The sequence below is a fragment of the Mycobacterium sp. ITM-2016-00317 genome (assembly GCF_002968295.1).
Classification (GTDB): domain Bacteria; phylum Actinomycetota; class Actinomycetes; order Mycobacteriales; family Mycobacteriaceae; genus Mycobacterium.
On record NZ_CP134399.1, the window covers coordinates 3,371,523 to 3,427,274 of the forward strand.

The window sequence follows — 55,752 nt, forward strand, 5'->3', positions numbered from 1 at the left end:
CGTCGCCGCGGCGATGCTGTCGTTCGCGCTGTCGCTCGACGATTTCATCATCACGTACTTCGTCAGCGGCGCCGAGGTGACCTATCCGCTGTACGTCAACGCGGCGGTGAAGGCGGCCGTGCCGCCGCAGATCAACGTGCTGGCCACAGCGATCCTGCTGGTCAGCCTGCTGCTGCTGGGCGTCAGCACGCTGTACCGGCGCAAGAAGTTCCAGGGCTGAGCCCTCGGCGGAGTCAGGGCGTCAGGCGGACGGTCACGGTGACCCGGCCCTGGTCGTCCTGCTCGGCCACCGCGTGGCCGGCACGGTCGGCACCGTCGAAGTTCCTCAGCGTGATCGGTCCGCCGTCGCCGGTGAAGTTGCGCCACCAGGTCTTCTTGTCCGGTGCCATCACCCTGATCACGACCGTGTCGCCGGTGCGCTGGTAGTTCACCGGGGTCTGGAACGTCTGGCCCGAGCGCCTACCGGTGTAGCGGATCACCACCATGCTGCGGCGCACCAGTGGACCGATCACCGGAGCATCGATCAGGTGTGCCGCGCCCGCGTTGACCACTCCGACGAGTGGCGAGTCGAAGATTCCTCTGGACATGGGCTCCACGCTAACCGCGCTAACCGACTTCGAGCGGCACCGGTGCCGCGCGGGCACCACCGCGGGCCGCGCCGATCCCGGCGGCCACCACGAACCCGATCCCGACGATGCCGAGCGCACCGGGGGCCTGATGCAGGATCGCGAACCCCAGACCCATCGCCAACGCCGGTTCCAGCGCCATCAGGGTGCCGAACGCGGCGGCGGTGAGCCGGCGCAACGCCAGCAGTTCCAGCGCGAACGGCACCACGGGCAGCAGAATCGCCAGCCCGACCCCGATCAGCAGGATCTGGGGTGTCATCCGGTCGAAGACGGCCGGGCCGACGGTCAGGGTGGCGGTCAGGCCCGCCACCGGCATCGAGACCGCCAGCCCACTGATCCCGGCGACGTCGTCGCCGACCTTCTGGGTCAGCAGGATGTATCCGGCCCAGCAGACCGCCGCGGTGAGTGCACACCCGACACCGACCGGATCGACCGCACCGCTCCACGGTTGGGTCAGCAACAGCACACCGGCGGCTGCCAACCCCGGCCAGACCCATCGGCCCCGCCCGCGGCCCCGCGCCACCGCCACTCCTAGCGGGCCGAGGAACTCCAACGCACTGGCGGTGCCGAGCGGGATGCGCGCCACCGCGGCCATGAACAGCAAGGTGATCGCGGCGGTGACCACACCGAGCACCACACACAGCAGAAAGCTCTTGCGGGTGAACGCGTTCCGTCGTGGGCGGACGATGACCAGCAACAGGATGCCCGCCCATGCCAGCCGCAGCCAGGCGGCGCCCTCGACACCGATCTCGTCGATCAGGGTCACCGAGATCGCGAGTCCGAGCTGCACGCACACCATCGCGGCCACCGCCATGAGTGCGCCGGTGCGTGCCTGATCAGTCGCCATGGATGGCATTGAACGCGAATCGCACTGTTGCGGTCCACGTGATTTCTCAACACATACCGTTCAGGAATCGCGAACGATCCGACACCACCACGGCGTTTGACAGCGTGTGACGTTTGAAACACGTCCGAGAAGGTAAAGGTCCACCCATGATCAGGAACTCTTTCCGTGCACCACTACTGATGGCGGCAGCCGCCGCGGCCGCCATCGTCACCGCACCGGCCGGCCTCGCGTCGCCGGGCCTGCTACCCGCCGGCGGCCCGCCGGGATGCTATGACCCCGACGGCACGGGCTGCGCCATGATGCCCCCGCCGCCTCCCCCGGGGCCAGGCGTTGCCGGTGCCGTCCCGGGCGGACCCGGCGGTGTGGCCGGACCCGGTGGCGCAGCAGGCGCCATCCCCGGCGGACCCGGTGGTGTCGCCGGACCCGGCGGAGCAGCAGGCGCCATCCCCGGCGGACCCGGCGGTGTCGCCGGACCCGGCGGCGCCGCAGGCGCCATCCCCGGCGGACCCGGCGGTGTCGCCGGACCCGGCGGCGCAGCAGGCGCCATCCCCGGCGGACCGGCCGGTGTCGCCGGACCCGGCGGCGCGGCAGGCTGCATTCCCGGCGTGGGCTGCGGAAGCGTCCCGGCGCCCTGACATCCCGCTCGGCCCCACCCGGGAACCTGAGCGCACCGGCGATTCAGGAACCCGGGTGGTAGCCGGCGATCAGTCGGTACACCGTGCGGTCGATCGCGGGCAGGATGTCGGTGATCGCGATCTCGCCCGCGGCGAACCTCCCGAGTAGCCCGTACACCACATTGGCGATCACGGTGTCGAGGTCGGTGACGAACTCGTCGTCCACACCGCTGAGCGCGTCCATCGCGGCGGGTACCACCACATCCAGACCTCGGTGCAGGAGCCGCTTCCCACTCGGTCCGGTGCGCGCCCGGAAGTAGGCCGTGAGCATCTGGGGGTGACGCTCCCACGGTTCGAAGAGTGCGCGGAACAACCTCATCAAGGATTCGTGCAGCGACTCGCCGGGTTGCGCCCGCGCGTCGGTGACGGCCGCGTAGCGGTGGGTGTCGGTCCAAGCCTCCAGCGCGGCCAGGATGAGCTCGTCCCGATTCGAGTACCGCTTGTAGATCGTGGTCAGCGACGCATGCGAGCGGCGGGCCACCTCGCGCAACTGCACCGCGTCATAGCCCTCGTTCTCGAGCAGTTCGACGACCACCGCCAGAATCGGATCCTCTGCCATCTTCGTCTCGCCACATCCTTGCCACGGTTGAGTAACTCGGTTACCGTACCGCCAGTAACGCTGTTACTCGGATTGATGGGGTGTCATGGGGTTTCTCGAGGGCAAGGTCGCGTTCATCACCGGCGTCGCACGCGGGCAGGGACGTAGTCACGCGATCCGCCTGGCCGCCGACGGCGCTGACATCATCGGCGTCGACATCTGCGCCGACATCGGATCCAACGGCTACCCGCTGGCCTCCGTGGCCGAACTTGAGGAGACCGTGGCGCTGGTCGAGGCCCAGGGCGCCAAGATGCTCGGCAGCGTCGCCGACGTCCGGGACTACCAGGTGCTCAAGAATGCGCTGGACCGGGGTGTCGAGCACTTCGGCCGGCTCGACATCGTCTGCGCGAACGCCGGCATCGCCACCATGGCCTTTCGCGAACTGACCGATGCCGAAGACCTGGAGATGTGGACCGACGTGCTCGACGTGAATCTGGTCGGGACGTTCCACACCGCCAAGGCGGCGATCCCTCATCTGATCGCTGGTGGACGAGGCGGTTCCATGGTGTTCACCAGCTCCACCGCCGGACTGCGCGGGTTCGGCGGCATGCAGGGCGGCGGCCTGGGCTATGCCGCGTCCAAACACGGCATCGTCGGGTTGATGCGCGCTCTGGCCAATGCGCTTGCCCCGCACAGCATCCGGGTCAACACCGTGCACCCGACCGCGGTCAACACGATGATGGCCGTCAATCCCGCGATGACTGCGTTCCTTGAGCACTATCCCGACGGCGGTCCGCACCTGCAGAACCCGATGCCGGTCGGCCTGCTGGAGCCCGAGGACATCAGCGCCGCGGTCGCCTACCTGGTCTCGGACGAGGCGAAGTACGTGACCGGAGTGACGTTCCCGGTCAACGCCGGCTTCTGCAACAAGCTATGAGCGCCGGACGCGTCGCGGGCAAGCGGGTGCTGATCACCGGCGCCGCCCGCGGGATGGGCCGCAGTCACGCCGTGCGGCTGGCCGAGGAGGGCGCCGATCTGATCCTCGTCGACATCTGCGAGTCACTGCCCGAGATCGAGTACCCGCTCGCCTCCCCCGACGAGCTGACCGAAACCGCGCGGCTGGTCGAGAGTTCGGGCCGACGCGCCGTCACCCACATCGTCGACGTGCGCGACGGTGCCGCACTGGCCGCCGCCGTCGACGACGGTGTCGCCCGGCTCGGCGGCCTGGACGCCGCGGTGGCCAATGCCGGCGTGTTGACCGCGGGAACCTGGGACACCACCACCGCCGAACAGTGGCGGACGGTGGTCGACGTCAACCTGATCGGCGCCTGGAATACCTGTGCCGCCGCGCTGCCCCACCTCGTCGGTGATGGCGGCAGCCTGGTGAACATCAGTTCCGCGGCCGGGATCAAGGGCACACCGCTGCACACGCCCTACACCGCGTCCAAGCACGGCGTGGTCGGGATGAGCAAGGCACTGGCCAATGAGCTTGCCGCCCAGAGCGTCCGGGTCAACACCGTGCACCCGACCGGGGTGGCGACCGGCATGCGACCCGCGTCGCTGCACGACCTGATCGCCGAACAGCGGCCCGATCTCGGTCCGCTGTTCCTCAATGCGCTGCCGATCCAGATGGCCGAGGCGGTGGACATCAGCAACGCGGTGCTGTTCCTGGTGTCCGACGAGTCGCGGTACGTGACCGGGCTGGAATTCAAGGTCGACGCCGGTGTCACCCTGCGCTGACCCGTACGAGGAGACAATGCCATGAGCGCAACCGACACGGCCCGGCTCGAACGGACGCGGCAGGCCTTCGCCGACGTCATGACATTCGCACCGCCCGAACCGGGCACCCCGGCGGCATGGCACATGCTGGAGTTCGTCTTCGGTGACGTGTGGCAGCGGCCCGGATTGAGCAGGCGGGACCGCCATTTCGTGACGCTGCCGTGCGTCGCCTCCGCCGACGCCGAGGGCCCGCTGCGCGACCACGTCTACGCGGCTCTCAACAGCGGTGACTTGACGATCACTGAAATGCGGGAATCCGTATTGCATTTCGCGGTCTACGGTGGGTGGCCGAAGGCCTCGCGGCTGAACATGGTGGTCGACGAACAGTGGGCCCGCATCCACGCCGAACGCGGGCAACCTGTGCCGCCGCCGGATCCGCTGTTGCCGTTGAGCACACCGAGTGACCCCGAGGCCCGTCTGGCCGCCGGCGCGGAGTCCTTCAAGGAGGTCAACTGCCTGCCCTTCGCGCCCGACCGGGACAATCCGTTCCACGGCGCAGGCATCCTGAACTTCGTCTTCGGGGAGATGTGGTTACGTCCGGGCCTGGGCATGCGTGAGCGACGCCTGATCACCGTGGCCTGTGTCGCGTTCCAGGACGCCCCGTACCCGATCGTCAGCCACGTCTACGCCGCGCTGAAGAGCCGCGACCTGTCGTTCGCCGAAATGGACGAGATCACAGTCCATTTCGCGGCATACTACGGATGGCCGAAGGCCGCTCATCTGAGCCAGGTGGTGGCCGATCAGCGGCGCCGGGTCTCCGAGGAGTGGACGGCCGAAGGCTGCGCCCTGCCCTAGGGGCGCTCGACGACGCCCAGGTCGGCCAGGCCGATCGCCGTCAGCGCCGAGACACCGTCGGAAGACAGCACACCCGTGCCGGCCGGCACCACGCCCATCAGGCAGATCACCGCCATCTTGTAGGCATTGAAGGCCCGATACCAGGGCCGGTTCTGCGATGCGCGACCGCTGACCGCTTCATAGTGTGCGATCAGCTCGTCGACCGACAGCGCACCCGGATGATCGGCGATCCCGCCCCGCTGCCTCCACGCCAACTCCAGCCAGCCGATGTCGGTCAACGGGTCGCCGACGGTGGCCAGCTCCCAGGAGAACACCGCGCCGACGACACCATCGACGAAGGCGAAGTTGCCCGGCCGGGCGTCGCCGTGCACCAGGGTCGCAGCCGGGCACCCTGCGGGCATGCTGTCCCACAGAGCCGCCAGCAGACGCTCCAACGCGGGCAGCGGCCCACACTCGACGCGGGTCATCTGCTCCGCCCAGTGATCGAGTTCCCTGACCAGGTGGGTGGCGCCGTCGTCGAGCGCCCGCAACCCGGTGGCGTCGAGATCCACCGCATGGATCGCGGCGAGCTGTTCGGCCACGCTTCTGCACATCCGCGCGACGATCTCGTCGGATTCCCCTGCGAGGGCGCCGGAGTCGCACACCGTTGCGTCGACGCGCTCCATCACCAGGAACGGCAGGCCCAGCACGTCGCCGGCCCGGTCCCACCACAGCGCCTTCGGCGCCCGCACCGGGGTCGACTCCAGCGCCCGCAGGAGCGTGAACAGCCTGCCCGGGTTGTCCGGTGCCTGCGGGCCCATCCGGACCACCACGTCGCGGCAGCTGTCGTGGCCGCCGCGCGAGGTCACCACGGTCAGCACCATCATCTCGGCGGAACCTCGGGATGCCACCCTGTCCAGACCTTCGATGCGCACGTCGTCGGCGTCGGTGATCTGGAGGCGCAGCCATCCGGTCAGCCGATCTGCGACGTCTTCTGCGGTCAGCACCGCAGCCGAGAAAGACATCCGGTCACGCTATCGGACAGTTTCAAATTTATGTCCGAGATCACGTCACCAGCCGTGAAATGTCCTGGTCAGCGCACCAGCGCCCGGATGACATACCGATCGACGAAGCGTCGTTTCGCCGCAAGGGGTCGATGCCGCCAACTCGCCGTGAGCAGGAACGACGATGTCGCGGACATCCACTGCACCGTCTCGCGCAGATCGAGATCCGCATACACCTGCCCGTCGTCCTTCCACGACGTGAACAGCGGTCCGAACCGTGCGGCCACCACATCGGTGATCGACTGCGACCCCGCTTCGAGAACTGTTGCCAGGCCAGCGCTCTCGCCGGCGTAGAGGGCGAGGTTGAGCGGATCCCCGCTGTCCACCGCTGCCACCGGCAGCAGGACCAGATCACGGATGCTCGACGCCGCGTGCTGCGGCTTCCGCAACTCCGCGACCCACCGCGCGCACGCCCTGTCGACGCGCCGCAGGATGAGCCCGAGCAGCAGGTCGTCGCGGTTCGGGTAGTAGCGGTAGACCGTCGAGCGCACCACCTTCGCCGAGTCGGCGACCTCGGCCATCCGGATCTGGGTGTCACCACGGGCGATCACACACCGCTCGGCGGCATCCAGCAGCCGGTCGCGGGCCTCCTCGTCGTTGAGCAGCGCGCGGTCGTCACCCCAGTTCCGGCCCGCCCGGGAAGTCGGCATGACGCCGATGGTGCCACGCGTTTGCCGTCGGCCAGCAACAATCCGGTGATGGAGACACGTCGTCTGGAACTGCTGCTGGCGCTGTCGCGTCTGGGCTCGATGCGTGCCGTGGCAGACATGCACGATCTGACCACCTCGACGGTGTCCCAGCAGATCGCCGCGTTGTCCCGCGACACCGGGGCCAAGCTGATCGAACCCGAGGGCCGCCGCGTGCGGCTGACCCCCGCGGGCAGGCGGCTGGCCGATCACGCGGTGACGATCCTGGCCGCGGTCGACAGCGCCCGTCTGGATCTCGACCCCGAAGCCGAACCCGCGGGCACCGTCCGGGTCGGCGGCTTCGCCACCGGCATCCGGGTGTCGCTGCTGCCGGCCGTCGCCGACCTCGCCGCGCACCACCCCGAGGTCCGGGTGGTCATCAGCGAGTACGAACCACTGGAGGTGTTCGCCCTGCTCACCGCCGACGATCTCGACCTCGCGCTGACCTACGACTTCAACCTGGCCCCGGCGTCCCCGGGCCCCGACCTGGACGCCGTGCCGCTGTGGTCGACGGGCTGGGGCCTCGCGGTGCCGTCCGGGACGCTGGCCGACACCCCCTTGGCGGCGTTCGCCGAATCCACCTGGATCGTGAACTCACGCAACACCGGCGACGAGACCGCGGTGCGCACGCTCGCGTCGCTGGCCGGCTTCACCCCGTCGATCGCCCATCAGATCGACAGCCTCGACCTCGTCGAGGACCTCGTGGTCGCGGGCTTCGGGGTGGGACTGTTGCCGTTGGACCGACCGACCAGTCCCGGGGTCACCGTGCTCGAGCTCCAGAATCCGGCCCTGACGCTGACGGCGTACGCGGTGACCCGCCGCGGTCGCGCGGAGTGGTCGCCGCTGCGGGCCGTCCTGGACCTGATGCGCCCGCCGTCCGGGGAGTTGTCGCGGCCGCTCTGGCCTCGGCCCGAGGCCGGTCCCTAGGGGTTCGGCAACCCGCAGCGGCCTGGTTTGCCTGCCGTGGACCCGGGGAACACAGGCCGCATGTTGATCCGACGTGTTGCGCGCCCGATGCTGTCTGCAGTGTTCATCTCGCGTGGGGTCGAGGCGCTGAGAAGCCCGAAACCCGCCACCGACGCCACCCGCCAGACACTCGAGGGGCTGAGCAAGCTGCCCGATCCGGTCGGCACCAATGTGCCCGCCAACGCCGAGACCGTCGCAAAGGTCACCGCCGCCGTTCAGATCGGCGGCGGGCTGCTGCTGGCGACCGGCAAGCTCCCCCGCGTGGCCTCGGCCGCGCTCGCGTTGAGCGTGGTGCCGAGTTCACTTGGCGGACATGCCTTCTGGAACGAGGACGACCCGCAGCGCAAGGCCGATGAACGGCGCGCCTTCATCACCGACGTCAGCCTGATCGGCGGTCTGATCATCGCCGCCGTGGACACCGAGGGCAAACCCTCCCTCGGCTGGCGTGGCCGCCGCGCGGCGCACAAGGTCTCAGAGGCCGTCGCGTCCGCCCTTCCCGCAGGCGCTGCGGCCGGCAGCTCGCTGACCGACAGTGCGTTCGCCGAAAAGGTGGGTCACGGCCTGCACGTCGGCGCCGAGCGTGGCCGCGAGTTTGCGCATGTGGCCCGGGAACGCGGCGGTGAACTCGCCGAGGTTGCCCGCGAACGCGGCGGTGAATGGGCCGAGGTGGCTCGCGACCGCGCCCCGGAACTGGCCGAGGCCGCCCGCGAGCGTGCCGCCGAACTCGCCGAGATCGCGCGGGAACGTGGCGGCGAGTGGGCCGACGTCGCCCGCGACCGCGCCCCGGAACTGGCCGACGTCGCCCGCGACCGTGCCGCCGAACTCGCCGAGATCGCCCGCGAACGGGCCGAGCTGGCCCGCGAGCGCGCGACCGTCCTGGCCGACGCCGCAGGCACCGAGGTCAAGAAGAAGAAGCACCGGCTGCGCTGAGCGCGGCCCGGGCATCAGCCGCGGGGTGCGTAGCTGTAATCGATGTGATCGCCGTCGACGGCGGTGACGGTGAGGATGAACGCCGCCCGCTCGGGGCCGTCGGTGACGGCGCAGTCCACCGTGTTGCCTGGCCTACCCTCCAGGTCACCGGTGCACAGCGCCGTCTCCGGCCGCCTGTTCAGGTGCCGCGCGAGTTCGTCGAGAAGCGAGTTCTCCACCTCCACCTTGGTCAGCATCGGCACCAGGTCGAAGTTCATCGTCAGGCCGTCGACACCGGTCACCTCGGCGGTCCTGCGCAGCGTGGTGCCCGCGGTGGTGACCGCACACCGCGTCACCTCCCCGATCTGTCCGACCAGGCCCGTCTCGCAGTCCACTCCGTCGACCGGCGGTCCCCCGCTCTCGACAGACAACCGGGCCACCGCACGCTCGAGCTGCTCAGTGGACAGCGCCGGGACCAACTCGTAGTCGATGGCCGAGCCGTTCACCGCGACCACGGTGACGATCGGCTCGAAGCTGTTGGTCTCGCTGAGGATCACCTCGCAGCGCGCGGTCTGCCCGACCTCGCCGACCAGCGGATCCTTGCAGGTCACCGCCTGCGCATGCTGCCCCGCGTCGGCGAACCTCGACGCGATGTCGGACTGCAGGGCCTCGGCGGCCACTGCGGGGACCCCTGCGGCGGTGTTTACGTTGCAGCCGACCAGGACCGCGGCAGCGGCCGCCGTCGCGGCGAGTAGACCGGCGTCTGTGCCCATGTGTGCCGTCCCGTCCGAAAGTCGACGGCGGACCCGGGCCGAGTCCTGTGGGCCGTCCTGCTAAGCCATGGTGGTTGACTGCCTGGGTGCCCCGCAACCACCTCCTTGCCCGCCGCCTGCACGACCGCACCGAACCGGTGCACGCCGTCACCTATTTCGCGCCCGAGGCCAGGGCAGCGCTCGACGGCCTCGGCTACCGGGGCTTCTGGATGGGGTACTTCGCGGCCCGCTCGGCCCCGCTGGGCCCGGCGCCCGCGGCGGTCGTCGCTGCGGCGTTCTACAACTTCTCGCCGGAGCAGGTGGCCAGAGCCCTGCCCGCCGCGTGGCAGATCGCCGCGCCGGAGGCCGCGCTGACCGCCCGGCAGGAGTCGGCGGTGGCCGCGCTGCGGCGGTGCGGGGTGACCGAGGAGGAGGCAGGCCGGGTGTCCGACCTGGCCGCGAAGGCTCTGCGCGGCGCCGAGATCCGCGGCCGCACCCTGTTCGCCGCGAACAGCGCGCTGGACTGGCCGGACGAGCCGGTGGCGCGGCTCTGGCACGCCACCACGCTGTTGCGCGAACACCGCGGCGACGGTCACGTCGCCCTGCTGACGGCCGAGGGCATTTCCGGGCGCGAGTCCAACGTCCTGCATGCCGCAGCCGGTGGGGTGCCCGAGGAGATGATCAAGCGGGCCCGGCACTACGACGAGGAACAGTGGGCCCATCACCGGAGCGCCCTGCAGCAGCGGGGGCTTCTCGACGACGCGGGCCTGCTGACCCGGGCTGGGCGAGAGCTCAAGCAGCAGCTCGAAGACCGCACGGACGCGCTCGCGCTGGCCGTGCTCGACCCCCTCGACGACGCCGAGGTCGAGTCGATGTTCCGGGCGCTGACGTCGATCGCCCGCAAGGTGGTCGACGCCGGCGACATCCCCGACCAGACGCCGATGGGGCTGGGCCGTACCGATCTCGACGACGGCGACGCGCACCTGCGGTGACGGTCAGCGCGGCGCGTACATGATCAGGCCGACGCCGGCCAGGCACACCGCCGCACCCGTCAGATCCCACCGGTCGGGCCGGAAGCCGTCGGCGACCATGCCCCAGATCAGGGATCCGGCCACGAACACCCCGCCGTAGGCGGCCAGCACCCGGCCGAAGTTCGCGTCGGGCTGGAACGCCGCGACGAATCCGTAGGCCCCGAGCGCGATCACGCCCGCCCCGGCCCAGAGCAGCCCGCGGTGCTCGCGGATGCCCTGCCAGACCAACCAGGCGCCGCCGATCTCCAGGATCGCGGCGAGGACGAACAGCAGCATCGACTTGACGACCACGCCCCTCAGCGTGCCATCAGTGGTGGGCGGCAGTCGCGGCGGTGTGGCAGGCGTCAGGCGGGGAGCCCACCACGTCGAGGGCCGGGTTGCGGTCGAAGAAGCCGAACGGCTTGAGCCAGAACGAGACCACGTCGACGGGCATCACCGGCCAGTCCTCGGCGCGGGTGATGTGGTGGATGCCGAACACGTACCACAGCACCACGTCGGTGTTCTCGATCGAGCGGTCGGCCGCCGTCCAGCGCGCCAGCCCGGTGTCGCGCACCGACTGGTTGACGAATTGCCCGGCGGGCCAACGCTCGTCGGGATGGTTCGGGGTCACCCACAGGGTGTGGCCGATCACGGCGGCGCGTTCGAGCACCGGTGTGCCCGGTGCGAACATCGCCGGGATGGCGCCGGTGGGAACGAGTTTGTACGACGGATGGGCGCCCAGGGCGGTGACGACGTTGGGGTTGACCACCTTCCATGCGCGCTGGGTGGCGAACTCGACATCCTGCCTGCCGTCGGCCTCGGTGCGCAGCGGGATGTTGCGCTGCACCATCGACAGCCCGTGCGGATTGTCCGGGCCGACGGGTTCGGCGTGGGACTCGGTCATCACCACGGTGTTGTCGGGCCCGTCGACGTCGAGGTCGAGCCGGGCGACCAGGAAGTGCTGGTGGAACGGCGCGTAGGTGCGTTCGTCGACCAGCGTCCCGTTGGGGTTGGCCGCGCCGACCGGCAGCGGGGTGGTCACCATGATGCCGGTGGCACGCACCTCGCACTGGATGTTCCCGTCCTGGTAGAACCGCCAGTAGACCAGGTACTCGTAGTTGGCGACCGTGACGTGGAACGACACGACGAGCCTGCGCATCCGGCGCACCTCTGCGCCGATGTCGTGGTCGACGTGCTTCCACAGCACGGCGTCGTCCTCTTCGTGGATGCAGACGGCGTTGGTGATCGTGTACGGCTCGCCGCGGCTGTCGTGCAGAACCGCGTCCAGATAGCGGATCTCGCCCAGGCAGTCGCAGCCCAGTTCCAGCGAGGTCGTCATGAACCCCAGACCCCACTCGCCGATGTCGAATGCGGTGCGCCGGTAGTGGTCCGGCGATGGGTCGCGGTAGGGCACGATCATCTCCGCGAACGACATCCGGTGCGCGATCGAGCGTTCCCGGTCGCCGTCGCGGTAGCGCACCGTGTGCAACGTCATGCCCTCGCGATAGTTGAAGCCGACCCGCAGCGACCAGTTCTGCCAGCGCAGCAGATTGCCCTCGAGGGTGAACGACGGCCCGTCGGGCTGGGTGATGTGCAGCGGTGTGAGCGGTTCGCGTGTCCACGCCGCGCGGATGCGCTCGGGGATGTGGACGGGCACGTACTCCCCCATCACTTCGGGCACCGGTTCCCCGTGCGCGAACGGGCCCTCGTCCTCCAGCGCGATCAGTTCCATCGTGTTCAGATCCACGACGCAGTGCAGGCCACTGACCAGCCGGGCGTACGGGTTGGCGCCCGGGGCGGCCTTGACCCAGCTGTCCGACCAACCGATCCGCCGGTCACGGAACTCGGCGGGCGTCACCGCGTCCCCGTAGGTCCAGGTGTCGAAGAACACCAGATCCAGGTCCTCGATACCGCGGCGGCGCAGCGCCTCGACGACGTCGGGATGTGTGCGCAGCAGTTCGTCGCACTCGGTGAACTCGTCGACGGTGAAGTTGGCCTGGACGCCGGGGACGTGCTCGAAGACCTCGACACTGCCCTCGGACAGCGACACCACGGCGCGGTAGGTGGCGTTCGCATCGCGGTCGAAGCAGATCACCTCGGCGCGCCGGGGCGGCCTCTGCCCGCCGGCGTCGGACTCGGCGATCTCGGCCTTGGAGGGTTCGACCAGTTCGATCGACGCGAAGCGCCATCCAAGGCCCGGCCTGCCGTCCGACACACCGGGTTCGACGCCGCGGTCACGCCGCAGGATCTCGGCGGCCGCGGCGAACTCGTCCGCGCTGAGCGGATCGAGGGGATGAGCCACGCCTTTACGCAACCACATCACCGGCCCGGCGGCACGGGGATTGCGTCAAGTCAGCGGGCGGTGAGGAAGAAGTCCTCCCAGGCCATCCGGCGGTCGGCGTGCGGGTCGAATTCCACGTGGCGACGCCGGTCGAGCACCATCACCGCGCGATCGTCGTGGCGGTAGCGGGGCCAGTCCGCCCCGGGCACTCCGTTCCCGGCGAACCCGAGCCACCTGCTCTGCATGTCATCGGACACCTTGGCCGCCGCACGCGAGTCCAGCCCGGCGGCGAGCAGCCGGCCGTACCGGGAGCGGTACACGTCGAACACGGCCAGCAGCTCGGTGGCGTGCGTGGCACCCATGCCGGACCAGCGCAGCGCCCTGGTGGCGTAGTCGTAGCGGTAGACGTAGGTCGGTGCGTGCGCGGAGTGCGCCTGGGCGATCTGCCACACCGCCGAACCGAAGATGAAGTCACCGCCGAAGCGGACACAGGCGTCGGCATTCGGGTAGCCGGGGTAGGCCGCCAGGATCCGTTGCCGCGCATCAGGTTCCAGATGAGCCAGCAACCTCTCGATCGCCGGTTCGTTGGTGGGTAACAACTTCAGGAACCGGGTGAACAACCGGCCCTCGTCGGCGTTGGTACCGACGATCAGCGGCACCCGGTGTGCGGTGCCCTCCCGCATCGCCTCCACCGGATCCTCCGGCAGGTAGGGCGTCCCGAACGTGGGCCCGATCGCGAACGCGCCCAGCATGTCCCGCTGGCTTTCGATCACCAGCCGGTCCAGTGCGGCGACCAGTTCGGCAGGCCGCGCGGCCATCAATGCCTGCGCCCCGTCGGTCCCGCTCGCGCCGAGTTGACGGGCGAACCGGGTGGCGTAGTCCTCGGCGATCTCGGCGCTGCTGATCATCCCGCTGCCCGGGCTCTGCGAGATCGCCTGGGCGAACAGCCCTTCGGCCTCCGGAGTGGCCATCAGCGTGGCCACTGCGTGCGCGCCCGCGCTCTCGCCGAAGATCGTCACGTTGTCCGGGTCCCCACCGAACGCCTCGACGTTGTCGCGCACCCAGCGCAGCGCCATCACCAGGTCACGCAGGAACAGGTTGTCGTCGATCGTGATGTCACCAGTCGACAGCGACGACAGCTCCAGGCACCCGAGCGCGCCGAGCCGGTAGTTGACCGAGATGTAGACACATCCCCTGCGGGCCAGCGCCGCACCGTCGTAGATCGGGGTGGCGGAGCTGCCCAGCATGTACCCGCCGCCGTGGATGAACACCATCACCGGCAGCGCGTCGCCGGCCTGGGCGCGCTTCGGTGCGACCACGTTGAGCGTCAGACAGTCCTCGCTCATCGGCTGGTACCTGCCCGGGGCCAGCAACGTGTACATGCGCTGCTGCGGCGCACAGGACCCGAACCCGTGGCAGTACCGGACGCCGGGCCACGGCTGCACCGGCCGCGGTGCGCGGTACCGCAGTGGTCCGACCGGCGGGCGTGCGTACGGGATCGACCGCCAGCGGTTCACGCCGTCGCGCGTGAATCCCTCCACGGTGCCCGAGAGGGTCTTCACCCGGACGGTGTGCTCGTGCATTCTGTCGACGGTAGCGAACTCTCCCCCGGCCTGCCTCGCCCGGACGGCCGTGTCGTGTCGCTAGCCTGGCCGAATGCGAATAGCCGGCCTGATCGCGGTGAGCGCCCTGATAGCGGGCTGCTCCCAGTCCGTCGGTGGCGAGGCCGAACCGTCCCGGCCTGCCGCCGCACCGCCGGTGGCGACCACCTCGGCACCGCCGCCGACCACGCCGACCACCCCGCAGGACCGTTCCGCCGCACCGGCTCCGGACGCGTCGATCGACCAGGTCATCGGCTGGATCGAGGCCGGCCCGGCGGCGGACCCGGCCGGTTTCCACGTCGCCTTCCGGGACGGCGTGACGACCACGCTCGGCGAGGACATCGCGTTCACCGCCGCGTCGGGGGCGCCGCACACCAACACCCAGTGCGTGACCGCACCAGGGACGATGACGTGCCTGCTCGAGCTCACCGCGCCGCCGCCGAGACCGGCGCAGGCCGAGGGGATGTGGAAGCCGGGCTGGATCGACTTCACCGGTACCGGCCTGTCGGTCGGCGCGCTGCGCGGCGATCCCGGCCCGTTCGTCAACGGGCCGGGGGCAGAACTGCCCGCCGGTCAGTCGCTGACGTTCGGCGACACCCGGTGCCGCAGCGACACGTCGGGCCTGTTCTGCGTCAACTACGCGCACCGGTCCGCGGTTCGGCTCGCCGCCGACGGCGTGTCGGCGTTCGGCTGCCTCTCCGAGGTGACCCCGGCCGCGGACGTGGCGCGCACGTTCAGCTGCTGACGGCGCTCACGCGGCGTCCTGGCGGGCCTTCTGCCTGGCTCGGGACGGGTAGGCCTGGGTCATGCCGACCGCCCCGACGATGACCACGACCGGGATGACGGCCTTGGTCAGGTGGACCGTGGACGGCGACGTCGCGGCCAGGAACCCCAGCACTGCGATCAACGCGAACACCAGCGCCCACATCAGCGTCAGCACCTGATTCGTGCGCCGGAACGCGGCCTCCTCCCAGTCCTTTCGGACGGCACCGACCGGGGCGTACTGCGCGGTGAACGGTTCGAACGCCAATGACACCAGCGCCATCACCGCCAGCACCCCGCTGGACAGGGTGGTCGCGTGGGTGTCCATCCAGTCGCGGTCCTGGGCCCCGAGCACCAGCCCCGCGATCGTCACCCCGGCGAAGAACACGACCGTGACCACGTCGAGCAATCGCAGTCCGCCCAGACCTGCGGACATGCCCATGATCAGCGCCGCGACGACCGCGCAGACCGCGCCGAACATCCAGGTGCTCGGCCCGTCGGCGACCACCCAGTAGATGATCCACGGGACGAAACCGACGAACGGGCTGCGCTCGAACCAACCATCCACGCCCGACAGCTTCGCCTACCACGGCGGTTCAGGCGACACCTTTGCGCCGCAGCAGCGGAAGCACGCCCTCGGCGAACCAGTACGCCTCCTCCAGATGCGGGTAGCCGGACAGGATGAACTCGTCGAAACCCAGCGCGTGGTACTCGGCGACCAGGTCGGCGACCTCGGCGTGGCTGCCGACCAGCGCGGTGCCCGCGCCCCCGCGCACCAGACCCACGCCCGCCCACAGGTTCGGATAGATCTCCAGCCGGTCGATCCGGCCGCCGTGCAGGGCGGTCATCCGGCGTTGTCCCTCCGACTCCGAACGGGCGTGCAGCGCGGTGGCTTCGGCGATCTGTCCGGGGCTCAGCGCGGCCAGCAGTTCGTCGGCCACCGCCCAGGCCGCTTCGGAGGTGTCCCGGCTGATCGTGTGCAGCCGGATCCCGAAGCGCAGCGTCCGGCCGCGTTGTTCGGCCAGTGTGCGCACGTTCGCGATCTTCGCGGCGGCGTCGCGGGGCGGCTCACCCCAGGTCAGGTACACGTCGGCGTGTCGCGCGGCCACCGGCAGCGCGGCCGCCGAGGAACCACCGAAGTAGATCTGCGGCAACGGGTCCGGCGGCGCGGACACCCGCGCGTCGGCGACGTCGTAGAACTGTCCCTTGAAGTCGACCGAGTCCTGGGTCCAGACCGACCGCACGATGCGCAGGAACTCGTCGGTCCTGGCGTACCGGTCGTCGTGGCCGATCCAGTCACCGAACCGGCGCTGTTCGGTGTCGTCACCGCCGCTGACGATGTTGAGCAGCACCCGCCCCTCGGAGAAGCGCTGCAGCGTCGCGGCCTGCTGGGGGGCCAGCGTGGGCGGCACCAGCCCGGGCCGGAACGCCACCAGGAACTTGAGCCGCTCGGTCTCGGCGAGCAGCGCGGACGCGGTCAGCCAGGCGTCCTCACACCACGTCCCGGTCGGGGTCAGCACCCCCTCGTAGCCGAGCCTGTCCGCGGCGCGGGCGATCTCGGCCAGATAGCGGCGCGACGGCGGGCGGTAGCCCTCCGGTTCCGCGCGCTGCGACGACGCGTGCGAGGCGCCGACGATGGACCGGCCGTCGCCGGCGGTGGGCAGGAACCAGTGGAATCGAGCGGTGGGCACGTCGCTCCTAGCTGCGGTTGAGGTACAGGGGTGCAAGGGTTTCGGCGTAGCGCTGGTCGACCCAGTTCGCGAACTCGGGGGCGTCGGCGATCTGCCCGGACTCGGCGAACAGGTCGGCCAGCTCCTGTTGGGAGGCCACGAGTTCGTCCGACAGTGCGAACGGCAACCGCAGGCTGCGGCCTTGGGCGGCGGCTGCCACCTCCGGGCTCAATCCCACCGACGCGGCGTAGCTGCGGGCCCACTCGTCGGGGTGGTCGTAGGCCCACTGCACCGCCTTGGCGTAGCGGACCAGCAGGTCGCTGATCGCGGTGTTGCGTTTCGGGTCGGCCAGCGCCTGGTCGGAGGCGACGCCGAAGCCGGCGCCGTTGGTCACGCCCGTAGCCTCCGCGATGCTGCGCACCGCGATGTCGGACTCGGCCTGCGCGGTGTAGGGGTCCCACACTGCCCATGCGTCGACCTGGCGCTGGGTGAACGCCCCGAGGGCATCCGCCGGTTGCAGGAAGACCAGTTCCACGTCCGAGATCGACAGGCCGGCCCGCTGAAGCTGCGCCAGCACGTTGCCGTGCGCCGAGCTGCCCTTGGCGATCGCGACCCGCCGGCCTGCCAGGTCGGTGACCGCCCGAAGCGGCGAATCCGCGTGCACCAGGATCTTGTCGCCGCGACCGCTGCCGTCGTAGGCCGAGACGACCTTGACCCTGGCGTTGGCCGCGGCCCCGAAGATCGGCGGGGTGTTGCCGGTGACGGCGAAGTCGATCTTGCCTGCGGTGGCGGCCTCGATCTGCGGCGGGCCGGAGGTGAAGGTGGAGAACGCGATCCGGTAAGGCAGGTCGTCGAGCATGCCCGCGGCGCGCAGCAGTGCCTCCGTGCCACCCTTCTGGTCGCCCACCTGCAACGTGAGATCGGCCAGTTCGGTCAGCGGCACCGTCGCCGGGGCCTGCCCGACGCCCGCGGTGTCCTGCCGGCTCACGCAGCCGGTCAGCAGCAGGGTCAGGACCGCGACGACGGCCAGGATTCTGGTCACAGCTGGACTCCCAGTTTCTCGAGCAGTTCGGCACGGTAGGCGTCGGCGTGGCCCTGCCCGGGCCCGGGGCGCGGATCGGGGATCTCCAGGGTGTGGACGATGCGGCCGTCCTCGAGCACCAACACCCGGTCGGCGAGTGCGACGGCCTCGTCGACGTCGTGGGTGACCAGCAGCACGCCGAATCCGTGCTCACGCCACAGGTCGATCAGGAGGCCGCGCATGGACAGCCTGGTCAATGCGTCCAGCGCGCCGAACGGCTCATCGAGCAGCAGCAGTTCGGGCTCGGCCACCAGGGCCCTGGCCAGCGAGACCCGTTGGGCCTGACCGCCGGACAGGGTCCGCGGCCACGCGCGGGGGCGGTCGCCGAGGCCGACGTCGGCCAGCGCACGCTCGGCGCGGGCGGTCGCCTCGGACCTGGGCAGCCGGCTGCGGGTGAGCCCGTACGCGACGTTGGTGCGCACGTCGCGCCACGGGAACAGCCGCGGCTCCTGGAACGCCAGCGCCGGCGCACCTGCGACGGTCCGCTCACCGGTGTGGTCGGTGGACAGCCCGGCCAGCACCCGCAACACCGTGGACTTACCGGATCCGCTGCGCCCGATCAGCGCGACGATCCGGCCACGCTCGACGCGCACCGACACGTCGTCGAGCACGTGGTGCGCGCCGTACCACTTGTGCACGTGCCGCAGCTCGCCGGCAGGCGTGTTGCGGACGTCCGGAACATGTTCGGAGACTTGGGAGATCAGGGTCATCAGCGATACCTCGAGGCTCGACGCTCGAGGGCACGGACGAGCGCGTCGGTGCCGATCCCGAGCAGGGCGTAGACGATCAGGCCGAAAATGATGATGTCGATGCGAAGGAAGTCGCGCGCGTTCATGATCAGGAAGCCGATGCCTTTGTCGGCGTTGATCTGTTCGGCGACGATCAGCGTCAGCCACGCGATCGCCAGCGACTGGCGCACCCCGACCAGAACCTGCGGCGCGGCGCTGGGGACGATGATCGTGCGGAAGCGCTGCCAGAACGAAAAGCCCAGCACCTGAGCGGTTTCGAACAGTTTGGGGTCCACCTGGCGGATGGCCGAGAAGGTGTTCAGGTACAGCGGGAAGCTCACCCCGAGTGCGACGAGCAGCACCTTGGGCAGCTCGCCGATGCCGAACCAGATGATGAACAGCGGGATGAGGCCCAGATGCGGCAGGGCGCGCACCATCTGCATCGGCGGGTCGACGGTGGCCTCGAACCAGCGGGACAGTCCCACCGCGGTACCGAGCGCGATCCCGACCACGCCGCCGAGCAGCAGGCCCTCGACGACGCGCAGTCCCGAGACCGCGAGCGCGTCGGCGAGCTGGCCGTTCTCGACGAGTTCGACGCCGGCTTCCAGGATCAGCGACGGCGCGGGCAGCACGTCCTGCGGGATGACCCCGAGCGCGCTGCCGAGCTGCCACAGGCCCAGCAGCGCAAACGGTGAGGCGAGCCGGATCAGCGCCCACCTGCGGTCGGCCCTGCGCGAATTGCGCTGGGCCAGTGGCGTTGTCAGATCAGCGGGACGTGTCACGGTGAACCGACGCTACGCGCAGGCCGTGCCGTGCCGAAGGGTTAGATTCTGGCTGAGGCGAAGCCGGGATCCGGCTCAGTTGAGCCGGAACGTGCCAGTGACCAGGGTCGGAGTCACCGGCACACCGTTGATCGACGCGCGCGGGGTGCCGTCGGGTCCGAACTCGATGGGGCCTGCCGGGGTCAGGTTTCGTTTGTTGCGGACGTTGTTGCGTACGTCGAAATCGCTGAACTCGTCGAGGTTGAACGGGTCGAAGGTGCGGTCGCCCTCGGCGAACCCGCTGAACTGGACGCCAATGGCCGTGCGGTCGGGGCGGACCACCCAGGACGCGCGCACGCCCGCCGATTCTGCGGTGTACATGCCCGCGACCCCCGAGACGGGTTCGGCGGTGAACGCGTACTCGACGCCGTTCATCGTCACCTCACCGATGACGTCGGCGCCGTCGAAGTCCGCGGCCAGCGTGTCGCGGAACCGGGACTTCAGGTCGATGTCGCCGTCGGTCTGACTGCCGAAGAACCACGCCTCGTCGTCGATGCCGTTGCACGCGTACGCGGCCACCTCGGGACCGTCGACGCTGATGCCGATCGTCATGGTCTTGCCGTCGGCGGCGGCCATGTCGGCCATGTAGCGCGCCGACTCGGGGAACGGGGCGTCCACGGACGTCTGCGGGGCCGGCGCCGCGGCGGACGACGACGGAGCCTCGGTCGTCGCACTGTTGCCGCACGCGGTGGTCAACGCCATCAGCGCGCCGATCCCGAGCAGCACGGGGCGGAGGTTTCTTCTCATGCCTAGAGCATGATCCGCACCCGGCCGCCCGCGCATGAAGACTGCGTGGAGATTGGGTGGAGATCACCGCTCAGGCGGCCAGGAAGGCCTCGACCTCGGCGCAGAACACCTGCCACGCCGGCTCGGCTCCGGTGAGCAGGTGGTTGTTGCTGGCGAGCGTGACCAGATCGGCGCCCGGGATGAGCGCGGCCAACTCCTCGCCGCAACGCAACGGGACGCGGTGATCGTCGCGGGAGTGCAGCACCAACGTCGGGCAACGGATCCGGTCGCACAGGTCGCGCACGTCGACGCGGCCAAACTCCTCCAGGAAGCGCACCGCGTTCTCCGGCGAGGTGGTGCGGCGCTGCAACTGGTCGAACGCCGCCCAGTCCGCGCGGCTGCCGTCGGGCAGGAACTGCGCGGCGAACACCTGCCGGAAAGCCGGGTCGTCCCGGCCCCACCCGACCCGGGCGAGATCGAGATCCAATGCGGCAGCGCGCTTCTCGTCCGGCGTATGCGCCCTCACCGCGCGACCCGCGGCGTACGCGCCGCACAGCACCAGCCGGGTCACCCGACCGGGGTGCCGGGCCGCATAGGCCACCGCCACCGCACCGCCCTGGGACACCCCGAGCAACGCGAACCTCTCCAGCCCCGCCGCCTCGACCACGGACTCCAGATCGCTGACCCAGTCGGCGAAGGCGAAGCCGTCGACCGCCCAGTCCGACAACCCGCATCCGCGTTCGTCGTAGCGGACGAACGTGTGCCGCGCCGACATGTCGCGGACCCAGTGCCGCCACACCGGGCTCTCCACGTCATAGCCCAGATGGGTCATCCAGTTCGCCGCGCGCACCAACGGCGGCCCGGCTCCGCAGACCGAGTAGGCCAGCCGCGCACCGTCGACGGCCCGGGTGAACGCGATGTGCTGGCGGGGCACGTCGCGGTCGGGTGCGGGCGGGGTCGCGGCGCCGTCCGGACCGGGGCGAAGGCTCCCGACGAATTGATACCCGCGCCCGCGGATGGTGCGGATGTAGCGCTGCGACTCGCCGTCGTCGCCGAGAGCACGCCGGACCGCTTTGATCCGGCTGGTCAGCGCCGCGTCCCCGACGAAACGCCCGCCCCAGACGGTGTCGAAAAGCTCATCTTTGGTGACGAAGCGCTCGCTGTGCCTGACCAGGTGGGTCAGCACATCGAACACCTGCGGTTCGACCCGGATCTCGATGTCGCCACAGCGCAGCTGGTAGCGGACCGAGTCGAGGACGAAGTCGTCCCAGCGCCACACTCGCGGCGACGGGGGAAGCGCAAAATCTGCGCTGGTCACGCGATAAGCGTAGCGGCGCGGGCGCCGGTTCGCGGGCGCTCGATCAGCGCCAGCCGTCGGCGGCGCGGGCCGCCTGCATCACCGCCTCGCACAGCTCGCGCAGTTCGGCCCGGTCCGCGCCCTCCTCCAGCGCGGTCGCCATGTCCTCGGCGGCGCACCGCACCTGGTACACCCGGTCGGACAGCTCGGAGGCTTCCTCCGCGGAGAGCACGATCGCGTCCGGCGGCACCGAGGTGCCCTTCACCAGCGCGCGCTGCTCGTAGGCGCGCTGCCGGCAGGACTGTCTGCAGTACTGACGGCGTCGGCCGAGCCCGGCATCGGCGACTTCCCGCCCGCACCACCGGCAACTCTGCGGACGCCTGCGGGTGCCGGTCGGGGCGCTCAGCGACGTCATGGGCCAGACTGTAGACGGGCCGGTCACAGAATCCCGGTATCATCGACGGTCGAGTCGGGGAACTTTCGGCGCGAGATTCGCGTTGAACCATGGTCCTTGATTCGCCTCCGGCGAAGTCCGGACCAATCGCTACAGAGGAGTTGACGATGGCTGATCGTGTCTTGAGGGGCAGCCGCCTCGGAGCCGTGAGCTACGAGACGGACCGCAATCACGACTTGGCGCCGCGTCAGGTCGCCCGTTACCGCACCGAGAACGGCGAGGAGTTCGACGTCCCGTTCGCCGACGACGCCGAGATCCCCGGCACCTGGCTGTGCCGCAACGGCCTTGAGGGCACCCTGATCGAGGGTGACGTCCCGGAGCCCAAGAAGGTCAAGCCCCCGCGCACCCACTGGGACATGCTGCTGGAGCGCCGCTCGGTGGAAGAGCTCGAGGAACTGCTCAAGGAGCGCCTCGAAATCGTCAAGACCCGCCGCCGCGGGAACTGAGGTAGACCGCCCGCGTCAGCGGGCGATCCCGCGCGCCCGGTCCAACCGGGCGCGCAAACCCCATTGGGCGACCTTGAAGATCGCCTCCCGGATGGTCGAACCATCCATCTTGGATACGCCGTGCTCGCGTTCGGTGAACGTGATGGGCACCTCGACGACGGTGAAGCCGGCGTTGATCGACCGCCACGTCAGATCCACCTGGAACCCGTAGCCCTTGGTGTCGACTGCGCCGAGGTCGATCTTCTCCAGCACCTCGCGCCGGTACGCCCGGTAGCCGGCGGTGATGTCGTGGATCTCCACGCCGAGCAGGATGCGCGAGTAGCCGTTGGCGGTGCGCGACAGCACCAGTCGCCGGCGCGGCCAGTTCACCACTTCCCCGCCGTCGACGTACCGCGACCCGATCACCACGTCGGCGCCAGCGTCGACCGCGCGCAGCAGCCGGTCGAGCTGCTCGGGCGGATGGCTGCCGTCGGCGTCCATCTCCACGAGCACGGTGTACTGGCGTCCCAGCCCCCACGCGAACCCGGCCAGGTAGGCCGCGCCGAGGCCCTCTTTGGACGTGCGGTGCAGCACGTGCACCCGGTCGGGATCGGCCACGGACAGCTCGTCGGCCAGCCGGCCGGTGCCGTCGGGGCTGTCGTCGTCGACGATCAGGACGTGGACGTCGGGCTGCGCCTCGAGCACCCGTCCGAGGATCAGCGGAAGGTTCTGGTGCTCGTTGTAGGTGGGGATGATCACCAGGGTGCGGCGGGTGGGACGCACGCCGGGTGCAGAGCCGTCGCTCATGCCACCTGGGACGCTCATGTGGCTCCTTTGTCGTCGTCGGTGGTCGATCGCCGACCCCTCCATCGTGCGGGCACGAAGAGACCATTGTGCAGCATCGCCCCGAGAACTCCGGCAGCGCCGAGGGCCACCAGCGCCGCTTCGAGGTAGGGGCCGAACCGGGTCGCCGGTGTCAACGTGCTCTTCAGCCGAATCTGCTGGTCCAGGTACGCCGGTTCGAACCAGCCGGTGCGAGCGATCTCACGCCCGTCCGGCGCGATCACCGCGCTGATGCCGGTGGTGCCGGCGACCACGACGAAGCGGTCGTGCTCGACCGCGCGCAGCCTGCCGAAGGCCAATTGCTGCTCGCTCATCGCCTCGTCGAAGGTGGCGTTGTTGCTCGGCACGGCGAGAAACTGCGCCCCGGCGAGCACCGATTCCCGCGCCGCCCGGTCGAAGATGACCTCCCAGCACGTGGTGATGCCGACCGGGATGCCCGCGGCCCGCACCACCCCGTCGCCGTCACCGGGCACGAAGTAGCCGGCCCGGTCGGCGTAGGACGACAGCCGGCGGAAAAGGTCCCGCCACGGCAGGTATTCGCCGAACGGCTGGACGATCCGCTTGTCGTGGCGCTCGGCCGGTCCGGTTCCGGGGTTCCACACGATCACGGTGTTATTCGACACCGGATTGGTGCGGCTGTGGCCCGGCGCCGCGACCACCCCGCCGACCAGGATCGGCGCGTCCACCGCGGCGGCGGCGGCCGAGATCAGCTGGGCCGCGTCCGGGTTGGCCAACGGGTCGATGTCCGACGAGTTCTCCGGCCAGATCACCAGCATCGGCCGCGCGGCCCGGCCGGCGCGCACGTCGTCGGCCAGCCGCAGCGTTTCCCGGACGTGGTTGTCGAGCACCGCGCGGCGCTGGGCGTTGAAGTCCAGGCCCAGACGGGGCACGTTGCCCTGCACGGCTGCGACGGTGACGGGCGGCTCGTCGGCCACGCCGAGGGCGGCCTTGCGGACGTTCGGCCAGGCCAGTGTCGCCGCCAGCAGCACGAGCGTCACGCACAACCCGGGCAGCACCACCGACGGCGGTGCGGCGGCGCGCGCCTTCGCGTCGCGCCGCCACCAAGTGAAGATCGCCAGGATGAGTGCGGCCAGGCTGAACCCGAGCAGCACCACGGCGAACGACACCAGCGGTGCACCGCCGATGTAGGCCAGCGGCAGCAGCGGGCCCTCGGTCTGCGAGAAGCCGACGACACCCCACGGGAAGCCGCCGAACGGCACCGTCGACTTCAGCCATTCCTGCGCCGACCACAGCCCGGCGAACCACAGCGGCCAGCCGGGCAGCTTCCGCACCGAGACCGCGACCAGGCCGAACAGCGCCGGGAACAGCGCCTCGGCGAGACTGAGCGCCAGCCATGGCACCGCGCCGACCAGACCGCTGATCCACGGCAGCAGCGGCAGATAGAACGCCAGGCCGAAAAGCAGGCCGTAGCCGGCGCCGCCGGCAACCGTGGTGGAGGTGCGGGTCAGCACCCAACCCAGCAGCGCGAACGCCGGGATCGCCGCGTACCACCAGCCGAACGGCGGGAAGCTCAGACACAGCAGCAGGCCGGCGGCCAGGGTGACGGCGAGGACGTGCCAGCGGTCGGCGACCGCGTTCGCGAACCGGGCGAGCCGCGAAGGTGCGTCAACCATGGAGAACACGCCCCCGGTGCACGGTCTGCCTGCACCGCGGGAGGTCGCCGTCGAGACGGGGCAACACCGGTACGCGGGAGCGCGGATCGGTGGACCAGCGTTGCACCGCGTCGGCGGGTGCGCTGACGTCGAAGTCGTCGGCCTCCCAGACCGCGTACGTCGCGGGGGCGCCCGGCACCAGCGTGCCCGTGACGCCGTCGCGCACACCGCAGGCCCGCCAGGCGCCGCGGGTCGCGGCCGAGAACGCGGCACGCGCCGAGACGGCGCTGCCCGGGGTGTGGTGGGTGGTGGCCGCGCGGACCGTGGCCCACGGGTTCATGTCGGTCACCGGGGTGTCGGAGCCGAATGCCAGCGGCACGCCCCGGGAGGCCAGCATCGCGAACCTGTTCAGTCCCGCAGCTCGCTCGGCGCCGAGGCGCTGGGCGTACATGCCGTGCGCGCCGCCCCAGAGTGCATCGAAGTTCGGCTGCATGCTCGCGATGACACCCCAGGCGCCGAGCCGGTCGGCCTGCTCGTCGGTGACCATCTCGAGGTGCTCGAGGCGGTGCCCGCAGCGGGCCACGGCCGCGACGCCGAACCGTTGCACCACCGCCTCCAGCGCCGCGGTGACGGCGGTGACGGCGGCGTCGCCGATGACGTGGAAACCCGCCGTGATCCCGGCCTCGGTGCACGCGCTCAGGTGCGCGGTGACGGCATCCTCGTCGAGGTAGCTGTTACCCGTGGGCGCCGGGCAGTCGGCGGGCGCGTCGGTGTAGGCCGCGTGCAGCCACGCGGTGCGCGACCCGAGCGCGCCGTCGACGAACAGGTCGCCGGCAAGCCGCGGGCCTGGGTGGTCTCGATCAGCCCGCGGGCCTGCGCGACGGTGCCGACGGGCTCACCCCAGTAGCCGATGACCTCGACGCCGTGCCGGTGCGCGCGGAGTTCCCGCCAGTCGTCGAGCCCGCCGATCTCGGGGCCCGCGCATTCGTGGACGGCGGCGATGCCGAGTGCGGCAGCGGCGTCCAATGCCGCCTGCCGGGCGTCGCCGCGCTGGGTGGCGGTGAGCCGCTCGCGTGCGGCGCGCCGGACGAGGTGGTGCGCGTCGCCGGTCAGTGGCGTGCCGTCGGCCACGCCGGCCGCGCGGCGCAGCCGCGTCGACGCCGTGGCCGAATGGACGTCCACCCGCGCGAGATAGGCGGGCCGGTCACCGACGACGGCGTCCACGTCGGCGGTGGTCGGCGCGGTGTGCTCCGGCCACCGGGTCTCGTCCCAGCCGTGGCCCCAGATCACCCCGTCGGGGTGGGCGGTGACGTATTCGGCGAGCAGGGCCAGGCAGTGCCGCAACGACGTGGCGGACCGCAGGTCCAGCCCGGTGAGGGTCAGGCCGGTGGCGGTGGTGTGGACGTGACTGTCGACGAAGGCCGGCGCGACGAATCCGCCACCGAGGTCGACGATCTCGGCGTCCGGGAACTGTGCGCGCCCGACGTCGTCGCTGCCCAGCCACGCGACGATGCCGTCCCGCACCGCCATCGCGGTCGCGTCGGGCATGGCCGGGCTGTGCACACGACCGTTGAGCAGAAGGGTGGTGGTCACTCCGGCAGGCGGGGCCGGTCCACGCGCACGTCGGCGGCGTCCGGGCGATCGACGTCGTCGATGACCTCGACGACCTCACCGTCGATGTACTCGCCCCGTCCGCCGCGGCCGGCCGCGGCCGAACCGAAGGTGCTCACCCCGACGATCAGCGGGGCGCGGCGCGCCGCCATCGCGGTGATGACGGGGCGTGCCGCGGCACGCGTCGGCGGGAGCAGCAGCAGCGCGCCGAGGACGGAACTGGCCAGGCCGGGAATCACGACGAGCACGGTACCGAGCGCCACCAGCGCGCTGTCGGCGACCGCCCCCTGCGCGTCGGCCAGCGTCAACCCGGACTGCAGCCGGCGCAGCTGACGGCGCAGTTGCGAGCCGGCCAGCACCAGGCCGAGCAGGAACGTGCCGGCGAACAGCAGCACCGTCCAGCCGAAACCGATCGCCGAGGTGAGTGCCACCAGGACCGCCAACTCGAGCACCGCATAGACCAGGAACAGCCGCATCGCCATAGTGTGCCAACGTGCGGGCGCTGCCGCAGGTTCCTGAGCCGGTGCCGGCTCAGGCCGGCGCTGCCTCGACCTCGATGGCCGCGTGCACCTTGTCCACCCCGCCGCGCAGCAGTGCCTGCGGGACCCACCACCAGGAATGCCACCAGTAACGCCTGGTCACCATGTCGAACACCCGCCGGGTCTCGGACTTGGGCAGGTTGCGGGCCACCGCTTCGACGGGTTCACCCTTGGGCTTTCCCAGCACGCCGCACTTCTGGATGGTGACCCGAGGCGTGTTCTTGATCCGTTTGGTCTTCCACGAGCCATCGTCGGTGCTGATCAGCAGCTTGCCACCGTGGGGCACGCCCCACACCGGCGTGGGCTTCGGTCGGCCATCCTTGGTGAACGTGGTCAGCAGCAGGTACTTCTCGCGGTAGACGTCCTCGAACCTCGGAGCGGTCATGAATCGGCTAGTTGACCGGTTTGATCTCCACCGAAACGTTCTTCCGCATGCCGCCGCGCAGCTTGGAGAAGAAGTTGAACACCTTTCCGAGCAGCCCGTACCGCTTGGCGAGCGCGTCGTAGGTCGCGGCGTTGGCCGACTTGTCCAGGATCCGCGCCGTCGCCTCGACCGCTTCGCCCTTGGGCTTACCGGCCTTGTCGCACGGGGCGATCGTCACCCGCGCGGTGTTGCGGATCCGCTTGACCTTCCACGACGTCTCCTGGGTGATCGCGATCAGACCGTCATCCGCCGGAGCCGCCCAGATCGCGGTCGGCTTCGGCCGACCATCCTTGGTGAACGTGGTCAGCAGGATGTAGTCGGACTTGGCGACGTCGGCGAAAGTGGCGGTCATTCCGCCAATGTACGGGCGGCGGTCAGGCGGCGTCGAAGGTGACGAGGTCGATGCTGAGTCGGCCTTCGGCCAGGCTGAGCCGCCGTCGCACCGGCGGCCCCGGCAGCACCGGGGCGATCGAGGTGTAGGTCGCCCCGGTCGGCGTCACGTACTCAGCCCGATGCTCGCCGTTCGCCTCGCTGGTGCTGACCTGCCAGCCCGGCGCTTCCTTGACGTAGTTACACGCCTCGCACAACCCCATCCCGTTGGCTGCGCTGGTCTTTCCGCCGTTGCGGGCCGGTACCGCGTGGTCGTGGTGGCGGATCGGGGCATTGCAATACGGCGTGCGACACGTGCGGTCGCGGCGCTGCAACAACAACGCCAGTCCTTTCGGGAACCTGCGGGCTTTCGATTCCATCGCCACCAACTGCCCTGATTCCGGATGCCGGTACAGCCGCCGCAGCGTGGCCTTGGGTTCGTTGTCGGCGGCCGCGTCCCCGGTCAGTGCCCGGCAGAACCCGGCCGGGACCGGGCCGTACCCGTCGAGCCAACCCAGCTCGTCATCGTCACCGGCCAACGTCGTGTCGGCCATCACCAGACTCACCGCCACCGGCACCGGCCCGTCCGCAGGGTGACCGGTCACCCGCTCGTACACCGTCTCAGCCATCACCTGACCCCGCGGCCGGTCATCAAAGGTGGTGTCGGCGGCTCGTTTACACGCCGCATACAGGCCGACGCCTTTGGCCAGGGGCAGCCGGACACTGACACACACCATGGTGTCCGACACCGGCCGCACACTGACCGCGCAATCGGCAACCGCGGCCTGGCCCCGCGCGACCACGGCCGCCGCGTCCAGCCGGGCGGTGATCTTCTTGGCCTCCGCCTCGACCCGGTTGTTGCCCCACCCGCCCAATCTGGCGACATCGGCGCACAATTCGGCGTCCAGTTCCCGGCGATGCGCCACCGACAAACAGGCTGATTCGCGCACGATCAGGGTGGCTCGCCATTCCGAGAGCGCCCCGCACTCCAACGCGGCCAACGTGTGCGGCATCTCCTCCACCAATGCCTGCGCGAACCCCAGATGCCGCCCGCCGCACACCGGGGCGTCATGGCGAGCCAACGCCACCTCCGCACCCAGACCACGCCCCCGTTTCGCTGCCGGGATCCCCGCGGCCGCCTCAGCGGCGCGGCGCTTGGCCGCCCACAACGCCGTCGCCCGCGCCTGCGCCGCCGCAGCCGCGGACTTCAGCGCCTCCAACCGCTCGACGGCCGCCCGCAACTCGGCCTGCGACGCCCCCTCGTCGATATCGAACAAACTTTCGAACATGCACCCGACGCTACCCCCGGGCCCCGACAAGTCCGCGCGTCAGCCTTCGAGGTCGCCTTCGGTTTCGAGCAACACCTGCCTGAGCCCGTCGAGGGTGCTCTGATCGGGCGCCGCCCACATACCGCGGCCGGCCGCCTCGAGCAGGCGTTCGGCCATGCCGTGCAACGCCCACGGGTTGGACTCCGCCATGAACTTGCGGTTCTCGTCGTCGAGGACGTAACTCTGCGAGAGCTGTTCGTACATCCAGTCGGCCATCACCCCGGCGGTCGCGTCGTAGCCGAACAGGTAGTCCACGGTGGCGGCCATCTCGAAGGCCCCCTTGTAGCCGTGCCTGCGCATCGCGTTGATCCAGCGCGGGTTCACCACCCGGGCCCGGAACACCCGCGTGGTCTCCTCGGACAGCGTGCGGGTGCGCACCGCGTCGGGCCGGGTGTTGTCGCCGATATAGGCGGCCGGATCCTTTCCGGTCAGTGCGCGCACCGTGGCCACCATGCCGCCGTGGTACTGGAAATAGTCGTCAGAGTCGGCGATGTCGTGCTCGCGCGTGTCGGTGTTCTTGGCCGCCACCGAGATCCGCCGGTAGGCCCGGTTCATCTCGTCGGTGGCCGGGGCGCCGTCCAGGCCACGGCCGTAGGCGAAACCGCCCCATGCGGTGTACACCGCCGCCAGATCCGCGTCGTCGCGCCAGTTGCGGCTGTCGATCAGCTGCAGCAGACCTGCACCGTAGGTGCCGGGTTTGGAGCCGAAAATCCTTGTCGTGGCGCGGCGTTGGTCACCGTGCTCCGACAGGTCGGCCTGCGCGTGCGCCCGCACGTAGTTGTCCTCGGCGGACTCGTCGAGTCCGGCCACGAGTTGCACCGCGTCGTCGAGCATCGACACCACGTGCGGGAACGCGTCGCGGAAGAAGCCAGAGATACGTACGGTCACGTCGATGCGGGGCCGCCCCAGTTCGGCCGTCGAGATCGCCTCCAGGTCGACCACACGCCGTGACGCATCGTCCCAGATCGGTCGCACGCCGAGCAGCGCGAGGACTTCGGCGATGTCGTCGCCGGAGGTGCGCATCGCCGAGGTGCCCCACACCGACAACCCCACCGACTCCGGCCAGCGGCCGTAGTCGGTGCGGTAGCGCTCCAACAGCGAATCCGCCATCGCCACACCGGTTTCCCACGCCAGCCGGGACGGGACCGCCTTGGGGTCCACTGAGTAGAAGTTACGCCCGGTGGGCAGCACGTTGACCAGCCCACGCAGCGGCGAACCGGACGGTCCGGACGAGATGAAGCGGCCGTCGAGCGCGCGCAGGATCTGGTCGACCTCACCTGCGGTGCCGGCCAGGCGCGGCACCACCTCGGTCGCGGCGAACCGCAGGATCGCCGCGACGTCTTCGTCATCGGTCAGGGTGTCCACCACCCCTGCGTCCCAACCACTTTCCTGCAGCGCGGCGACCAGCTCGCGGGCGCGAGCCTCGGCATCGTCGACGCTCGCACGATCGTCACTGCCGTCCTCGGCCAGCCCGAGCGCCTGCCGCAGACCCGGCACCGTCTGCTCGCCCCCGAACAGCTGGCGGGCCCGCAGGATCGCCAGCACCAGGTCGAGTTGGGCTTCGCCCGTGGGGGTTTGGCCGAGGATGTGCAGGCCGTCGCGGATCTGGACGTCCTTGATCTCGCACAGCCAGCCGTCGACGTGCAACAGCATGTCGTCGAAGGAGTCCTCGTCGGGGCGGTCCTCCAGGCCCAGATCGTGGTCCATCTTCGCCGCCCGCATCAGCGTCCAGATCTGCTGGCGGATCGCGGGCAGCTTGCCCGGGTCCAGCGCAGAGATCGTGGAGTGCTCGTCGAGCAGCTGTTCCAGCCGGGCGATGTCGCCGTAGGTCTCGGCCCGGGCCATCGGCGGGATCAGGTGGTCGACCAGGGTGGCGTGCGCGCGGCGCTTGGCCTGGGTGCCCTCGCCGGGGTCGTTGACCAGGAACGGGTAGATCAGTGGCAGGTTCCCCAGCGCGGCGTCGGTGCCGCAGGCCGCCGACATACCGAGGGTCTTGCCGGGCAACCACTCCAGGTTGCCGTGCTTGCCGAGATGGACGACCGCGTCGGCCCGGAACGTCGAGTCGATCCAGCGGTAAGCGGCCAGATAGTGGTGGCTGGGCGGCAGATCGGGGTCGTGGTAGATCGCCACCGGGTTCTCGCCGAACCCGCGGGGCGGCTGCACCATCAGCACGATGTTGCCGGCCGTCATCGCCGCGACGACGATCTCGCCGTCGGGATCGGCGCTGCGGTCGACGAACAACTCGCCCGGCGGCGGGCCCCAGTGTTCGACGACGGCGTCGGTGAACTCGGCCGGCAGCGTGGCGAACCACGCCCGATAATCCTTGGCCGACACCCGGATCGGGTTGCCGGTCAGCTGAGCCTCGGTCAGCCAGGCCGCATCCTGGCCACCGCGTTCGATCATCGCGTGGATCAGCGCGTCACCGTCGCCGGCCTCCAGACCGGGGATCTCCCCGACCCCGTAGCCGGCCTCTTTCATCGCGTTCAGCAGCGCGATCGCGCTGGCCGGGGTGTCCAGCCCGACGGCGTTGCCGATGCGGGCGTGCTTGGTCGGGTACGCCGAGAACACCAGCGCCACACGCTTGTCGGCCGGGGCGATCGAGCGCAGCCTGGCGTGCCGCACCGCCAGCCCCGCGACCCGTGCGCAACGTTCCGGGTCGGCGACATAGGAGATCAGGCCCTCGTCGTCGATCTCCTTGAAGGAGAACGGCACCGTGATGATCCGGCCGTCGAACTCGGGCACCGCCACCTGGGTCGCCACGTCCAGCGGCGACATCCCGTCGTCGTTGGCCTCCCACTGCGCCCGCGAGCTGGTCAGGCACAGCCCCTGCAGGATCGGGATGTCCAGGGCGGCAAGGTGTGCCACGTTCCACGCGTCGTCGGTGCCGCCTGCCCCGACCGCGGCCGGGGTGGCCCCACCCGCGGCCAGCACGGTGGTGACGAGCGCGTCGGCGGTGCCGAGCAACTCGATCAACGCGTCGTCGGCGGTGCGCAGGGACGCGCAGAACACCGGAAGTGCCACTCCCCCGGCCTCTTCGATGGCGTCGCAGAGCGCCTCGACATAGCCGGTGTTGCCCGCCAGGTGCTGGGCTCGGTAGTACAGCACCGCCACGGTCGGGCCGTCCGAGCCGGCGGATGCGCGCTCGAGCACACCCCAGGTGGGGGTCGTGCTGGGTTCGGCGAAACCGAAACCGGTCATCAGCAGCGTGTCCGACAGAAACGCGTGCAGGTTCGCCAGGTTCTCGGTGCCGCCCTGCGCGAGATAGATGTGCGCCTGCAGCGCCACCCCGGCGGGGGTGGTCGAGTGGTTCATCAGGTCGGCGTCGGGGGTCTGTTCGCCGCTGACCACGACAGCGGGCACACCGCTGGCGGCCACCGCGTCGATACCGTCCTCCCACGCCCGGTAGCCGCCGAGGATCCGCACCACCACGATGTCGGCTGCGCGCAGCAGCTCGTCGAGCTCACCGTCGACCAGCCGCGCCGGGTTGGCCCAGCGGTACGCGGCGCCACTGGCGCGCGCGGTGATCAGGTCGGTGTCGGAGGTGGACAGGAGCAGCACGGTCGGCGAGGTCTGGCCGGCGGCCTCAGGCAGGGTCACCCCCTATTCGTACCTGACGGGCTCAGCCGTGCCAGCGGCCGTACCAGGTCTGCCCGTACGGCGCGCCGACCGTGGCGACAAGCGCGAGAATGGCCACAGTCAAGATCAGAATCGCCGTCATCGGTGTTTCCTTCCGAAAGGCCCACTCTTCTTCGAGCGGGCTCATGCCGGATGACGGTACCGCCGGTACTGCATAAATAGCTGCCGCTGTGCCGGACGAAACCGGCCGCGCAGCAAAGTGACGACCGTCACATCGGGGCTAGGCTGCGGTGACGAAACCCTGCGCGACCATCCAGTCCCGCGCGACCACGCTCGGGTCCCGCCCCTCGACGTCGACCTGCCGGTTGAGCTCGGTGATCGCGTCATTGGTCAGCGCCGCGGTCACCGGTGCGGTCACCTCGGCGATCTCGGGGTGGGCGTCGAAGAACTCGCGCTTCATCGTCACCGACGGGTTGTAGTGCGCAAAGAACTGCTTGTCGTCTGTCAACAGGACCAGGTCCAGCGCGGCGATGCGTCCGTCGGTGGTGAACACCTCGCCGAAATCGCACTCGGTGCCGTCGGCCGTCGCCTGGTAGATGATGCCGACCTGCAGGATCGGGGTCTGGGCCCGGCGCGGGTCGAACCCGTACGCCGCCGCCATGCCGGGGAAGCCGTCCTGCCGGGCCCGGAACTCGGTGTCCACGCACGTGCGGGCGGCGGCGGGATCGCGCTGCACCAGAGCGCCGTAGTCGGACAGGGTGCGCACGCCGGTCTTCTCGACGGTCTGCAGGCTGGCGGCCAGCGCGTAGGTGTCGTCCATCGGTCCCGGCGGCAGCCACACCATGTCGTTGCGGGCCAGGTCCTCGTCGCGCACCACCTCGTACTGCTCACGGCTGTCCGGGATCGGCTTCTCGTGGCCGAGGTAGTTGATCCAGGCGTTGCCGGTGAACTCGTAGGCGATGTCGACCTGCCCGGAAAGCTGCGCCTCCCTTGTACTTCGGGATCCGACGATGCCGGTGAGGTCCCTGACTTCGGCGCCTGCGGCGGCCAGGGTGAACTCCAGGATGTAGCCCATGATCACCTGCTCGGTGTACTCCTTGGAGCCGACGGTGATCTGCACCCCCTCCAGCCCCGGGGTGGGCTGGATCGAGCCGGGCCCGACCTGCAGTGGCACCGCGCTGCCCGAGCCGAGCCCGCACGCCGAAAGCGCCAGCGCGAGCAGCGCGGCGAGCGTGGCGATCCGGCGCGCGCTCACCGCAGCCCTTTCGGGTCGAGGAAGAACTCGGCCAGCCCGCCCAGCCAGTCCACCAGCAGCGCCAGGCACACCGCGAGCACGCTGCCCAGGATCAGCGTCACGTTGTCCTGCAACTTGTAACCGGTGTCGATCAGGATGCCCAGCCCGCCGGCGTTGACCAGGAACGACAGCGTCGCGGTGCCGACGGCCAGCACCAGCGAGGTGCGCAGACCGGCGAGGATGAACGGCACCGCCAGCGGCAGTTCGACTCTCAGCAGCAGCGACGCCCGCGACATCCCCTGGCCGAGTCCGGCGTCGATCAGCGAGCGGTCCACCTGGTCGATCCCGAGAATGGTGCTCGACAGCACGGGCAGCAGCGAGTACAGCGCGATCGGCAGCACCCCGATCCAGAACCCGGTCTTGGCCGTCAGCAGGAACAGCAGCACCAACAGCCCGATGGCGGGCGCGGCCTGCCCGACGTTCGCGATCCCGACGACCAACGGACGCAACACCTTTGCCCCCGGACGGGTAACCAGCACGCCGAGTGGGACACCGACCAGCACCACTATCGCGGTCACCGCGGCGGTGATCAGCAGATGCTGCCAGATCAGCGTCGCGACGTTGCCGGGGTTGATGTTCTCCAACTGGGTGGCGGTCAGTTCCCGGTTGAACGCCCAGAACACCACCGCGGCCCCGACCACGAGCACCAGTACCGGCTGGACGAACAGCCGGGCCCGCTCCGCAGGGGTGGTCGTCGCGGGGCCGGCGACATCGGCGTCGGTGGCCTGCTGGGCGGTTGTCACGACGGCACGTCTCCCCCGCCGGTGGCCACGTCGGCTTCGGCGCGCAGCCGGGTGATCGTGTCGATGAGCGTGTCCAGGGTGACCACTCCGACGTAGCGGTTCCCCGGCCCGGCGACGACCGCCGACGCGTGCTGCTCGGCCAGGATCGCCTCCAGTGCGTCCTCCAGGGTGGAGTGGGTGCTGATCACGTCGACGGGTTCGACGGCGTCGGCCAGCGCGCCCGCGTGCCGGAGCCGGCGCTCGCGGACCCAGCTCACCGGTCGGTCGCGTTCGTCGAGCACCACCGCCCAGTCGTGCCCGCTCGCGGCGATCACCGAGCGCACGTGCTCGACGGTGTCGCCGCGGTGCACCGCGGGCCGAGACTCCAGCGTCACGTCGCGCACGCGCAGCAGGCCCAGCTGCTGCAGCGACGCCCCGGAACCCACGAAGCCGGCGACGGTGTCGTCGGCCGGCGCCGCCAGGATGTTCTGCGGGGTGTCGTACTGCAGCACCTTGGACTGCTGACCGAACACCGCGATGCGGTCGCCGAGTTTGACCGCCTCACCGAAGTCGTGGGTGACGAACACGATGGTCTTGTGCAGTTCGCTCTGCAACCGCAGCAGCTCGTCCTGCAGAGTGCTGCGGGTGATCGGGTCCACGGCGCCGAACGGCTCGTCCATCAGCAGCACCGGCGGGTCCGCGGCCAGCGCCCTGGCCACGCCGACGCGCTGCTGCTGGCCGCCCGAGAGCTGACGCGGGTAACGGTCGGCGTACTGGGCCGGCTCCAGCCCGACCATGTCGAGCAGTTCGTCGACCCGCTCGTCGATGCGTCTGCGGTCCCACTTGAGCAGACCCGGCACCAGCCCGACGTTCTGCCGGATCGTCATGTGCGGGAACAGTCCGGCCTGCTGGATCGCGTACCCGATCGAGCGCCTCAGCTCGTTGGGCTTGATCGACAGCGCGTCCTTGTCCCCGATCAGGATCCGGCCCGACGTCGGCTCGCTGAGCCGGTTGATCATCCGCATGGTGGTGGTCTTGCCGCAGCCGGACGGGCCGACGAAGATCACGATCTCGCCGGCCGGGACGTCCAGCGAGACGTCTTTGACCGCGGGTTGAGCGGCGCCGGGGTAGACCTTCGACACGTGGTCGAGTTCGATCCGCACCCCGGTGGGCTCCGATTGTTCTGTCACCGAATGCCTTTCGACGTCGTGAGGCGCCCGATAAGGACGAGGATCGCGTCCAGCGCCAGAGCCAGGATCACGATCAGCAGGGTGCCGCTGAGCGCCATCGGCAACGCGGTGGGGCTGCCCACCCGCGCCAGCCCGGCGAAGATCAGGTTGCCCAGGCCGGGCCCTTTCACGTAGGCCGCGATTGCGAGCACCCCCATCGACATCTGGGTGCTCAACCGCATCGCCGACAGCACGGCCGGCCAGACCAGCCGCAGCTCGACCCTGCCCAGTGTCTCCAGCCGGCTCATGCCGATGCCCCGGGCGGCGTCGGTCAGCGCCGGGTCGATCGCGTTGAGGCCGACGATCGTGTTCCGGATGATCGGCAGCAGCGAGTACAGCACCAGCGCCGCCACACTGGGCACGACGCCGAGGCCGAACAGCGGGATCAGCAGACCCAGCAGCGCGAAGGACGGGATGGTCAGGATGACGCTGGACGTCGCGGTGGCCAGGTTGGCGGCCAGAGCGTTGCGGTAGGTCGCCACTCCGATGGCCACCCCGATCAGCGTGGCCAGCAGCACGCTCTGCACCACTGCGCTGACATGTTGGTAGGAGTCGAAGATCAGCTGCGTGTGGTGGGCGGTGACGTAATCCCACAGTCCGTTCACTCGCACCTCCGTTCGCTGGCCTCTACCCGATCTTGAACTGACCGAAACGGCACCGGTTCGACTCCGGCTGAATCAAACGGTTGGCCATGGCCTCGCAGGCGGCCAGAGTGCTGTCAGTCGTTCTGTGGAGGTGTCATGTCATCAGTCAAGGTGGTCAAGCTCGGAGCCGTGATCGGCGCCCGCATCGAGGGTGTTCGGCTCGCCGACGGGGTGGATGCGGCCACAGCCGCGCGGATCAACGCCGCTCTGCTGGAGCACAAGGTGATCTTCTTCCGCGGCCAGCACGAGCTGGACGACGAGGGCCAGCTGGCCTTTGCTCGCGCGCTCGGCACGCCGACCACGGCGCACCCGACGGTGACCTCGCGCGGCACCAGGGTGCTGCCGATCGACTCGCGCTACGACAAGGCCAACAGCTGGCACACCGACGTCACGTTCGTCGACCGCATCCCGAAGGCGTCCCTGCTCCGGGCCGTCACGCTGCCGCCTTACGGCGGGACCACGACGTGGGCGTCGACCGAGGCCGCCTACGACCTGCTGCCGCCGCCGTTGCGTGCGCTGGCCGAGAACCTGTGGGCGGTGCACACCAACGAGTACGACTACGCCGGTGACGTCGACGCCCGCCTGGAGCAGCTGGCCGACACCGAGCGCCAGTACCGGGAGGAGTTCGTCTCCGATCGCTACGAGACCGAGCACCCGGTCGTGCGGGTGCATCCGGAGACGGGCCGCAAGGTGCTGCTGCTCGGGCACTTCGTCCAGCACTTCGTCGGTCTGGGCAGAGCCGAGTCGGGGGCGCTCTTCCAGCTGCTGCAGAACCGGATCACCAAGCTGGAGAACACCATCCGCTGGAACTGGGAGCAGGGCGATCTCGCGGTGTGGGACAACCGGGCCACCCAGCACTACGCGGTGGCCGACTACGACGACCAGTTCCGCCGGCTGAGCCGGGTGACCCTGGCCGGGGACGTCCCCGTCGATGTGCACGGTGAGCACAGCCGGGTGATCACCGGGGACGCTTCGGACTATTCGGCCGTGGTGGCGCCGGCGGTGCGGCTGGTCAGCTGAGGTTTCCGCGGGCGGTACCGTGGAGGAATGGCCAGGGAACGGGACGACGACGCCTGCCCGGGCGCGCTGCAGACCCACCAGGCCGCCGACGGTGAACTGGCCCGGGTCCGGTTACCGGGGGGTGCGATCACGGCTGCCCAGCTCGACGCGCTGGCGCACGCCGCGACCGAGTTCGGCACCGGGACGCTCGAACTGACCTCCCGCGCCAACCTGCAGATCCGCGGCATCCGCGACACCGGCGCGGTCGCCTCGGCGCTGGCCGAGGCCGGTCTGCTGCCGTCGCCGACCCACGAGCGGGTGCGCAACATCCTGGCCTCCCCGCTGTCCGGCCGGCATGGCGGGATCTGCGACACAAGGGATCTGGTGCGTGCTCTGGACGCCGCGCTGCAACGTGACCCCGAACTGGTCCGGCTGCCGGGCCGGTTCATGTTCGGCATCGACGACGGCCGCGGTGACATCTCCGGCCTGGGCGCGGACGTCGGGGCGCACGTGCTCGACGGGCACACCGCGGCGCTGCTGCTGGCGGGTCGCGACACCGGCGTGCGGGTCCCGCTGACCGACGCGGTGGACGAAATGCTGCGCGTGGCACGGCGGTTCACCGAGATCCGGGGCACCGCGTGGCGGGTCGGCGAACTCGCCGACCCCGCAGAGCTACTCGGCGGGCTCGAGCCGACGGCGCCGCCGGGGGCGACGTGGCCGGGTTCGGTGCGGCCCCCGGTGGGCTGGATCGAGCAGGACGACGGGCGCATCGCCCTCGGCGCCGCGGTTCCGCTCGGCGTCCTCGAGGCCCGGGTCGCGCAGTACCTGGCCGCCGTGGACGCGCCGCTGGCGATCACCCCGTGGCGGTCGGTGCTGCTGTTCGACCTCGAGGAGGGCGTCGCCGACGTCGCGCTGCGGGTCCTCGCCCCGCTCGGGCTGATCTTCGACGAGAACTCGCCGTGGCTGTCGGTGTCGGCGTGCACCGGCAGCCCGGGTTGCGCGCGCTCGGTCGCCGATGTGCGCGCCGACGCGGCGGCGGCGGTGCACGAGCCCGACGCCGCACGTCACCGGCACTTCGTCGGCTGCGAGCGGGCCTGCGGCAGCCCGGCCGACGCCCAAGTGCTGGTTGCGACCGGAGACGGCTACCGGGCCCGCGAACCCCACCCGTAGGGTGATCGGGTGCTCGACTACATCCGCGACGCCACCGAGATCTACAAGCAGTCGTTTGCGACCATCCGCGCCGAGGCGGACCTGTCGCGCTTCCCCGCGGATGTCTCCCGGGTGGTGGTGCGTCTGATCCACACCTGCGGGCAGGTCGACGTCGCCGAGCACGTGGCGTTCAGCCCGGATGTCACCAGCCGCACCCATTCCGCGCTCGCCGCGGGCGCCCCGATCCTGTGCGACTCGTCGATGGTCTCGGCCGGGATCACCCGCAGCCGCCTGCCCGCCGACAACGAGGTGGTGTCCCTGGTCGCCGATCCGCGCGCGCCGAAGCTGGCCGCCGAGCTGGGCACCACCCGCTCCGCGGCCGCGGTGGACCTGTGGGCCGACCGGATCCCTGGCGCGGTCGTCGCGATCGGCAACGCGCCCACCGCGCTGTTCCGGCTGCTCGAGCTCATCGACGACGGTCTCGCCCCGCCCGCCTCGGTGTTGGGCGGACCGGTCGGGTTCGTCGGATCGGCCCAGTCCAAGCAGGAGCTCGTCGACCGCCCGCGCGGGATGTCCTACCTGGTGGTGACGGGCAGGCGCGGAGGCAGCGCGATGGCCGCGGCTGCCGTGAACTCGATTGCGGCGGAGCAGGAATGACGACACGACAGGGAATCCTGTGGGGCGTCGGGCTGGGCCCGGGCGACCCCGAGCTGGTGACCGTGAAGGCCGCCCGGGTGATCGGGGACGCCGACGTCGTCGCCTACCACAGCGCCCGGCACGGACGCAGCATCGCGCGCACGATCGCCGCACCGTACCTGCGGGACGGGCAGATCGAGGAGCACCTGGTCTACCCGGTGACCACCGAGACCTCCGACCATCCCGCGGGCTACGCCGGCGCGATGGAGGACTTCTACCGCGAATCCGCCGACCGGATCGCCGCCCATCTGGACGCCGGACGCGACGTCGCGCTGCTGGCCGAGGGCGATCCGCTGTTCTACAGCTCCTACATGCACATGCACACCCGCCTCACGCAGCGGTTCGACGCGGTGATCGTGCCCGGGGTGACCTCGGTGAGCGCGGCGTCGGCCGCGGTGTCGACGCCGCTGGTCCAGGGCGACCAGGTGCTCACCATCCTGCCCGGCACGCTGCCCGCCGACGAGCTGCAGCGCCGCCTCGCCGACACCGACGCCGCGGTCATCCTCAAGCTGGGCCGATCCTATCCAGCTGTGCGGCAAGCACTTACGAAGTCAGGGCGGATCGACGACGCGTTCTACGTCGAGCGCGCCAGCACCGAGAAGCAACGCGTGCTGCCCGCCGCCGAGGTCGACGACGCGTCGGTGCCGTACTTCGCGCTGGCCATGCTGCCGGGCCGCGACCGCCCCGCCCCGGACACCGGTTCGGTGGCCGTCGTCGGCCTGGGCCCCGGCGACAGCGGGTGGATGACCCCGCAGAGCCGCCGGGAGCTCGCCGCGGCGACCGACCTCATCGGGTACGGGCCGTACCTGGACCGGGTGGCGGTGCGTGACGGGCAACGGCTGCATCCCAGCGACAACACCGACGAGCCCGCACGCGCACGGCTGGCCTGCGAGCTCGCCGAGCAGGGCCGCACGGTCGCGGTGGTGTCGTCGGGCGACCCCGGGGTGTTCGCGATGGCCACCGCCGTGCTCGAGGAGGCCGAACGGTGGCCCGAGGTGGACGTGCGGGTGATCCCGGCGATGACCGCCGCCCAGGCGGTGGCCAGCCGCGTCGGCGCCCCGCTCGGCCACGACTACGCGGTGATCTCGCTGTCCGACCGGCTCAAGCCGTGGGACGTGATCGCCCGCCGGCTCACCGCGGCCGCGGCGGCCGACCTGGTGCTGGCGATCTACAACCCGGCGTCCAAGACGCGCACCTGGCAGGTCGCGGCGATGCGGGAGATTCTCCTTCAGCACCGCGATCCCGCGACGCCGGTGGTCATCGGCCGCGACGTCGCCGGCCCGCGCGAGTCGGTCCGGGTGGTGACGCTCGGCGAGCTCGATCCCGCCGAGGTCGACATGCGCTGCCTGCTCATCATCGGCTCCACCCAGACCCGCTGGCACCGGGCCGGCACCGATGGCGCCGACCGCGTATTCACCCCGCGGTACTACCCTCAGGCCTGGGGTTGACGCGCGTCGCGCATCGTTGACACTCGTCAGAACTGCGGGTTAGGGTCCGCGCGTGCAGCGAGGACTCCCGGTGCGGTCGCCGACCGACCGGCGTCAGCCGCAGAAGAGCGACCTGCGGCGCAGCGCGATCCTGGAGTCCATCGACCATCACCTGCGCGAATCCGGCTTCGACGGCCTCAACATCGCCGACGTCGCCCGCCGCGCCGGGGTCACCCGGTCGGCGTTCTACTTCTACTTCGAGAACAAGGCCGCCGCGGTCGCCGCGCTGCTGGAGCCGATGTACGAGGACGGATTCCTGGCCAGCGATCTGCTCAGCAGCACCGACCAGCCGCCCCGCACCCGCGTCCGCGGGATGCTCGAGGCACTGCTCGACACCGTCGACCAACACCGGTATCTGCTGCAGGCCATGCTCGAAGCCCGCGCCGCCAGCGCCGCGGTCCGCGGTGTCTGGGACGACGCGCGGGAATCCTTCGTGCCGTCGGTGGCCGCGATGATCACCGCCGAGCGCACCGGGGGCCGCGCGCCCGACGGTCCGCAGGCCGAGGTGCTCGCAGGTCTGCTGCTGGAGTTCAACGACCGCCTGATGGAGCGCTACACCGTCGGTGGCCCGCTCGGCAGAGCCGAACTGCTCGCGGGGGCGGAGACGATCTGGTTGCGCACGATCTACGCCGACGACGGCGTCCGGTGAAAGGCGGTTGGTTTGACGATTCCCCGTAGCCCGAAGGACATCACGCCCGAGTGGCTGGGATCGGTGCTCGGCACCGAGGTCGGCGCGGTCGACGTGGTCGCGATCGGCACCGGCCAGACCGGCGCCACCTACCGTGTCACCGCGAGCTACCCGGCGGCGACGCGGTCACCGCAGCCGCCGGCCACGTTCGCGGTGAAGCTGCCCGCCCAGGACGACGAGGTCCGCGAGCGCGTCGCGCTGGGCTACGTGTCCGAGGTGGAGTTCTACTCCGCGCTCACCGGCCAGGTGGCGATTCCGGTGCCCGGCTGTTTTCACAGCGAGATCTCCTCGGACGGCAAGGATTTCGTTCTCGTGCTGGCCGACATGGCGCCGGCCGAGCAGGGCGACCAGATCGCCGGGTGCAGCCCCGCGGAGGCGGAGCTGGCGGTCGAGGCTCTGGCCGGGCTGCACGGGCCCAGCTGGAACGCCCGGCAGTTCTTCGACCTCCCGTCGATCGTGATGCCCAAACCCGGTGACGAGGCCGCCGCCAAGGGCATGGGCGACATCGCGGTGATGGCCGCCGACATCACGCTGGACAAGCTCGGCGCGTCGATCAGCGAGCAGGACCGCGATACCCTGCTCACCTCGATGGGCCTGGTCACCGAGTGGCTGATGGCGGTGCCGGACCGGTTCTCACTGATGCACGGCGACTACCGGCTCGACAACCTGCTCTACGACCCCGACCGCACCCGGGTCACCGTCGTCGACTGGCAGACGATCGGTCTGGGCCTGCCCAGCCGGGACCTGGCCTACTTCACCGCGACCAGCCTGCAGCCCGACGCCCGCGCCGAGGTCGAGCGCGGGCTGGTCGAGCGCTACCACGCCGCACTGCTGCGCCACGGTGTCACCGGCTACGACATCGAGACTTGCTGGCACGATTACCGGCTCGGGGTCCTGCAGGCCCCGTTGCTCGTCGTGCTGGGCACCGCGTTCGCGTCCTCCACCGAACGCGGCGACGAGATGATGCTGACCATGCTGCACCGCGGCTGCCGGGCGATCCGCGAGCTGGAGTCGATCGACCTGGTCAGGTCGTATCAGGCTTCGTCACCGACCACTGCGTGACCGGCATCGCCGGCCGCCACCCGGTGAACGAGCCGACGGCGTCGCCGCGGTAGTGCTGGAAGCGGTGCAGCCGGCCGCCGGCTCGTGAATACCAGTGCGCCAGCGTCGCTTCGGATTCCACGGTGACCGCGTTGGCGACCAGTCGGCCGCCGACGGGGAGTTTCGCCCAGCAGGCGTCGAGCAGGCCGGGCTGACTGACCCCGCCGCCGACGAAGATCGCCGCAGGCGGTGCGGAGACGTCGAACGAATCCGGTGCCCCGCCGACGATCTGGACCGGCACGCCGTGGGCGACGGCGTTCTCGGTGATCCTGGCGCGGCGGGTCGCATCGCGTTCGAAAGCGACGGCGCGGCAACCCGATCCGCTGCGGCACCATTCGATCGCAACGCTGCCCGACCCCGCGCCGACGTCCCACAGCAGCTCCCCCGGCCGGGGCGCAAGGGCCGCCAGCGTGACCGCCCGCATCGTCTGCTTGGTGATCTGCCCGTCGTGGGCGAACGCGTCGTCGGGCAAGGTGCCCAGCAGGCGCTCGTCGGGAAGGTAGCGCACCGCCATCACGTTGAGGTCGTCCACGTCGCCCGGCGGGCGCAGCGCCCATTCCCGGGCGGTGGAGGTGCGACGCAGTTCCCTTGGCCCGCCGAGCTGTTCGAGGATCGTGAGCTCGGAGTCCCCGCGTCCGGTGTCGGTCAGCAACCGGGCGAGCTGCGCCGGGGTCCCGCCGTTGCGGGACAGCACCACCGCCTGTCCCCCGCGGCGCACCGCGGTGTGCGGCTCATGCCAGACCAGGCTGATGATCTCGGTGTCCTGGACCGGCCAGCCCACCCGCGAACAGGCCAGCGTCACCGAGGACACATGGGGCAGCACCGCGACCTTGTCCGGGCCGTGCAGCCGGATCAACGTACTGCCGATGCCGTGCAGCAGCGGATCGCCGCTGGCCACCACGTGCACGTCGGTGCCGTCGTCCTCCAGCAGCGTGGTCAGCGCGGGCATCAGCGGGCTCGGCCAGGTTCGGCGGGTGGCCGTCACCGTCTCGTCCAGCAAATCCAGTTGCCGGCGCGAGCCGTATACCACTGTGGCCCTGGACAATTCCGACCTGGACGCCGGCGGCAGCCCGGCCATGCCGTCGGCGCCGATTCCCACCACCACGATCACCGCGGAAGCCTACGCCAGAGCGGGCGGGGCAGCATCCGGAACACCACCGCCAGCGCCACCAGCGGCGCCGGGACCCACACCGTGGCGCGCCCCTTGCGCAGCGCGCGCGCCGTCGCGTCGGCCACCTGCGCGGGGGTGCTCGACAGCGGTGCGGGCGTCATGCCCTGCGTCATCCTGCCGATCACGAACCCGGGCCGCACCAGCAGCAGCCGCACCCCGGTGCCGTGCAGCGCGTCGGTCAGCCCGCTGCAGAACCCGTCCAGGCCTGCCTTGGCCGAGCCGTAGACGTAGTTCGCGCGGCGCACCCGCACCCCGGCCACCGACGAGAACACCACCAGCGTCCCCGATCCCGTCCGGCGCATCCGCGCCGCCAACTCGGTCAGCAGGCTGACCTGGGCCACGTAGTCGGTGTGCGCGATCGCGGCCGCATGCGCGGGGTCCTCCTCGGCCCGCGCCTGGTCACCGAGAATCCCGAAGGCCAGCACCGCGGTGCCGATCGGGCCGTGCTCGGCGACGATGCCGTCGACCAGGGCGCGGTGCGAGGCCAGGTCGTCGGCGTCGAAGGCGACGGTGTGCACCGCGGCCGCGCCGGCCTGCTCGAGCGCGGCGATCTCCCCGTCCAGTTCGCCGGGCCGCCGCGCCGCGAGCACCACCGTCGCGCCCGGCGCCAGCCGTCGCGCCAACTCGACGCCGATCTCGCTGCGACCGCCGAAGATCACCACCGGTCCCGATCCGCGGCCTGCGCCGCTCGTGTCCTCCACGGCGCTGATTATGGCCTGCGCTAGCGTGGACCCAATGGCCAAGGCGACGACCCGACTGACCGACGACGCGCTCGCGTTCCTCTCCGAGCGCCACCTCGCGATGCTGACCACACTGCGGGCCGACGGGTCACCCCACGTGGTCGCCGTCGGATTCACCTTCGACCCGGCCACCCACATCGCCCGCGTCATCACCTCGGGTGGTTCGCAGAAGGCCGTCAACGCCGAGCATCGCGGCGTCGCGGTGCTCAGCCAGGTCGACGGGGCCCGCTGGCTGTCCCTGGAGGGCAAGGCGACGGTCAAGACCGACAGCGAATCCGTGCGCGACGCCGAACGGCGCTACGCGCAGCGCTACCGCACCCCGCGGCCCAACCCGAAGCGCGTGGTGATCGAGGTGCGCGTCGACCGGGTGCTCGGGTCCACCGCGCTGCTCGACCGCGGCGAGGACTGACCGGTCAGGACACCGGCACCACGACCAGGTCGTGCGGCCGGTGGTTCACCGACTCCGCGCCGTCGCCGGTGACGATCACGATGTCCTCGATGCGCGCGCCCCACTGTCCCGGGAAGTAGACGCCCGGCTCGACGGAGAAGGCCATCCCCTCCTGCAGCGGCAGCGCGTTCCCGGCCACAATGTAGGGCTCCTCGTGCACCGACAGTCCGATGCCGTGCCCGGTCCGGTGCACGAACGCGTCAGCCAGCCCTTCGGCGGCCAGCACGTCCCGCGCCGCGGCGTCGACCTGTTCGGCGGTGACCCCGGGCCGGACGACCTCGACCGCGGCGCGCTGGGCCCGCTGCAGCACCGCATACCGGCGTGCCACCTCCGGGTCGGGCTCGCCGATGCTGTAGGTCCGCGTGCAGTCGGAGTTGTAGCCGGGGTCGTAGGGGCCGCCGATGTCGACGACGACCACGTCGCCGACGCGCAGCACGCGGTCCGAACATTCGTGGTGCGGGTCGGCCCCGTGCGGGCCCGACCCGACGATGATGAACGCGACCTCCGAATGACCCTCGGCGACAATCGCTTCGGCGATGTCTGCGGCCACGTCGGCTTCGGTGCGGCCGGGCACCAGGAACTCCGGCACCCGTGCGTGCACACGGTCGATCGCCGCGCCGGCCTTGCGCAACGCGTCGATCTCGGCAGGATCCTTGACCATCCGCAGCGTGCGCAGCACGTCGGTGGCCAGCACCGGCACGGTGCCCAGCACCTCGGCCAGCGGCAGCAGGTGCAGCGCAGGCATCGAATCGGTGACCGCGACCGCGAGCGGGCCTGCGCCCGGGAAGGCGTCGGCGACGAGCCGGTAGGGATCGTCACCGTCGACCCAATCCCGCACGGTGACACCGAGTTCGGGCACGGCCGAGTCCTTCAGCGCGGCGAGCTCCAGCCGCGGCACCACGATCGTGGGGTCCCCGTCCGCGGGCAGCACCAGCGCGGTGAGCCGCTCGAAGGTCTGTGCCCGCGAACCCACCAGGTACCGCAGGTCGTAACCGGGGGTGATCACCAGACCCGCCAGGCCGGCGTCGGCCGCGGCGGCCGCCGCCGCGCGCAGTCGTCGGGCGTACACGTCGGTGTCGAAACGGGCGCCGGACCGGGCTTCGCTCATGCCGTTCAGGCTAGTGCCCGAGCCGGCGGCGGCTCTCGGTGACCTGGCAGGATGGCCCGCATGGTCCGCACGTCCAATGAGGCTCCGCTGGTTCTGCTCGACGGTGCGAGCATGTGGTTCCGCTCCTACTTCGGGGTCCCGTCGTCGATCACCGCGCCCGACGGCAGGCCGGTCAACGCGCTGCGCGGGTTCCTCGACGCGGTCTCCACCGTGATCACCCGGGAGCGGCCCCGCCGGCTGGTGGTGTGCCGCGACGACGACTGGCGGCCGCAATGGCGCGTCGACCTCATCCCGTCGTACAAGGCCCACCGGGTGGTGCTGCCGGCAGAGGAGAACCCGGCCGACGTCGACGTCGAGGAGGTGCCCGACGAGCTGACCCCGCAGGTCGACATGATCATGGAGATGCTCGACGCGTTCGGCATCGCGACCGCGGGCGCGGCGCACCACGAGGCCGACGACGTGCTGGGCACGCTGGCCGAACGCGAGCAGCGCGACCCGGTGGTGGTGGTCAGCGGCGACCGCGATCTGCTGCAGCTGGTGCGCGACGAGCCGGTCCCGGTCCGGGTGCTCTACCTGGGCCGCGGGCTGTCCAAGGCGATCAAGTACGGGCCCCGCGAGGTGGCCGAGACCTACCACGTGCCGGTGGACCGTGCCGGGCCTGCGTACGCGGAGTTGGCGCTGTTGCGCGGCGACCCGTCCGACGGGCTGCCCGGCGTCCCGGGCATCGGGGAGAAGACCGCCGCCACGCTGCTCGCGCAGCACGGATCGCTGGCGCGGATCGTGGCCGCGGCCCAGGATCCGGCGTCGACACTGCCGAAGGCGCACCGCACCAAGCTGGTGGCCGCCGCCGACTACATCGAGCGGGCGGCGCCTGTGGTGCGGGTGGCCACCGACGCCGAGGTGTCGTTCACCACCGACGGCGACGACCTGCCGCTGGCCGCCCGCGACCCCCGCAAAGTGGCGGAATTGGCCGAGCGCTACGGCGTGTCGTCGTCGATCGGACGCCTGCAGGCCGCGTTGGACAAGCTCTGACAAGCTTGAGCGGCGCCTACTTCGGGCGGCCGACCTCGTAGGTGCCGTTGTCGTCCTGGAAGGTGACGGTGACCTGTCGCTTGGTGCCGTCGATGCTGACCTCGCAGTTGAACGTGTCGCCCTTCTTGACCGTCGGGCTGACACCGTTGTTGCACTTGACGTCGTTGACGTTCTTGGCGCCGTAGCCGTTGCTCTCGTCGGTGAGGATCTGCTGCACACCGCTCTGTGCCGCGTTGACGTCGAGCTTGGTCGTCACGAAGAAGCCGGGCTGCCAGAAGCCGAGCACCAGCACCGCGGCGATGACGACCGCGGCGAGCACACCGACGACTCCGCCGACGACCGCGAGTGAACGCTTCGAGCCGTCCTCACCACCGGGGGCCGGGTAGCCGGGGTACTGGCCGTACTGACCGGGCTGACCCGGCTGCTGACCGTACTGACCCGGCTGACCGTAGGGCCCGGGCTGACCGTAGGGCTGGCCGTAGCCGCCGGGCTGGCTGTACTGGCCGGGCGGCGGGTAGCCGGCCGGGTTGTACTCGGTGGGCTGCTGCCCGTACTGGTCGCCCGGGTACTGCTGCGGTGGGTACGCCGGCGGCTGGCCGGGCTGCTGGTACTGCGGGTACTGCTGCGGCGTGTACGCCGGCGGCTGCCACGACTGCTGATCGGGTTGCTGCCCGGCGCCCGGAGTCGGCGGCTGCCAGCTCTGGTTGGCCGCCGATTCGCCCGCCGGCTGATCCGTGCCCTGCTCAGGCTGCTGACCCGGCCACGGCTGCGACGGGTCGGATCCCTGCGGTCCGCTCATTTCTCTCCTTGCTCATCGGGGCTGGTGTACCGGGTGCCCTGCTGGCACCACACACTACCCGGCATCAACTGCTACGACGCCGCGCCGAACGTCTGCGATGGCGCGTTTCGCGGTTGCCCGCAACGTAGCTGACGGCGCCGCGCCACGAACCTGGTCGAGGAGATCGAGCACCTGGCGGCACCAGCGGACGAAATCGCCCGCCGACATCGACACGCCGGTGCCCGTGGTGTCCGAGGCCGCCAGCGCGGACGCGAGATCGCCTGTGCAGGCCCACCGGTGCACCGCGGCAGCGAAGCCGTCGTCGGGTTCCCGGCTCGGCGCGATGCGGTGTCGTTGCTCGTCGGCGCGCAGCTGCGACCACAGTCGCTGGGTCTGGTTCAGCGCGCGGCGCAGCTTGCCCGTGGGGATGTCCGAACCCTCGCCGGCCCGGTTGCCGGGGCCGTCGCGGCGCGATTCGTAGAGCACCACCGACAGCGCGGCGGTCAACTCCGCGGGGTCGAGGCCTTCCCACACTCCGGTGCGCAGGCATTCGGCGACCAGCAGGTCACATTCGCTGTAGATGCGGGCCAGCAGCTTGCCGTCGTCGGTGACCACAGGCGCGTCGGCCCCGTCCTCGGCGCTGCCTGCGGCCCGTTCGGCGATGTAGCCGCGTTCGGTGAGCAGCGCGACGATCCGGTCGAACGTCAGGGCCAGCGAGTTCGTCGCGGCGGCGATCTTCTTGCGCAGCTGCTCGTTGTCGCGTTCGATCCGCAGGTAGCGCTCGGCGACGCGGGCCCTGTCCTCCCGGTCGGGCAGGCCGTGAGCCCGGTGCGCACGCAACCGGTTCCGCAACGCGCCCAATTCGGGGTCCACGTCCGGCTCGTCCTGCGGGCCGCCGCTGCGGCGGGCGCGCGCCGACGGGACGTCCAGACCGGCGGCCGCCGAGCGCAGCGCCGAGGCCAGGTCGCGACGGGCCCGCGGATTGCGGTGCTCGACGTGTTTGGGCAGCGACATCCTGCCGACCGGGCCCGTCCCGCCCGCGTAGTCGGCCGACGAGATCCGGCCCGCCCAGCGATGCTCGGACAGCACCAGCGGGCGCGGATCCTCGTCGTCGCGTGCGGGTTCGAGCACCACGGCCAGTCCGCCGTGGCGGCCCCGGGTGATCGAGATGATGTCGCCGCGGCGCAACGCGGTCAACGCGTCGCTGGTGGCCTGGCGCCGCTGCAGCCGAGACGCCCGCGACTGCGCCCGCTCCCGCTCGGAGATCTGCGCGCGCAACCGGACGTAATCGAGGATCGCCGCATCCCGGCCGCCCATCTCGGCGGCGAGTTCGGCGAGCATCCGCTCCCCCCGTTCGACGCCGCGGACCAGGCCCACCACCGAGCGGTCGGCCTGGTACTGGGCGAAGGACCGCTCCAGCAGCTGGTGGGCCTGGGCGGGTCCCATCTGGTGCACCAGGTTGATCGTCATGTTGTAGGTCGGGGCGAACGAGCTGCGCAGCGGGAACGTCCGCGTCGACGCCAGCCCGGCCACCTCGGCCGGGTCGACGTCCGGATTCCACAGCACCACCGCGTGGCCCTCGATGTCGATGCCGCGCCGGCCCGCCCGGCCGGTCAGCTGCGTGTACTCCCCCGGGGTCAGCGGCATGTGCTGCTCGCCGTTGTACTTGACCAGCTTCTCCAGCACCACGGTGCGGGCAGGCATGTTGATGCCCAATGCCAGTGTCTCGGTCGCGAACACGGCTTTGACCAGCCCTGCGGTGAACAACTCCTCGACGGTGTGGCGGAACGTCGGCAGCATCCCGGCGTGGTGGGCCGCGATGCCGCGCAACAACCCTTCGCGCCACTCGTGGAAGTCGAGCACGATCAGGTCGGAGTCGTTGAGGTCGGCGGTGCGCCGGTCCACGATCTCGGCGATGCGCACCCGCTCCTCCTGGGTGGTCAGCCGCAGCGGCGACCGCAGGCACTGTTTGACCGCGGCGTCGCAGCCGGCCCGGGAGAAGATGAACGTGATCGCGGGCAGCAGGTCGGCGCTCTGCAGGACGCCGACCACGTCCACCCGGCTCGGCGCCCGGTACAGGCTCGGGGGCCGGCCGTCCCCGGCCGCGCGGCTGCCAGTCGGCGAGCCGTTCGGCCTCCCGCCGATGCGCGATGTGGCGCAACAGTTCCGGGTCGACGAGCAGATCCCGCCCGGACGCGGCGGAGGCTCGGTAGTCGAACAGGTCCATCAGCCGCTTGCCGACCATGACGTGCTGCCACAGGGGCACCGGGCGGTGTTCGTCGACGACCACGGTGGTGTCACCGCGCACCGCCTTGATCCAGCCGCCGAACTCCTCGGCGTTGCTCACCGTCGCCGACAGGCTGACCAGGCGGACGTCCTCGGGCAGGTGCAGGATCACCTCCTCCCACACCGCGCCGCGCATCCGGTCGGCGAGGAAGTGCACCTCGTCCATCACCACGTACGAAAGGCCGTGCAGTGCGGGTGAATCCGCATACAGCATGTTGCGCAGCACCTCCGTGGTCATCACCACCACGTCGGCGTCGCCGTTGATGTTCTGGTCTCCGGTGAGCAGGCCGATGCGCTCGGGCCCGTACCTGCGGACCAGGTCGTTGTGTTTCTGGTTGCTCAGCGCCTTGATCGGGGTGGTGTAGAAGCACTTGCGTCCCGCGGCCAGCGCCAGGTGCACCGCGAACTCACCGACCACGGTCTTGCCCGCCCCGGTGGGGGCGCAGACCAGCACCCCGTGGCCCTGGGCCAGCGCGTCGCAGGCGCGGCGCTGGAATCCGTCCAGTTCGAAGGGCAGCAGCGCGGTGAACGCCGCCAGGCTGTCGGGCGGCGGGCCCGGCTCAGGTGGCGTCGTCATCGACCACGAGACGGGACGGGGCAGGCACTGCCGTCGGTGCCTCGACCGGCTCCACCGGGCCGATCGGGGCGGCCTCGTCGTCGTCGACGCCGTCCAGGCCCGCCCGCCGTGCCTTGCGCCGGTCACTGACCCGCGCGACCTGGATGGCCATCTCCATCAGCGCCGTCATCGCCAGCGCCAGCGCCAGCATCGAGAACGGATCCGAACCCGGGGTGACGAACGCGCAGAACACGAACACGCCCATGATGAGGCCGCGGCGCCACGCCTTGAGCCGCTCGTAGGTCAGGATGCCGACCTGGTTGAGCATGATGATCAGCAGCGGGAACTCGAAGCTGATCCCGAACACCAGCAGCAGGTTGATCAGGAAGCCGAAGTACTGGTCACCCGAGAGCGCGGTCACCTGCACGTCGCTGCCGACGGTCAACAGGAAGCTCAACGCCTTGGACAGCACGACGTAGGCCAGGATCGCGCCGGAGACGAACAGCACCGCCCCGACGGTGACGAACGCGACCGCGAAACGGCGCTCCTTGGCGTAGAGGCCGGGGGTGATGAACGCCCACACCTGATAGAGCCACACCGGGCAGGCCATCACGATGCCCGCGGTCATGGCGACCTTCAGGCGCAGCATGAACTGGTCGAACGGCGCGGTCGCCAGCAGCCGGCACTCGCCGTCGGGCGTGATCGACGCGCGCGCCGAGTCCGGCAGCGCACAGTAAGGGCCGCGCAGCCAGTCGCCGAGGCTGGGCAGGCCGAACACTCCGTGGCTGTACCAGAGGAAACCGACGATCGTCGTCAGCAGCACGGCGAGCACGGAGATCAGCAGCCTGCTGCGTAGCTCGGTGAGGTGGTCGACCAGCGACATGGTGCCGTCGGGGTTGACCCGGGCACGCCGCTGTCGCGGATCGAGCTTCTTGAAGAGTCCGGGAATCTGCACGGGTGGATGCCTAGATGCTGCGCACCGGCGCGAAGTCACGCACGCGGCCGGAGCCGCGTGTCACGAGTCGACCGATCAGGCGGAGCGCTTGTCCGTCGACGGCTCGGATTCGGGCACGCGCTCCGAAGCGATCTGCGTCGGAGTCTCCGGCCGATCGGACTTCGGCGGGTGCGATTCCGCCTGCATCTCCTTGATCTCGGACTTGAAGATGCGCATCGACTTGCCCAGCGAGCGCGCTGCGTCCGGGAGCTTCTTGGCACCGAAGAGCAGCACGAACACGGCGATGACGATGACCCAGTGCCAGGGTTGTAGACCACCCAATTTGGTTACCTCCAGACGTCTGCGCCGAGTTTACCCGTCCACCGGTTCCACGCCGACCCGACCGACCCGATAGGCCTCCAGCGCGGCGGCCGCGGACTGCCGCACCCGCTCGGCCAGCTCCGGGGGGTCCAGCACCCGCACCGCCGAGCCGAACCCGAGCACGAACCGCGCCATCCACGCCTCCGAGGCGTAGGTCATCGCCGCCTCGCACGAGCCGTCGGCGAATTCGCGTAGCACCCGCAGCGGGTAGTAGTCGAACATCCAGCCCGCCGACCGGTCGATGAGCAGCGTCGCGGTCGGCAGCGACGGGTCGGCGGTGTCGGGATCGAACAGCGAGGTGTCCGGCGCGGCCTGCACCGCGGGCGGCGGCGGCGCCGACGGCTCGTCGAGCACCCGGGCGTCGACGATCCGGTCGAAGCGGAACAGCCGCACCGCCTCGGCGGACCGGCACCACGCCTCCAGGTAGCTGTGGTCGGCGACCAGCACCACCCGGATCGGGTCCACCACCCGGCTCGACAGCGTGTCGTGGGAGGCGGCGTAGTACTCGATCGCCAGCGCCCGGTCGTCGCGCAGCGCGGTGCGCACGGCCGCGACCGCCTCGCTCTCCACCGGTGCGGGTTCCTCGACCGCGGCACCCTCCACGCCGTGGCCGACCGTGCCCGCGGCGGATTCGATCTTCGCGATCGCGCTGCGCGCGGCCTCCGGGTCGACCATCCCGGGGACGTCGACCAGGGCGCGCAGCGCCACCAGCACGCCGGTGGCCTCCGGCGAGGTCAGTCGCAGCGGATGGTCGATGCCGGCCGAGAACGTCACCTCGATGGTGTCGCCGGAGAACTCGAAGTCGATGAGGTCGCCGGGGCCGTAGCCAGGCAGCCCGCACATCCACAGCTGGTTGAGGTCCTCGCGCAGCTGCTTGACGCTGACGCCGAGCTCGGTGGCGGCCTCGGTGTAGGTGATCCTGGGGTTGGCCTGGAAATACGGCACCATGTTGAGCAGCCGCACGAGACGCTCGCTGACCGCCGTCACCGCGTCTGCGCCCCTCGCGCGTCCCCGGCCGGCGCCAGCTGGGCCTGCAGCCGGGCGATCACGTCGTCGCGCAGGGACTGCGGTTCCAGCGCGAGCGCGTCGGCCCCGTAGCTGGCGACCTCGCGGGCCAGCTTGTCGAACATGTCGATGTCCACGGTGATCTCGTCGGCCCGGCCACCGACCGTCATCGGACCGACCACGGTGCCCCGCCGGCGCAGCGCGGTGGCGCGGCCGTCGGCGACCCACACCCGGGCCTGCCCGGCGGCGGGCCACTCGCCCACCACCCGGTTCACGATCTCGCGCAGATCCGTCCCGGCCGGTCGGCTGACCGCACCCGGCGGGCCGATGGGGGTGACGTCGGTGCCGATGCGGGACAGCCGGAACGTCCGCACGGCGTCGCGGTCGCGGTCGTGGCCGACCAGGTACCACCGGCCCCGGTCGGTGACCACACCCCAGGGTTCGACCGTGCGCGTCACGTACGGCTCACTGCGCGAGGGCCGGTGCCGGAACTGCACGGCACGGCCGGAGTTGATCGCGGACAACAGGATTCCGAGCACCTCCTCCGATCCCCGCAGCCCGGGCAGCGCCGCGGTCGAGGTGATCGTGACGTCGTCGTCGGTGGGCTCGATGTCGATGCCCGCGGCGCGCAGCTTCAGCAGCGCACTCTGGGTCGCGGTGATCAGCTCCGGCGACTCCCACAGCTGAGTCGCCACCGCCACCGCGGCCGCCTCGTCGGGAGTCAGCTCCACCGCGGGCAGCGCGTAGGCCTCCCGGTTGATCCGGTATCCCTCCGTGGGGTCGCTCGGCGACACCCGCCCGGTCTCCAGCGGGATGCCGAGGTCGCGCAGTTCGTTCTTGTCGCGCTCGAACATCCGCGAGAAGGCTTCGTCGCTGGCGCCCTCGGAGTACCCGAACACCGTCTCACGGATCCGGTCCGCGGTGATGAAGGACCGCGTGGACAGCAACGCGATGACCAGATTCATCAGGCGTTCGACTTTCGAGATCCCCACGGGTTAGAGCTTAAGGCGCGTTCGGCGAGTTCCCCGCCACGAGCACGCGGCGGCGCGGTCGGGTCCGGTCACATCGACGCCCCGGGATCACATGGAGGCCCCAATTCACATGGAAGCGATGAGCCGCTTGACCCTCTCGTCGACGGACCGGAACGGGTCCTTGCACAGCACGGTGCGCTGCGCCTGATCGTTGAGCTTGAGGTGCACCCAGTCGACGGTGAAGTCCCGGCCGGCTTCCTGGGCGGCGCTGATGAACTCGCCGCGCAGTTTGGCCCTGGTCGTCTGCGGCGGGGTGTTGACCGCGGCGTCGATCTCCTCGTCGGTGGTGATCCGGGCGGCCAGGCCCTTGCGCTGCAGCAGGTCGAACACGCCGCGGCCCCGCTTGATGTCGTGGTAGGCCAGGTCGAGCTGGCTGATCTTCGGGTCGGACAGCTCCATGTTGTAGCGGTCCTGGTAGCGCTGGAACAGCTTGCGCTTGATCACCCAGTCGATCTCGGTGTCGACCTTGGCGAAGTCCTGGCTCTCCACGGCGTCGAGCTGGCGACCCCACAGGTCGACCACCTGGTCGATCTCGGTGTTGGGTTCGCGGGTCTGCAGGTACTCCACCGCGCGGGCGTAGTACTCGCGCTGGATGTCCAGCGCGCTGGCCTGCCTACCGCCGGCCAGCCGCACCGGCCGCCGGCCGGTCAGATCGTGGCTGACCTCGCGGATCGCCCGGATCGGGTTGTCCAGGGAGAAGTCCCGGAACGCCACCCCGGCCTCGATCATCTCCAGCACCAGCGACGCCGAGCCCACCTTGAGCATCGTGGAGGACTCGGCCATGTTCGAGTCACCGACGATCACGTGCAGCCGGCGGTACTTCTCGGCGTCGGCGTGAGGTTCGTCGCGGGTGTTGATGATCGGACGCGACCGGGTCGTCGCCGAGGAGACGCCCTCCCAGATGTGCTCCGCCCGTTGGGACAGGCAGAACGTCGCCGCCTTCGGGGTCTGCAGCACCTTGCCCGCCCCGCAGATCAGCTGGCGGGTGACCAGGAACGGCAGCAGCACGTCGGAGATGCGGGAGAACTCGCCGGCGCGGACGATCAGGTAGTTCTCGTGGCAGCCGTAGGAGTTGCCCGCCGAGTCGGTGTTGTTCTTGAACAGGTAGATGTCGCCGCCGATACCCTCGTCGGTCAGCCGCTGTTCGGCGTCGACGAGCAGGTCCTCCAGCACCCGTTCACCGGCGCGGTCGTGGGTGACCAGCTGCGTGAGGCTGTCACATTCGGCGGTCGCATACTCGGGATGGCTGCCGACGTCGAGATACAGGCGGGCACCGTTTCGGAGGAAGACATTGCTGCTGCGGCCCCACGACACCACCCGGCGGAACAGATAGCGGGCGACCTCGTCGGGACTCAACCGGCGATGGCCGTGGAACGTGCAGGTCACGCCGAATTCGGTCTCGATGCCCATGATTCGTCGCTGCACCTCATCGAGACTACTTGTTGCGAGGCTCACAGGGCGGCCGGACACTCGACGAGCCCTGTGGATAACCCGGCCGG

At 70.6% G+C, this 55,752-nt stretch carries 56 protein-coding genes and 2 pseudogenes (1 of these 58 cut by a window edge); 18 read left to right on the plus strand and 40 right to left on the minus strand.

The features are described from left to right. Window positions 1–220, plus strand: the end of a protein-coding gene (locus C6A87_RS16055) for an ABC transporter permease (RefSeq protein ID WP_311113195.1). Its footprint begins 638 nt before the window's first position; 220 of the gene's 858 nt are visible here — the last part of the coding sequence; its start codon lies off the left edge, out of view; it ends in the stop codon at window positions 218–220. Window positions 221–233: 13 nt separating this feature from the next. Here the strand turns inward: C6A87_RS16055 and C6A87_RS16060 are convergent, their stop codons facing one another. Beyond that, window positions 234–587, minus strand: a complete 354-nt coding sequence (locus C6A87_RS16060; RefSeq protein ID WP_311113196.1) for a hypothetical protein — start codon at window positions 585–587, stop codon at window positions 234–236. Between the two features lie 19 nt (window positions 588–606). Continuing rightward, the gene (locus C6A87_RS16065; RefSeq protein ID WP_311113197.1) at window positions 607–1,473 is read right to left on the minus strand and encodes an EamA family transporter; all 867 of its coding nucleotides are present in this window, start codon (window positions 1,471–1,473) and stop codon (window positions 607–609) included. 146 nt (window positions 1,474–1,619) lie between these two features. Here C6A87_RS16065 and C6A87_RS16070 point away from each other — a divergent pair, with 146 nt between their 5' ends. Then, on the plus strand, window positions 1,620–2,108 hold the full coding sequence (locus C6A87_RS16070; protein WP_311113198.1) for a hypothetical protein: 489 nt from the start codon (window positions 1,620–1,622) through the stop codon (window positions 2,106–2,108). 43 nt (window positions 2,109–2,151) lie between these two features. Here the strand turns inward: C6A87_RS16070 and C6A87_RS16075 are convergent, their stop codons facing one another. After that, window positions 2,152–2,706, minus strand: a complete 555-nt coding sequence (locus C6A87_RS16075) for a TetR family transcriptional regulator (RefSeq protein ID WP_311113199.1) — start codon at window positions 2,704–2,706, stop codon at window positions 2,152–2,154. 85 nt (window positions 2,707–2,791) lie between these two features. On the opposite strand from C6A87_RS16075, the gene C6A87_RS16080 reads away from it, so the two are divergent. The 3 genes from C6A87_RS16080 to C6A87_RS16090 are packed head-to-tail and all read left to right on the plus strand — an operon-like array spanning window position 2,792 to window position 5,259. Beyond that, entirely contained in the window at window positions 2,792–3,622 is an 831-nt protein-coding gene (locus C6A87_RS16080) for a mycofactocin-coupled SDR family oxidoreductase (RefSeq protein ID WP_311113200.1), read from the plus strand. Then, window positions 3,619–4,425 carry a mycofactocin-coupled SDR family oxidoreductase gene (locus C6A87_RS16085; protein WP_311113201.1) on the plus strand — a complete coding sequence of 269 codons (807 nt, stop codon included), beginning with the start codon at window positions 3,619–3,621 and terminating at the stop codon, window positions 4,423–4,425. Before C6A87_RS16080 ends, C6A87_RS16085 begins: the two co-directional genes overlap by 4 nt. Before the next feature lie 21 nt (window positions 4,426–4,446). Next, a complete protein-coding gene (locus C6A87_RS16090) occupies window positions 4,447–5,259 on the plus strand; it encodes a carboxymuconolactone decarboxylase family protein (RefSeq protein WP_311113202.1) in 813 nt (270 codons plus the stop codon). On the opposite strand, the gene C6A87_RS16095 is transcribed toward C6A87_RS16090, so the two are convergent. Together C6A87_RS16095 and C6A87_RS16100 are read right to left on the minus strand one after the other, a co-directional pair. After that, the gene (locus C6A87_RS16095) at window positions 5,256–6,263 is read right to left on the minus strand and encodes a phosphotransferase family protein (protein ID WP_311113203.1); all 1,008 of its coding nucleotides are present in this window, start codon (window positions 6,261–6,263) and stop codon (window positions 5,256–5,258) included. The genes C6A87_RS16090 and C6A87_RS16095 overlap by 4 nt on opposite strands. A gap of 68 nt (window positions 6,264–6,331) precedes the next feature. Continuing rightward, window positions 6,332–6,952: a TetR/AcrR family transcriptional regulator gene (locus C6A87_RS16100; RefSeq protein WP_311113204.1), complete on the minus strand. Its 621-nt coding sequence runs from the start codon at window positions 6,950–6,952 to the stop codon at window positions 6,332–6,334. 48 nt (window positions 6,953–7,000) lie between these two features. On the opposite strand from C6A87_RS16100, the gene C6A87_RS16105 reads away from it, so the two are divergent. Further along, entirely contained in the window at window positions 7,001–7,915 is a 915-nt protein-coding gene (locus C6A87_RS16105) for a LysR family transcriptional regulator (RefSeq protein WP_311113205.1), read from the plus strand. 60 nt (window positions 7,916–7,975) lie between these two features. Beyond that, on the plus strand, window positions 7,976–8,884 hold the full coding sequence (locus C6A87_RS16110) for a DoxX family protein (RefSeq protein ID WP_311113206.1): 909 nt from the start codon (window positions 7,976–7,978) through the stop codon (window positions 8,882–8,884). Between the two features lie 14 nt (window positions 8,885–8,898). Here C6A87_RS16110 and C6A87_RS16115 read toward each other — a convergent pair whose 3' ends face one another. After that, window positions 8,899–9,636, minus strand: coding sequence for a DUF4333 domain-containing protein (locus C6A87_RS16115; RefSeq protein WP_311113207.1), 738 nt, complete (start codon window positions 9,634–9,636; stop codon window positions 8,899–8,901). 86 nt (window positions 9,637–9,722) lie between these two features. On the opposite strand from C6A87_RS16115, the gene C6A87_RS16120 reads away from it, so the two are divergent. Beyond that, on the plus strand, window positions 9,723–10,607 hold the full coding sequence (locus C6A87_RS16120; protein ID WP_311113208.1) for an SCO6745 family protein: 885 nt from the start codon (window positions 9,723–9,725) through the stop codon (window positions 10,605–10,607). A 3-nt stretch (window positions 10,608–10,610) separates the two neighbouring features. Here C6A87_RS16120 and C6A87_RS16125 read toward each other — a convergent pair whose 3' ends face one another. From C6A87_RS16125 to C6A87_RS16135, 3 genes are read right to left on the minus strand one after another with little or no spacing between them, the layout of a single operon-like run. Continuing rightward, window positions 10,611–10,937, minus strand: coding sequence for a YnfA family protein (locus tag C6A87_RS16125; protein ID WP_311113209.1), 327 nt, complete (start codon window positions 10,935–10,937; stop codon window positions 10,611–10,613). 16 nt (window positions 10,938–10,953) lie between these two features. Further along, window positions 10,954–12,945, minus strand: coding sequence for a primary-amine oxidase (locus tag C6A87_RS16130; protein ID WP_311113210.1), 1,992 nt, complete (start codon window positions 12,943–12,945; stop codon window positions 10,954–10,956). Between the two features lie 32 nt (window positions 12,946–12,977). Beyond that, window positions 12,978–14,489 carry a carboxylesterase/lipase family protein gene (locus tag C6A87_RS16135; RefSeq protein ID WP_311113211.1) on the minus strand — a complete coding sequence of 504 codons (1,512 nt, stop codon included), beginning with the start codon at window positions 14,487–14,489 and terminating at the stop codon, window positions 12,978–12,980. Window positions 14,490–14,562: 73 nt separating this feature from the next. Between C6A87_RS16135 and C6A87_RS16140 the strand changes: the two genes are divergently transcribed. Beyond that, window positions 14,563–15,252 (plus strand): hypothetical protein, encoded by a 690-nt coding sequence (locus tag C6A87_RS16140; RefSeq protein WP_311113212.1) that lies wholly within the window; start codon window positions 14,563–14,565, stop codon window positions 15,250–15,252. Between the two features lie 6 nt (window positions 15,253–15,258). Here the strand turns inward: C6A87_RS16140 and C6A87_RS16145 are convergent, their stop codons facing one another. The 8 genes from C6A87_RS16145 to C6A87_RS16180 all read right to left on the minus strand — a co-directional run bounded on the left by C6A87_RS16145 (window position 15,259) and on the right by C6A87_RS16180 (window position 22,007). Continuing rightward, window positions 15,259–15,837, minus strand: coding sequence for a hypothetical protein (locus C6A87_RS16145; protein ID WP_311113213.1), 579 nt, complete (start codon window positions 15,835–15,837; stop codon window positions 15,259–15,261). Between the two features lie 28 nt (window positions 15,838–15,865). After that, window positions 15,866–16,960, minus strand: a complete 1,095-nt coding sequence (locus tag C6A87_RS16150; protein WP_311113214.1) for an LLM class flavin-dependent oxidoreductase — start codon at window positions 16,958–16,960, stop codon at window positions 15,866–15,868. Window positions 16,961–16,967: 7 nt separating this feature from the next. Then, a complete protein-coding gene (locus C6A87_RS16155) occupies window positions 16,968–17,981 on the minus strand; it encodes an ABC transporter substrate-binding protein (RefSeq protein ID WP_311113215.1) in 1,014 nt (337 codons plus the stop codon). After that, the gene (locus C6A87_RS16160; RefSeq protein WP_311113216.1) at window positions 17,978–18,730 is read right to left on the minus strand and encodes an ABC transporter ATP-binding protein; all 753 of its coding nucleotides are present in this window, start codon (window positions 18,728–18,730) and stop codon (window positions 17,978–17,980) included. Before C6A87_RS16160 ends, C6A87_RS16155 begins: the two co-directional genes overlap by 4 nt. Continuing rightward, window positions 18,730–19,512, minus strand: coding sequence for an ABC transporter permease (locus tag C6A87_RS16165; protein ID WP_396837103.1), 783 nt, complete (start codon window positions 19,510–19,512; stop codon window positions 18,730–18,732). Before C6A87_RS16165 ends, C6A87_RS16160 begins: the two co-directional genes overlap by 1 nt. A gap of 93 nt (window positions 19,513–19,605) precedes the next feature. Then, complete coding sequence (locus C6A87_RS16170; RefSeq protein WP_311113218.1) at window positions 19,606–20,316, minus strand: hypothetical protein; 711 nt, start codon at window positions 20,314–20,316, stop codon at window positions 19,606–19,608. 70 nt (window positions 20,317–20,386) lie between these two features. After that, window positions 20,387–21,613, minus strand: a complete 1,227-nt coding sequence (locus C6A87_RS16175) for an alpha/beta fold hydrolase (RefSeq protein ID WP_311113219.1) — start codon at window positions 21,611–21,613, stop codon at window positions 20,387–20,389. Window positions 21,614–21,656: 43 nt separating this feature from the next. Continuing rightward, on the minus strand, window positions 21,657–22,007 hold the full coding sequence (locus tag C6A87_RS16180; RefSeq protein ID WP_003933488.1) for a hypothetical protein: 351 nt from the start codon (window positions 22,005–22,007) through the stop codon (window positions 21,657–21,659). Between the two features lie 146 nt (window positions 22,008–22,153). Here C6A87_RS16180 and rbpA point away from each other — a divergent pair, with 146 nt between their 5' ends. Further along, entirely contained in the window at window positions 22,154–22,492 is a 339-nt protein-coding gene (gene rbpA / locus C6A87_RS16185; protein ID WP_003933489.1) for an RNA polymerase-binding protein RbpA, read from the plus strand. Between the two features lie 15 nt (window positions 22,493–22,507). Here rbpA and C6A87_RS16190 read toward each other — a convergent pair whose 3' ends face one another. From C6A87_RS16190 to C6A87_RS16250, 13 genes and pseudogenes are all read right to left on the minus strand, one after another. Then, window positions 22,508–23,296 (minus strand): polyprenol monophosphomannose synthase, encoded by a 789-nt coding sequence (locus tag C6A87_RS16190; RefSeq protein ID WP_311113220.1) that lies wholly within the window; start codon window positions 23,294–23,296, stop codon window positions 22,508–22,510. Then, entirely contained in the window at window positions 23,293–24,948 is a 1,656-nt protein-coding gene (lnt, locus tag C6A87_RS16195) for an apolipoprotein N-acyltransferase (protein WP_311113221.1), read from the minus strand. Before lnt ends, C6A87_RS16190 begins: the two co-directional genes overlap by 4 nt. Next, window positions 24,941–26,475: pseudogene (locus C6A87_RS16200) on the minus strand (amidohydrolase). Before C6A87_RS16200 ends, lnt begins: the two are co-directional and overlap by 8 nt. Window positions 26,476–26,516: 41 nt before the next feature. Further along, complete coding sequence (locus tag C6A87_RS16205; protein ID WP_311113222.1) at window positions 26,517–27,020, minus strand: FxsA family protein; 504 nt, start codon at window positions 27,018–27,020, stop codon at window positions 26,517–26,519. 49 nt (window positions 27,021–27,069) lie between these two features. After that, the gene (locus C6A87_RS16210; protein ID WP_311113223.1) at window positions 27,070–27,462 is read right to left on the minus strand and encodes a PPOX class F420-dependent oxidoreductase; all 393 of its coding nucleotides are present in this window, start codon (window positions 27,460–27,462) and stop codon (window positions 27,070–27,072) included. Window positions 27,463–27,469: 7 nt separating this feature from the next. Then, on the minus strand, window positions 27,470–27,853 hold the full coding sequence (locus C6A87_RS16215; RefSeq protein WP_311113224.1) for a PPOX class F420-dependent oxidoreductase: 384 nt from the start codon (window positions 27,851–27,853) through the stop codon (window positions 27,470–27,472). A gap of 22 nt (window positions 27,854–27,875) precedes the next feature. Then, window positions 27,876–29,159 (minus strand): HNH endonuclease, encoded by a 1,284-nt coding sequence (locus C6A87_RS16220; RefSeq protein WP_311113225.1) that lies wholly within the window; start codon window positions 29,157–29,159, stop codon window positions 27,876–27,878. Between the two features lie 39 nt (window positions 29,160–29,198). Continuing rightward, the gene (cobN, locus tag C6A87_RS16225) at window positions 29,199–32,789 is read right to left on the minus strand and encodes a cobaltochelatase subunit CobN (protein ID WP_311117959.1); all 3,591 of its coding nucleotides are present in this window, start codon (window positions 32,787–32,789) and stop codon (window positions 29,199–29,201) included. Between the two features lie 28 nt (window positions 32,790–32,817). Beyond that, the gene (locus C6A87_RS16230) at window positions 32,818–32,961 is read right to left on the minus strand and encodes a hypothetical protein (RefSeq protein ID WP_311113226.1); all 144 of its coding nucleotides are present in this window, start codon (window positions 32,959–32,961) and stop codon (window positions 32,818–32,820) included. A 93-nt stretch (window positions 32,962–33,054) separates the two neighbouring features. Continuing rightward, window positions 33,055–34,029, minus strand: a complete 975-nt coding sequence (locus C6A87_RS16235; protein WP_311113227.1) for a glycine betaine ABC transporter substrate-binding protein — start codon at window positions 34,027–34,029, stop codon at window positions 33,055–33,057. Further along, window positions 34,026–34,811 carry an ABC transporter permease gene (locus C6A87_RS16240; protein WP_311113228.1) on the minus strand — a complete coding sequence of 262 codons (786 nt, stop codon included), beginning with the start codon at window positions 34,809–34,811 and terminating at the stop codon, window positions 34,026–34,028. The genes C6A87_RS16235 and C6A87_RS16240 overlap by 4 nt, the downstream gene beginning before the upstream one ends. Continuing rightward, window positions 34,808–35,980 (minus strand): betaine/proline/choline family ABC transporter ATP-binding protein, encoded by a 1,173-nt coding sequence (locus tag C6A87_RS16245; protein WP_311113229.1) that lies wholly within the window; start codon window positions 35,978–35,980, stop codon window positions 34,808–34,810. Before C6A87_RS16245 ends, C6A87_RS16240 begins: the two co-directional genes overlap by 4 nt. Beyond that, a complete protein-coding gene (locus C6A87_RS16250) occupies window positions 35,977–36,624 on the minus strand; it encodes an ABC transporter permease (protein WP_311113230.1) in 648 nt (215 codons plus the stop codon). The genes C6A87_RS16245 and C6A87_RS16250 overlap by 4 nt, the downstream gene beginning before the upstream one ends. A 135-nt stretch (window positions 36,625–36,759) precedes the next feature. Between C6A87_RS16250 and C6A87_RS16255 the strand changes: the two genes are divergently transcribed. From C6A87_RS16255 to C6A87_RS16280, 6 genes are all read left to right on the plus strand, one after another. Then, on the plus strand, window positions 36,760–37,683 hold the full coding sequence (locus C6A87_RS16255; protein WP_311113231.1) for a TauD/TfdA family dioxygenase: 924 nt from the start codon (window positions 36,760–36,762) through the stop codon (window positions 37,681–37,683). A gap of 27 nt (window positions 37,684–37,710) precedes the next feature. Beyond that, window positions 37,711–38,832: a precorrin-3B synthase gene (cobG, locus tag C6A87_RS16260; protein ID WP_311113232.1), complete on the plus strand. Its 1,122-nt coding sequence runs from the start codon at window positions 37,711–37,713 to the stop codon at window positions 38,830–38,832. A 9-nt stretch (window positions 38,833–38,841) separates the two neighbouring features. After that, window positions 38,842–39,468: a precorrin-8X methylmutase gene (locus C6A87_RS16265; RefSeq protein WP_311113233.1), complete on the plus strand. Its 627-nt coding sequence runs from the start codon at window positions 38,842–38,844 to the stop codon at window positions 39,466–39,468. Next, window positions 39,465–40,955 carry a precorrin-2 C(20)-methyltransferase gene (locus tag C6A87_RS16270; RefSeq protein WP_311113234.1) on the plus strand — a complete coding sequence of 497 codons (1,491 nt, stop codon included), beginning with the start codon at window positions 39,465–39,467 and terminating at the stop codon, window positions 40,953–40,955. Before C6A87_RS16265 ends, C6A87_RS16270 begins: the two co-directional genes overlap by 4 nt. A gap of 70 nt (window positions 40,956–41,025) precedes the next feature. Then, a complete protein-coding gene (locus C6A87_RS16275; protein WP_311117960.1) occupies window positions 41,026–41,643 on the plus strand; it encodes a TetR/AcrR family transcriptional regulator in 618 nt (205 codons plus the stop codon). A gap of 12 nt (window positions 41,644–41,655) precedes the next feature. Then, entirely contained in the window at window positions 41,656–42,744 is a 1,089-nt protein-coding gene (locus C6A87_RS16280; protein ID WP_311113235.1) for an aminoglycoside phosphotransferase family protein, read from the plus strand. On the opposite strand, the gene cbiE is transcribed toward C6A87_RS16280, so the two are convergent. Together cbiE and C6A87_RS16290 are read right to left on the minus strand one after the other, a co-directional pair. Beyond that, window positions 42,707–43,894, minus strand: a complete 1,188-nt coding sequence (cbiE, locus tag C6A87_RS16285; RefSeq protein ID WP_311113236.1) for a precorrin-6y C5,15-methyltransferase (decarboxylating) subunit CbiE — start codon at window positions 43,892–43,894, stop codon at window positions 42,707–42,709. The genes C6A87_RS16280 and cbiE overlap by 38 nt on opposite strands. Continuing rightward, the gene (locus C6A87_RS16290; RefSeq protein ID WP_311113237.1) at window positions 43,891–44,655 is read right to left on the minus strand and encodes an SDR family NAD(P)-dependent oxidoreductase; all 765 of its coding nucleotides are present in this window, start codon (window positions 44,653–44,655) and stop codon (window positions 43,891–43,893) included. Before C6A87_RS16290 ends, cbiE begins: the two co-directional genes overlap by 4 nt. A gap of 34 nt (window positions 44,656–44,689) precedes the next feature. On the opposite strand from C6A87_RS16290, the gene C6A87_RS16295 reads away from it, so the two are divergent. After that, window positions 44,690–45,103, plus strand: a complete 414-nt coding sequence (locus C6A87_RS16295; RefSeq protein WP_311113238.1) for a F420-dependent biliverdin reductase — start codon at window positions 44,690–44,692, stop codon at window positions 45,101–45,103. 4 nt (window positions 45,104–45,107) lie between these two features. Here C6A87_RS16295 and C6A87_RS16300 read toward each other — a convergent pair whose 3' ends face one another. After that, the gene (locus C6A87_RS16300; RefSeq protein WP_311113239.1) at window positions 45,108–46,250 is read right to left on the minus strand and encodes a Xaa-Pro peptidase family protein; all 1,143 of its coding nucleotides are present in this window, start codon (window positions 46,248–46,250) and stop codon (window positions 45,108–45,110) included. A gap of 51 nt (window positions 46,251–46,301) precedes the next feature. On the opposite strand from C6A87_RS16300, the gene C6A87_RS16305 reads away from it, so the two are divergent. After that, window positions 46,302–47,282 (plus strand): 5'-3' exonuclease, encoded by a 981-nt coding sequence (locus C6A87_RS16305; RefSeq protein ID WP_311113240.1) that lies wholly within the window; start codon window positions 46,302–46,304, stop codon window positions 47,280–47,282. A gap of 16 nt (window positions 47,283–47,298) precedes the next feature. Here the strand turns inward: C6A87_RS16305 and C6A87_RS16310 are convergent, their stop codons facing one another. The 7 genes and pseudogenes from C6A87_RS16310 to pafA form a co-directional block, all read right to left on the minus strand. After that, entirely contained in the window at window positions 47,299–48,081 is a 783-nt protein-coding gene (locus C6A87_RS16310) for a DUF4333 domain-containing protein (RefSeq protein WP_311113241.1), read from the minus strand. Window positions 48,082–48,135: 54 nt separating this feature from the next. Further along, window positions 48,136–50,923: pseudogene (locus C6A87_RS16315) on the minus strand (DEAD/DEAH box helicase). Then, entirely contained in the window at window positions 50,907–51,857 is a 951-nt protein-coding gene (gene tatC / locus C6A87_RS16320; RefSeq protein WP_311113242.1) for a twin-arginine translocase subunit TatC, read from the minus strand. Before tatC ends, C6A87_RS16315 begins: the two are co-directional and overlap by 17 nt. 75 nt (window positions 51,858–51,932) lie before the next feature. Further along, window positions 51,933–52,178 (minus strand): Sec-independent protein translocase subunit TatA, encoded by a 246-nt coding sequence (tatA, locus tag C6A87_RS16325; RefSeq protein ID WP_311113243.1) that lies wholly within the window; start codon window positions 52,176–52,178, stop codon window positions 51,933–51,935. A gap of 30 nt (window positions 52,179–52,208) precedes the next feature. Next, complete coding sequence (locus tag C6A87_RS16330; protein ID WP_311113244.1) at window positions 52,209–53,204, minus strand: YafY family protein; 996 nt, start codon at window positions 53,202–53,204, stop codon at window positions 52,209–52,211. Beyond that, window positions 53,201–54,214 (minus strand): YafY family protein, encoded by a 1,014-nt coding sequence (locus C6A87_RS16335; protein WP_311113245.1) that lies wholly within the window; start codon window positions 54,212–54,214, stop codon window positions 53,201–53,203. The genes C6A87_RS16330 and C6A87_RS16335 overlap by 4 nt, the downstream gene beginning before the upstream one ends. 105 nt (window positions 54,215–54,319) lie before the next feature. Next, on the minus strand, window positions 54,320–55,678 hold the full coding sequence (gene pafA, locus C6A87_RS16340; RefSeq protein WP_311113246.1) for a Pup--protein ligase: 1,359 nt from the start codon (window positions 55,676–55,678) through the stop codon (window positions 54,320–54,322). Between the last annotated feature and the right edge of the window lie 74 nt (window positions 55,679–55,752).

What these genes read in the sequence shown, in the direction of transcription:
- C6A87_RS16060 (WP_311113196.1), bottom strand. Translation starts at nt 587, where the DNA reads ATGTCCAGAGGAATCTTCGACTCGCCACTCGTCGGAGTGGTCAACGCG.
- C6A87_RS16065 (WP_311113197.1), bottom strand. Translation starts at nt 1,473, where the DNA reads ATGGCGACTGATCAGGCACGCACCGGCGCACTCATGGCGGTGGCCGCG.
- C6A87_RS16070 (WP_311113198.1), top strand. Translation starts at nt 1,620, where the DNA reads ATGATCAGGAACTCTTTCCGTGCACCACTACTGATGGCGGCAGCCGCC.
- C6A87_RS16075 (WP_311113199.1), bottom strand. Translation starts at nt 2,706, where the DNA reads ATGGCAGAGGATCCGATTCTGGCGGTGGTCGTCGAACTGCTCGAGAAC.
- C6A87_RS16080 (WP_311113200.1), top strand. Translation starts at nt 2,792, where the DNA reads ATGGGGTTTCTCGAGGGCAAGGTCGCGTTCATCACCGGCGTCGCACGC.
- C6A87_RS16085 (WP_311113201.1), top strand. Translation starts at nt 3,619, where the DNA reads ATGAGCGCCGGACGCGTCGCGGGCAAGCGGGTGCTGATCACCGGCGCC.
- C6A87_RS16090 (WP_311113202.1), top strand. Translation starts at nt 4,447, where the DNA reads ATGAGCGCAACCGACACGGCCCGGCTCGAACGGACGCGGCAGGCCTTC.
- C6A87_RS16095 (WP_311113203.1), bottom strand. Translation starts at nt 6,263, where the DNA reads ATGTCTTTCTCGGCTGCGGTGCTGACCGCAGAAGACGTCGCAGATCGG.
- C6A87_RS16100 (WP_311113204.1), bottom strand. Translation starts at nt 6,952, where the DNA reads ATGCCGACTTCCCGGGCGGGCCGGAACTGGGGTGACGACCGCGCGCTG.
- C6A87_RS16105 (WP_311113205.1), top strand. Translation starts at nt 7,001, where the DNA reads ATGGAGACACGTCGTCTGGAACTGCTGCTGGCGCTGTCGCGTCTGGGC.
- C6A87_RS16110 (WP_311113206.1), top strand. Translation starts at nt 7,976, where the DNA reads ATGTTGATCCGACGTGTTGCGCGCCCGATGCTGTCTGCAGTGTTCATC.
- C6A87_RS16115 (WP_311113207.1), bottom strand. Translation starts at nt 9,636, where the DNA reads ATGGGCACAGACGCCGGTCTACTCGCCGCGACGGCGGCCGCTGCCGCG.
- C6A87_RS16130 (WP_311113210.1), bottom strand. Translation starts at nt 12,945, where the DNA reads ATGTGGTTGCGTAAAGGCGTGGCTCATCCCCTCGATCCGCTCAGCGCG.
- C6A87_RS16135 (WP_311113211.1), bottom strand. Translation starts at nt 14,489, where the DNA reads ATGCACGAGCACACCGTCCGGGTGAAGACCCTCTCGGGCACCGTGGAG.
- C6A87_RS16140 (WP_311113212.1), top strand. Translation starts at nt 14,563, where the DNA reads ATGCGAATAGCCGGCCTGATCGCGGTGAGCGCCCTGATAGCGGGCTGC.
- C6A87_RS16160 (WP_311113216.1), bottom strand. Translation starts at nt 18,730, where the DNA reads ATGACCCTGATCTCCCAAGTCTCCGAACATGTTCCGGACGTCCGCAAC.
- C6A87_RS16170 (WP_311113218.1), bottom strand. Translation starts at nt 20,316, where the DNA reads ATGAGAAGAAACCTCCGCCCCGTGCTGCTCGGGATCGGCGCGCTGATG.
- C6A87_RS16180 (WP_003933488.1), bottom strand. Translation starts at nt 22,007, where the DNA reads ATGACGTCGCTGAGCGCCCCGACCGGCACCCGCAGGCGTCCGCAGAGT.
- rbpA (WP_003933489.1), top strand. Translation starts at nt 22,154, where the DNA reads ATGGCTGATCGTGTCTTGAGGGGCAGCCGCCTCGGAGCCGTGAGCTAC.
- C6A87_RS16190 (WP_311113220.1), bottom strand. Translation starts at nt 23,296, where the DNA reads ATGAGCGTCCCAGGTGGCATGAGCGACGGCTCTGCACCCGGCGTGCGT.
- lnt (WP_311113221.1), bottom strand. Translation starts at nt 24,948, where the DNA reads ATGGTTGACGCACCTTCGCGGCTCGCCCGGTTCGCGAACGCGGTCGCC.
- C6A87_RS16205 (WP_311113222.1), bottom strand. Translation starts at nt 27,020, where the DNA reads ATGGCGATGCGGCTGTTCCTGGTCTATGCGGTGCTCGAGTTGGCGGTC.
- C6A87_RS16210 (WP_311113223.1), bottom strand. Translation starts at nt 27,462, where the DNA reads ATGACCGCTCCGAGGTTCGAGGACGTCTACCGCGAGAAGTACCTGCTG.
- C6A87_RS16215 (WP_311113224.1), bottom strand. Translation starts at nt 27,853, where the DNA reads ATGACCGCCACTTTCGCCGACGTCGCCAAGTCCGACTACATCCTGCTG.
- C6A87_RS16220 (WP_311113225.1), bottom strand. Translation starts at nt 29,159, where the DNA reads ATGTTCGAAAGTTTGTTCGATATCGACGAGGGGGCGTCGCAGGCCGAG.
- C6A87_RS16230 (WP_311113226.1), bottom strand. Translation starts at nt 32,961, where the DNA reads ATGAGCCCGCTCGAAGAAGAGTGGGCCTTTCGGAAGGAAACACCGATG.
- C6A87_RS16255 (WP_311113231.1), top strand. Translation starts at nt 36,760, where the DNA reads ATGTCATCAGTCAAGGTGGTCAAGCTCGGAGCCGTGATCGGCGCCCGC.
- cobG (WP_311113232.1), top strand. Translation starts at nt 37,711, where the DNA reads ATGGCCAGGGAACGGGACGACGACGCCTGCCCGGGCGCGCTGCAGACC.
- C6A87_RS16270 (WP_311113234.1), top strand. Translation starts at nt 39,465, where the DNA reads ATGACGACACGACAGGGAATCCTGTGGGGCGTCGGGCTGGGCCCGGGC.
- C6A87_RS16295 (WP_311113238.1), top strand. Translation starts at nt 44,690, where the DNA reads ATGGCCAAGGCGACGACCCGACTGACCGACGACGCGCTCGCGTTCCTC.
- C6A87_RS16300 (WP_311113239.1), bottom strand. Translation starts at nt 46,250, where the DNA reads ATGAGCGAAGCCCGGTCCGGCGCCCGTTTCGACACCGACGTGTACGCC.
- C6A87_RS16305 (WP_311113240.1), top strand. Translation starts at nt 46,302, where the DNA reads ATGGCCCGCATGGTCCGCACGTCCAATGAGGCTCCGCTGGTTCTGCTC.
- C6A87_RS16310 (WP_311113241.1), bottom strand. Translation starts at nt 48,081, where the DNA reads ATGAGCGGACCGCAGGGATCCGACCCGTCGCAGCCGTGGCCGGGTCAG.